54 protein-coding genes and 1 pseudogene (1 of these 55 running past the window's edge) are annotated in these 57,671 nt (G+C 41.6%); 33 read left to right on the forward strand and 22 right to left on the reverse strand.

The genetic code is table 11. The features are described 5' to 3' along the window. The first annotated feature begins 123 nt into the window (after nt 1–123). Nucleotides 124–1,689: an alkyl hydroperoxide reductase subunit F gene (gene ahpF, locus AC5YCI_RS01760; protein ID WP_496128312.1), complete on the forward strand. Its 1,566-nt coding sequence runs from the start codon at nt 124–126 to the stop codon at nt 1,687–1,689. Between the two features lie 822 nt (nt 1,690–2,511). Beyond that, nucleotides 2,512–3,045 carry a hypothetical protein gene (locus tag AC5YCI_RS01765; RefSeq protein ID WP_496128313.1) on the forward strand — a complete coding sequence of 178 codons (534 nt, stop codon included), beginning with the start codon at nt 2,512–2,514 and terminating at the stop codon, nt 3,043–3,045. A 43-nt stretch (nt 3,046–3,088) separates the two neighbouring features. Here the strand turns inward: AC5YCI_RS01765 and AC5YCI_RS01770 are convergent, their stop codons facing one another. Then, entirely contained in the window at nt 3,089–3,868 is a 780-nt protein-coding gene (locus AC5YCI_RS01770; RefSeq protein WP_122901339.1) for a ferredoxin--NADP reductase, read from the reverse strand. A gap of 102 nt (nt 3,869–3,970) precedes the next feature. Between AC5YCI_RS01770 and tsaA the strand changes: the two genes are divergently transcribed. Continuing rightward, on the forward strand, nt 3,971–4,681 hold the full coding sequence (gene tsaA, locus AC5YCI_RS01775) for a tRNA (N6-threonylcarbamoyladenosine(37)-N6)-methyltransferase TrmO (protein ID WP_496128314.1): 711 nt from the start codon (nt 3,971–3,973) through the stop codon (nt 4,679–4,681). A 24-nt stretch (nt 4,682–4,705) separates the two neighbouring features. Here tsaA and AC5YCI_RS01780 read toward each other — a convergent pair whose 3' ends face one another. Beyond that, nucleotides 4,706–5,719 carry a hypothetical protein gene (locus tag AC5YCI_RS01780; RefSeq protein WP_496128315.1) on the reverse strand — a complete coding sequence of 338 codons (1,014 nt, stop codon included), beginning with the start codon at nt 5,717–5,719 and terminating at the stop codon, nt 4,706–4,708. 174 nt (nt 5,720–5,893) lie between these two features. Here AC5YCI_RS01780 and tfpB point away from each other — a divergent pair, with 174 nt between their 5' ends. From tfpB to AC5YCI_RS01800, 4 genes are all read left to right on the forward strand, one after another. Continuing rightward, nucleotides 5,894–7,651, forward strand: coding sequence for a type IV pilus assembly ATPase TfpB (gene tfpB / locus AC5YCI_RS01785; protein WP_496175135.1), 1,758 nt, complete (start codon nt 5,894–5,896; stop codon nt 7,649–7,651). 91 nt (nt 7,652–7,742) lie between these two features. Beyond that, nucleotides 7,743–8,102 (forward strand): NirD/YgiW/YdeI family stress tolerance protein, encoded by a 360-nt coding sequence (locus tag AC5YCI_RS01790; RefSeq protein WP_496128317.1) that lies wholly within the window; start codon nt 7,743–7,745, stop codon nt 8,100–8,102. 79 nt (nt 8,103–8,181) lie between these two features. Beyond that, on the forward strand, nt 8,182–8,844 hold the full coding sequence (locus tag AC5YCI_RS01795; RefSeq protein WP_496128318.1) for a response regulator transcription factor: 663 nt from the start codon (nt 8,182–8,184) through the stop codon (nt 8,842–8,844). Further along, nucleotides 8,841–10,145 carry a sensor histidine kinase gene (locus AC5YCI_RS01800; protein WP_496128319.1) on the forward strand — a complete coding sequence of 435 codons (1,305 nt, stop codon included), beginning with the start codon at nt 8,841–8,843 and terminating at the stop codon, nt 10,143–10,145. Before AC5YCI_RS01795 ends, AC5YCI_RS01800 begins: the two co-directional genes overlap by 4 nt. Nucleotides 10,146–10,210: 65 nt before the next feature. On the opposite strand, the gene hemP is transcribed toward AC5YCI_RS01800, so the two are convergent. Continuing rightward, nucleotides 10,211–10,381: a hemin uptake protein HemP gene (hemP, locus tag AC5YCI_RS01805; protein WP_496128320.1), complete on the reverse strand. Its 171-nt coding sequence runs from the start codon at nt 10,379–10,381 to the stop codon at nt 10,211–10,213. A 134-nt stretch (nt 10,382–10,515) separates the two neighbouring features. On the opposite strand from hemP, the gene AC5YCI_RS01810 reads away from it, so the two are divergent. Beyond that, nucleotides 10,516–11,418, forward strand: a complete 903-nt coding sequence (locus AC5YCI_RS01810; protein WP_496128321.1) for a thiamine phosphate synthase — start codon at nt 10,516–10,518, stop codon at nt 11,416–11,418. Nucleotides 11,419–11,441: 23 nt separating this feature from the next. Here AC5YCI_RS01810 and AC5YCI_RS01815 read toward each other — a convergent pair whose 3' ends face one another. After that, a complete protein-coding gene (locus tag AC5YCI_RS01815) occupies nt 11,442–11,600 on the reverse strand; it encodes a hypothetical protein (RefSeq protein WP_496128322.1) in 159 nt (52 codons plus the stop codon). 19 nt (nt 11,601–11,619) lie between these two features. Continuing rightward, nucleotides 11,620–14,040 (reverse strand): penicillin-binding protein 1B, encoded by a 2,421-nt coding sequence (mrcB, locus tag AC5YCI_RS01820; RefSeq protein ID WP_496128323.1) that lies wholly within the window; start codon nt 14,038–14,040, stop codon nt 11,620–11,622. 190 nt (nt 14,041–14,230) lie between these two features. Here mrcB and AC5YCI_RS01825 point away from each other — a divergent pair, with 190 nt between their 5' ends. The 3 genes and pseudogenes from AC5YCI_RS01825 to AC5YCI_RS01835 all read left to right on the forward strand — a co-directional run bounded on the left by AC5YCI_RS01825 (nt 14,231) and on the right by AC5YCI_RS01835 (nt 16,620). Further along, entirely contained in the window at nt 14,231–15,139 is a 909-nt protein-coding gene (locus AC5YCI_RS01825; RefSeq protein ID WP_496128324.1) for an NAD(+) kinase, read from the forward strand. Beyond that, on the forward strand, nt 15,139–15,411 hold the full coding sequence (locus AC5YCI_RS01830; protein ID WP_496128325.1) for a YeaC family protein: 273 nt from the start codon (nt 15,139–15,141) through the stop codon (nt 15,409–15,411). The genes AC5YCI_RS01825 and AC5YCI_RS01830 overlap by 1 nt, the downstream gene beginning before the upstream one ends. Nucleotides 15,412–15,511: 100 nt before the next feature. Beyond that, nucleotides 15,512–16,620 (forward strand): annotated as a pseudogene (locus AC5YCI_RS01835) (alkane 1-monooxygenase). Here AC5YCI_RS01835 and AC5YCI_RS01840 read toward each other — a convergent pair. Then, a complete protein-coding gene (locus AC5YCI_RS01840) occupies nt 16,617–17,618 on the reverse strand; it encodes a glycosyl transferase family protein (protein WP_496128326.1) in 1,002 nt (333 codons plus the stop codon). The pseudogene AC5YCI_RS01835 and the gene AC5YCI_RS01840 sit on opposite strands and share 4 nt — an antisense overlap. Nucleotides 17,619–18,049: 431 nt before the next feature. Here AC5YCI_RS01840 and AC5YCI_RS01845 point away from each other — a divergent pair, with 431 nt between their 5' ends. Beyond that, nucleotides 18,050–19,393, forward strand: a complete 1,344-nt coding sequence (locus AC5YCI_RS01845) for a dicarboxylate/amino acid:cation symporter (protein WP_496128327.1) — start codon at nt 18,050–18,052, stop codon at nt 19,391–19,393. Between the two features lie 40 nt (nt 19,394–19,433). On the opposite strand, the gene AC5YCI_RS01850 is transcribed toward AC5YCI_RS01845, so the two are convergent. After that, nucleotides 19,434–19,931: a DJ-1/PfpI family protein gene (locus AC5YCI_RS01850; protein ID WP_496128328.1), complete on the reverse strand. Its 498-nt coding sequence runs from the start codon at nt 19,929–19,931 to the stop codon at nt 19,434–19,436. 109 nt (nt 19,932–20,040) lie between these two features. Further along, nucleotides 20,041–21,759 carry an AMP-binding protein gene (locus AC5YCI_RS01855; RefSeq protein WP_496175136.1) on the reverse strand — a complete coding sequence of 573 codons (1,719 nt, stop codon included), beginning with the start codon at nt 21,757–21,759 and terminating at the stop codon, nt 20,041–20,043. 317 nt (nt 21,760–22,076) lie between these two features. Between AC5YCI_RS01855 and pheA the strand changes: the two genes are divergently transcribed. The 4 genes from pheA (at nt 22,077) to AC5YCI_RS01875 (ending at nt 27,067) form a co-directional block, all read left to right on the forward strand. Beyond that, on the forward strand, nt 22,077–23,186 hold the full coding sequence (gene pheA / locus AC5YCI_RS01860) for a prephenate dehydratase (protein ID WP_496128330.1): 1,110 nt from the start codon (nt 22,077–22,079) through the stop codon (nt 23,184–23,186). A gap of 63 nt (nt 23,187–23,249) precedes the next feature. Further along, nucleotides 23,250–24,341 carry a histidinol-phosphate transaminase gene (gene hisC, locus AC5YCI_RS01865; RefSeq protein ID WP_496128331.1) on the forward strand — a complete coding sequence of 364 codons (1,092 nt, stop codon included), beginning with the start codon at nt 23,250–23,252 and terminating at the stop codon, nt 24,339–24,341. Nucleotides 24,342–24,344: 3 nt separating this feature from the next. Beyond that, on the forward strand, nt 24,345–26,591 hold the full coding sequence (locus AC5YCI_RS01870) for a bifunctional prephenate dehydrogenase/3-phosphoshikimate 1-carboxyvinyltransferase (protein WP_496128332.1): 2,247 nt from the start codon (nt 24,345–24,347) through the stop codon (nt 26,589–26,591). A 113-nt stretch (nt 26,592–26,704) separates the two neighbouring features. Next, nucleotides 26,705–27,067 (forward strand): hypothetical protein, encoded by a 363-nt coding sequence (locus AC5YCI_RS01875; RefSeq protein WP_496128333.1) that lies wholly within the window; start codon nt 26,705–26,707, stop codon nt 27,065–27,067. A 37-nt stretch (nt 27,068–27,104) separates the two neighbouring features. On the opposite strand, the gene AC5YCI_RS01880 is transcribed toward AC5YCI_RS01875, so the two are convergent. Then, on the reverse strand, nt 27,105–27,734 hold the full coding sequence (locus tag AC5YCI_RS01880) for an alpha/beta hydrolase (protein WP_496128334.1): 630 nt from the start codon (nt 27,732–27,734) through the stop codon (nt 27,105–27,107). Nucleotides 27,735–27,856: 122 nt separating this feature from the next. Between AC5YCI_RS01880 and yaaA the strand changes: the two genes are divergently transcribed. Further along, a complete protein-coding gene (gene yaaA / locus AC5YCI_RS01885; RefSeq protein ID WP_496128335.1) occupies nt 27,857–28,636 on the forward strand; it encodes a peroxide stress protein YaaA in 780 nt (259 codons plus the stop codon). Between the two features lie 30 nt (nt 28,637–28,666). Here the strand turns inward: yaaA and AC5YCI_RS01890 are convergent, their stop codons facing one another. From AC5YCI_RS01890 to AC5YCI_RS01910, 5 genes are all read right to left on the reverse strand, one after another. Further along, the gene (locus tag AC5YCI_RS01890) at nt 28,667–30,097 is read right to left on the reverse strand and encodes a cryptochrome/photolyase family protein (protein ID WP_496175137.1); all 1,431 of its coding nucleotides are present in this window, start codon (nt 30,095–30,097) and stop codon (nt 28,667–28,669) included. A gap of 197 nt (nt 30,098–30,294) precedes the next feature. After that, nucleotides 30,295–31,314: a hypothetical protein gene (locus AC5YCI_RS01895; protein ID WP_496128337.1), complete on the reverse strand. Its 1,020-nt coding sequence runs from the start codon at nt 31,312–31,314 to the stop codon at nt 30,295–30,297. A gap of 93 nt (nt 31,315–31,407) precedes the next feature. Beyond that, on the reverse strand, nt 31,408–31,890 hold the full coding sequence (locus AC5YCI_RS01900; RefSeq protein ID WP_122901294.1) for an FKBP-type peptidyl-prolyl cis-trans isomerase: 483 nt from the start codon (nt 31,888–31,890) through the stop codon (nt 31,408–31,410). 136 nt (nt 31,891–32,026) lie between these two features. Further along, entirely contained in the window at nt 32,027–33,328 is a 1,302-nt protein-coding gene (locus tag AC5YCI_RS01905; RefSeq protein WP_496128338.1) for an NAD(P)/FAD-dependent oxidoreductase, read from the reverse strand. Between the two features lie 97 nt (nt 33,329–33,425). Further along, entirely contained in the window at nt 33,426–34,721 is a 1,296-nt protein-coding gene (locus AC5YCI_RS01910; RefSeq protein WP_496128339.1) for a D-alanyl-D-alanine carboxypeptidase family protein, read from the reverse strand. Nucleotides 34,722–34,901: 180 nt separating this feature from the next. Here AC5YCI_RS01910 and AC5YCI_RS01915 point away from each other — a divergent pair, with 180 nt between their 5' ends. From AC5YCI_RS01915 to AC5YCI_RS01930, 4 genes are all read left to right on the forward strand, one after another. Next, entirely contained in the window at nt 34,902–36,605 is a 1,704-nt protein-coding gene (locus AC5YCI_RS01915; RefSeq protein WP_496128531.1) for a M61 family metallopeptidase, read from the forward strand. 60 nt (nt 36,606–36,665) lie between these two features. Further along, on the forward strand, nt 36,666–37,094 hold the full coding sequence (locus tag AC5YCI_RS01920; RefSeq protein ID WP_496175138.1) for a hypothetical protein: 429 nt from the start codon (nt 36,666–36,668) through the stop codon (nt 37,092–37,094). A 69-nt stretch (nt 37,095–37,163) separates the two neighbouring features. Further along, on the forward strand, nt 37,164–37,574 hold the full coding sequence (locus AC5YCI_RS01925) for a transposase family protein (RefSeq protein ID WP_496129999.1): 411 nt from the start codon (nt 37,164–37,166) through the stop codon (nt 37,572–37,574). Next, entirely contained in the window at nt 37,522–37,992 is a 471-nt protein-coding gene (locus tag AC5YCI_RS01930) for a transposase family protein (RefSeq protein WP_496130000.1), read from the forward strand. Before AC5YCI_RS01925 ends, AC5YCI_RS01930 begins: the two co-directional genes overlap by 53 nt. A gap of 233 nt (nt 37,993–38,225) precedes the next feature. Here the strand turns inward: AC5YCI_RS01930 and paaI are convergent, their stop codons facing one another. Beyond that, nucleotides 38,226–38,615 carry a hydroxyphenylacetyl-CoA thioesterase PaaI gene (gene paaI / locus AC5YCI_RS01935; protein ID WP_496128341.1) on the reverse strand — a complete coding sequence of 130 codons (390 nt, stop codon included), beginning with the start codon at nt 38,613–38,615 and terminating at the stop codon, nt 38,226–38,228. Nucleotides 38,616–38,776: 161 nt separating this feature from the next. Continuing rightward, nucleotides 38,777–39,565 carry an rRNA large subunit pseudouridine synthase E gene (locus AC5YCI_RS01940; protein ID WP_496128342.1) on the reverse strand — a complete coding sequence of 263 codons (789 nt, stop codon included), beginning with the start codon at nt 39,563–39,565 and terminating at the stop codon, nt 38,777–38,779. 552 nt (nt 39,566–40,117) lie between these two features. On the opposite strand from AC5YCI_RS01940, the gene AC5YCI_RS01945 reads away from it, so the two are divergent. Next, complete coding sequence (locus AC5YCI_RS01945) at nt 40,118–40,657, forward strand: M23 family metallopeptidase (RefSeq protein WP_496128401.1); 540 nt, start codon at nt 40,118–40,120, stop codon at nt 40,655–40,657. On the opposite strand, the gene AC5YCI_RS01950 is transcribed toward AC5YCI_RS01945, so the two are convergent. Next, nucleotides 40,633–41,835, reverse strand: a complete 1,203-nt coding sequence (locus tag AC5YCI_RS01950; RefSeq protein WP_496128402.1) for a YbfB/YjiJ family MFS transporter — start codon at nt 41,833–41,835, stop codon at nt 40,633–40,635. The two genes, AC5YCI_RS01945 and AC5YCI_RS01950, sit on opposite strands and share 25 nt — an antisense overlap. 78 nt (nt 41,836–41,913) lie before the next feature. Then, entirely contained in the window at nt 41,914–42,504 is a 591-nt protein-coding gene (locus tag AC5YCI_RS01955; RefSeq protein WP_496128403.1) for a flavin reductase family protein, read from the reverse strand. An 84-nt stretch (nt 42,505–42,588) separates the two neighbouring features. Here AC5YCI_RS01955 and AC5YCI_RS01960 point away from each other — a divergent pair, with 84 nt between their 5' ends. Continuing rightward, nucleotides 42,589–43,413 (forward strand): PhzF family phenazine biosynthesis protein, encoded by an 825-nt coding sequence (locus AC5YCI_RS01960; RefSeq protein ID WP_496128404.1) that lies wholly within the window; start codon nt 42,589–42,591, stop codon nt 43,411–43,413. Nucleotides 43,414–43,447: 34 nt separating this feature from the next. Here AC5YCI_RS01960 and AC5YCI_RS01965 read toward each other — a convergent pair whose 3' ends face one another. Then, nucleotides 43,448–43,843: a DUF3144 domain-containing protein gene (locus AC5YCI_RS01965; RefSeq protein WP_496128405.1), complete on the reverse strand. Its 396-nt coding sequence runs from the start codon at nt 43,841–43,843 to the stop codon at nt 43,448–43,450. Nucleotides 43,844–43,955: 112 nt separating this feature from the next. On the opposite strand from AC5YCI_RS01965, the gene AC5YCI_RS01970 reads away from it, so the two are divergent. Further along, nucleotides 43,956–44,597, forward strand: a complete 642-nt coding sequence (locus AC5YCI_RS01970) for a hypothetical protein (protein ID WP_496128406.1) — start codon at nt 43,956–43,958, stop codon at nt 44,595–44,597. A 107-nt stretch (nt 44,598–44,704) separates the two neighbouring features. After that, nucleotides 44,705–45,661 (forward strand): Lnb N-terminal periplasmic domain-containing protein, encoded by a 957-nt coding sequence (locus AC5YCI_RS01975; protein ID WP_496128407.1) that lies wholly within the window; start codon nt 44,705–44,707, stop codon nt 45,659–45,661. Here AC5YCI_RS01975 and AC5YCI_RS01980 read toward each other — a convergent pair. Beyond that, nucleotides 45,658–47,100: a CYTH and CHAD domain-containing protein gene (locus tag AC5YCI_RS01980; RefSeq protein ID WP_496128408.1), complete on the reverse strand. Its 1,443-nt coding sequence runs from the start codon at nt 47,098–47,100 to the stop codon at nt 45,658–45,660. The genes AC5YCI_RS01975 and AC5YCI_RS01980 overlap by 4 nt on opposite strands. 73 nt (nt 47,101–47,173) lie before the next feature. Then, entirely contained in the window at nt 47,174–48,631 is a 1,458-nt protein-coding gene (locus tag AC5YCI_RS01985; protein WP_496128409.1) for a CYTH domain-containing protein, read from the reverse strand. 134 nt (nt 48,632–48,765) lie between these two features. On the opposite strand from AC5YCI_RS01985, the gene AC5YCI_RS01990 reads away from it, so the two are divergent. From AC5YCI_RS01990 to rapA, 7 genes are all read left to right on the forward strand, one after another. Continuing rightward, nucleotides 48,766–49,122 carry an Mpo1-like protein gene (locus AC5YCI_RS01990; protein WP_496128410.1) on the forward strand — a complete coding sequence of 119 codons (357 nt, stop codon included), beginning with the start codon at nt 48,766–48,768 and terminating at the stop codon, nt 49,120–49,122. Nucleotides 49,123–49,205: 83 nt separating this feature from the next. Further along, the gene (gene thiE / locus AC5YCI_RS01995; protein ID WP_496128411.1) at nt 49,206–49,826 is read left to right on the forward strand and encodes a thiamine phosphate synthase; all 621 of its coding nucleotides are present in this window, start codon (nt 49,206–49,208) and stop codon (nt 49,824–49,826) included. Nucleotides 49,827–49,858: 32 nt separating this feature from the next. Beyond that, nucleotides 49,859–51,166: a glutamate-1-semialdehyde 2,1-aminomutase gene (gene hemL / locus AC5YCI_RS02000; RefSeq protein ID WP_496128412.1), complete on the forward strand. Its 1,308-nt coding sequence runs from the start codon at nt 49,859–49,861 to the stop codon at nt 51,164–51,166. A 69-nt stretch (nt 51,167–51,235) separates the two neighbouring features. Then, nucleotides 51,236–51,655: a GlcG/HbpS family heme-binding protein gene (locus AC5YCI_RS02005; protein ID WP_496128413.1), complete on the forward strand. Its 420-nt coding sequence runs from the start codon at nt 51,236–51,238 to the stop codon at nt 51,653–51,655. Between the two features lie 301 nt (nt 51,656–51,956). Then, nucleotides 51,957–52,658 carry a phosphopantetheine-binding protein gene (locus AC5YCI_RS02010; protein ID WP_496128414.1) on the forward strand — a complete coding sequence of 234 codons (702 nt, stop codon included), beginning with the start codon at nt 51,957–51,959 and terminating at the stop codon, nt 52,656–52,658. A 120-nt stretch (nt 52,659–52,778) separates the two neighbouring features. Continuing rightward, complete coding sequence (locus tag AC5YCI_RS02015; protein WP_496128415.1) at nt 52,779–53,423, forward strand: RluA family pseudouridine synthase; 645 nt, start codon at nt 52,779–52,781, stop codon at nt 53,421–53,423. Between the two features lie 126 nt (nt 53,424–53,549). Continuing rightward, nucleotides 53,550–56,387 carry an RNA polymerase-associated protein RapA gene (gene rapA, locus AC5YCI_RS02020; protein WP_496128416.1) on the forward strand — a complete coding sequence of 946 codons (2,838 nt, stop codon included), beginning with the start codon at nt 53,550–53,552 and terminating at the stop codon, nt 56,385–56,387. 58 nt (nt 56,388–56,445) lie between these two features. Here rapA and fabR read toward each other — a convergent pair whose 3' ends face one another. Next, the gene (fabR, locus tag AC5YCI_RS02025; protein ID WP_496128417.1) at nt 56,446–57,138 is read right to left on the reverse strand and encodes an HTH-type transcriptional repressor FabR; all 693 of its coding nucleotides are present in this window, start codon (nt 57,136–57,138) and stop codon (nt 56,446–56,448) included. Nucleotides 57,139–57,294: 156 nt separating this feature from the next. Between fabR and AC5YCI_RS02030 the strand changes: the two genes are divergently transcribed. After that, a protein-coding gene (locus AC5YCI_RS02030; RefSeq protein ID WP_496128418.1) for a ferredoxin reductase crosses the window boundary here: on the forward strand, nt 57,295–57,671 show its 5' end (the start). 688 nt of this gene lie beyond the right edge of the window; the window shows 377 of its 1,065 coding nt (coding positions 1–377); it begins with the start codon at nt 57,295–57,297; its stop codon lies off the right edge, out of view.

The following is a 57,671-nucleotide window of genomic DNA, read 5'->3' on the forward strand; positions in this document are numbered from 1 at the left end:
ATAAAATTTTGGGCTTTAATTTAAAAAAACGATTAAAATTATAAAAACTAACTGTTTTACCTTTTTTAAGTTTTTCTCTATGATGGCCTTAACAACACATTTACTCCTTTGGAGACGTTAGCAATGTTAGATCAAAATACTCAAGCGCAATTAAAAGCTTTATTAGAACGCCTTGAAGGCCCAATTGAATTAGTTGCAGCCCTAGACGATTCAGATAAATCAGCCAAAATCAAAGAATTGGTTGAAGAAGTTGCGGCATTATCCAACTTGGTGACTGCACGTTTTGATGGTCAAAACAAACGTGTCCCAAGCTTTGGTATTGCTAAAGCAGGTGAAGCGCCGCGGGTATTCTTTGCCGGTTTACCAATGGGCCATGAGTTCACATCATTGATTCTAGCGTTGCTACAAACCTCTGGTTATGCACCTAAAGTGTCGGATGAAGTTTTAGCTTCAATTAAGGGCTTAGGCGTACAATCTGACTTTGATGTATTTGTATCTTTAAGCTGCCATAACTGCCCAGACGTGGTTCAAGCATTAAACCTGATTGCTATTTATAACCCAGGGACAACAGCCACCATGATTGATGGTGCATTCTTCCAAGACGAAGTAGAAGAACGCAAAATCATGGCGGTACCGATGGTATTCCAAGACAACCAACACATTGGTCAAGGTCGTATGACTTTGGAAGAGATTGTTGCAAAATTAGATACCAACTCTGCGGCTAAAGATGCTGAAAAGTTAAATGCTAAAGATGCTTTTGATGTCTTGGTCATCGGTGGCGGTCCTGCGGGCAATACCTCTGCGATCTATGCTGCACGTAAAGGGATTAAAACTGGTATCGTGGCGGAGCGTATGGGTGGTCAGGTCATGGACACCATGGACATCGAAAACTACACTTCGATTCAAAAAACCCAAGGTCCAAAGTTTGCAGCTGAAATGGAAGCACACGTTCGTGAATATGGCGTGGACATCATGAACTTGCAACGTGTAGCTGACATCAAAGGTGCTGACGAGACTGCCAACGGCTTAGTTGAAGTAACACTTGAAAACGGTGCCAAACTTGAATCGAAAACTGTCATCTTATCTACAGGTGCACGTTGGAGAGAAATGAATGTACCGGGTGAGCAAGAATACAAAACCCGTGGTGTAGCCTACTGCCCACACTGTGACGGCCCACTGTTCAAAGGCAAACGTGTTGCGGTGATTGGTGGTGGTAACTCAGGTGTAGAGGCAGCAATCGACCTTGCAGGTATTGTTGAGCATGTGACTTTGGTTGAGTTTGATACCAAACTGCGTGCTGACCAAGTGCTTCAAGACAAGTTAAACAGCTTACCAAACACAACTGTGATCAAAAATGCCTTGTCTACCGAAGTGGTGGGTGATGGTTCACAAGTGACTGCACTGAAATACAAAGACCGTGCAACGGATGTTGAACATACTGTTGAGCTTGCAGGGATCTTTGTACAAATTGGTTTGTTACCAAACACAGATTTCTTAAAAGAAACGGCTGTAGAACTTTCAAACCGTGGTGAGATTGTGATTAACGAACGTAATGAAACCAATGTCAAAGGTGTATTTGCTGCGGGTGACTGTACCACAGTGCCTTACAAGCAAATCATCATTGCCACAGGTGAAGGCGCTAAAGCATCGCTGTCTGCATTTGATTATATTATCCGTTCTGGTCAATAAGAGAATAAGGTCAGTGTGTCCCCAAGCACACTGACCTCTTCACAAGTTTATAAGTTTTATATTCTTGTTTTATAGGAACTTTGGATGCTAACACCCGAGTTCCTTTTTTTATTATCAGCCCCCTTTAATTTTTCATCCTTATATTGGTGCTTAGTGTTGAGCAGCTTAGGTTATGGATGCTGAGTGCGAATAGCATAAATAAAGGCATATAAAAATTATGGGTTTATTGTAAGGCTTTTTTATTTAGATTCAACCTAGTAAAACACTCAAGATTATTTGCCAAAAAAGACTATATTTTTAATTAAAATGTGAAATATCTTTTAAAAAACCTATAAACAACATTATTTTAATTTATTTTTATTTGCATAAAAAAACCTGATAAATATTTATTTACAACAGTTAACAATTTACCAGAATGAGGCGAATTGATTAAAAATATTGGTATTTAGTATGCATAGAAATTCGGAAAAGTATGTTCAAAAGCACAATCAAACTATTACTGCTAGGCAGCAATGCCAAAGTACAACTCAACGCATATTAATGGGGGATATCATGAAAAAATGATGTTTTTGAACCCTTGTCAGTTTAATCATAAGCGCTGGTGCTTCTATAGTACCTCTTATGATGCAAACGCAATGATAGGCATCTTGAAATGTCGAATGTGGCTTTATCGTGGGTGGTGGGGCAAGTTGTGTCGGTTTTGCCAACCAACAAGGGCGACTACGCTAATCAAATACCTCAGCCAAATTTTTTAGCGAGCTCATATCAACACTCAAGTTTAAAAGATAGATTTCATTTTAACTTCATCACAGGTGGGTATAATTGAAAAGTCATTTGATTAAAATATTAAAACTGGACTCAATTATGTACATTCAGAACTATATAACAAAATTATTAACGGTTTTATGCTTAACGGCATGCAGCAGCGCTATAACTGCGCAAACCCTTACGCCTCTAGATGTGGCTATTGTGGGGGATTGGTCATGTACGGAAGCCATGGACTATATGGGTTATGATGCGAAAAGCCAAATGCAATGGTCTTTTCAGAAAAATCAACAACAGCGACAGAAAACTGTTTCTACCCTTGAAAATGAACGAGAAAAAGCACAATTTAACTATGAGATTCAGGCGCGTTGGCACTTAGAGGGTATGAAACTAATCTTGGATCAATATGATGTAAAAAAATTCAGCACAGATCATCCTGAGCTTGAAGCCAAAGTGAATTTAAAAGCAGCTTTAGCTGATCCAGAGCCAATGGAGCTGAAAATCAAAACATTAACAGCAAATGAGATGCTACTCAACTTAATGATTTTTGATATGGAAGTGGAAGAATTTTCTATCGTCTGTAAAAGATAAAAAAACCGCGCGAAATGCGCGGTTTTTTTATAGAAAAATAAAATTATTTTTCAACGAATGCACGTTCAATCACGTAGTCACCTAGAACACCCATACGTGGTGATTCTTTAAGACCGTGTTGGTCAAGAAGTGCAGCCACATCGTCAAGGAACGCAGGTGAACCACATAACATGGCACGGTCAGTTTCTGGGTTAAAACGTGGTAAACCGATTTTCTCAAACAAAGCGCCAGTTTCAATGGCAGTCGTTACACGACCTTGAGTATGGAAATCTTCACGGGTTACAGTTGGGTAGTAAACCAGTTTTTCTTTCGCGCCTAATTCGCCAAAGAATTCGTGATTTGGAATTTCATTTTCAATTAAGTCTTGATATGCCAATTCTGAAACAAAACGTGTACCGTGAACTACGATAATTTTTTCGAAACGCTCGTAAGTTTCTGGATCACGAATTGTTGATAAGAATGGTGCAAGACCTGTACCTGAAGAGAGAAGGTATAAGTTTTTACCTGGGTTTAAATCATCCAGTACCAAAGTACCTGTTGGTTTTTTAGAAACCAAGATTTCATCGCCCACCTTAACTTTTTGTAAAATAGAAGTTAATGGACCATCTGGCACTTTAATTGAGAAGAATTCTAACTCTTCTTCATAGTTTGCACTGGCAATTGAGTAGGCACGCATTAACGGCTTGCCATTGACTTCAAGGCCGATCATCACAAACTGACCGTTTTTAAAACGAAGAGCTTGGTCACGAGTCGTTTTAAAAGAAAATAAAGTGTCATTCCAGTGGTGGACATGAGTAATCTTTTCGACGTTAAAAGCAGCCATTAAAGGTCTCAATAAATTATCAAATTAGAACAGGTTGCTATTCTAATCTAAAATCATTCTCGATAAACTGAATATATTTAATTGAGCTTATCAGAAAAAGTGATGACGACGACTTTAACTTTGCCGATTATCGGCTATATGCGCTCTCCTTACCAAGAGAAATTTGGGATTCCGCGGCAGCCAAATTTGGTTGAGGTAGAATCTTATATTGAAATGAACGGCCCTTATAATGATTTAAATGCTTTTGTGGGTATTGAAGAATTTAGCCATCTTTGGTTGGTGTGGCAGTTTCATGATAATAAAAATCAACAAGATAGCGCTAAATTTCGTCCACAAGTTCGTCCACCCCGTTTAGGCGGTAATCAAAAAATTGGGGTGTTTGCTAGCCGTAGTATGTATCGTCCTGCTCCTATTGGTTTATCGGTGGTACGGCTTAAAAAGGTTGAAAAAGTGGGTAAACATGTACGTGTTTACGTGGTGGGAAGTGATCTATTAAATGGCACCCCTATTGTAGATATTAAACCTTATATTCAATATTCAGATGCAGTTATAGATGCAAAAAGTGCTTATGCACAGGATGAGCCCGTGCGTAAACAAGTTATTTGGTTGGAAAATGCACAAATTTCACGTGATGAATTAGTGAAAAAGGGAATAATTAATCTACAAAGCTGTCAAGAGCTTGAGCAGGTTTTAGCGCTTGACCCACGTCCTGCCTATCAAGATGATCCTGAACGCATCTATGGCATGAGCTTTGCTAACTTAAATGTACGTTTTAGTGTAAATGAAAATCAAGTCAGCATACACGCGCTTTAGTACGTATATGCTGATGTTGTCATTTTAGTAATTTACATGCGCAAAAATATAATCTGCTGCAGTTTTATTGTAGTAAGTACAGCCTTCAGCGATTTGGTCGATTAATTCTAAACGCGCGGCTTTTTCGGCAGCAGTTAAATCGAACTGTTGTACCTGCTGACGCTTTTGTTCTAAATCATCTGCCACTGAATATTCAATACCTTTTTCATTGTATTCACTCCAGTAATAACCGTTTTCGTATTCTGTGTAGCCCCAAGTATTGTTGCCTGTGTTGATGTAAGAGGTAGTGTTCATATAATTGAACTTTAAGATATTTGGATTAGTACCATACTGCTTGGCATAGTCAAGAAAACCTTGCTGATTTCGTTCATATTCTATATCAGCCACAATATAGGCTTGATTATTGGCAGAAGCCTGTTTTTGCAGGCACATTGAGCCTTGCGGGAATTTCAATTTTTGTAAGGCTTGCAGTGTATTTAAATCTTGTACAGAAATATTGCGTTTCAGCTCATCCAAACTCAGCGAGTTTAATTCCCAATTCAGTTCAGGTTGTAAACGTGGCAGAAGACTATTGCCGCTAATATCTATTTTTTTGACGTAGTTGATAAATTCTAACTTTTCTTTGCCAAGTGTGGAACGTAAACGAATGGTCATTGCCTCATCGGTGATGGTGCCTGAACCATATTCATAACCATATTTGCCTTTGGGTAAATCATGTGCCTTATAAACAGCATCTTCAGTCAAATACATGGCATCGCCATTTTCAAGCGTATAGAACTTACCATCGCTGAAAGACAACACATTGCGATACAGTTCAAATTCGCGTAATTGGCTCGATGATGCATGGTTTTCTTCAAGTTCAATAAGATGCCACTGCTGTAGTGTGGTATTTGGCTTTGGTTGTGTGGGCTGTTTTGGATTTTCAGGTACGGGGCTTGGAGGAGTCGTTGGGGATTCGGTACTCGAAGAACCACCACCGCCACCACAAGCGCTGAGTAACAAGGCGCTGATACACAGCGTGAGAATTTGAACTTTCATGATTTACCCCAAAACTTAAATAAAAAGTATTGGCTATTTTTACATCATTTTTTTTATGTGAATATGGCAATAAATGTGTGTTTTACTTGCGCATTTATATGGCCAATCTAAGGTAGAAATAGTCGGGGCTTAGGAATTTTTGTTATATTAACCCTATGATTGGGGGACAAAATAATGCAATTTAATTTTGAAATCGACAGTACCTGGTGTTTAGAACAACTTAAAAATGATGGCTATATTACTGATCGAGAAAAACTTTTAATACAAACCACCCATCGTCAGCGTGAACAGCTGAAATGGCATCCGCTGCAATGGATTGCCAGTTTTAATCTAAAAAATCAGCATGATCTTACCCAAATTTTAAGCTTAAACCTATTAACTGAATGGTTGGCAAAAAAAGCCAACTTTGAAGTTTATGTGATTGATCCATTAAAAGCGGATGTGGCCGCGCTGACTGCGGTGATGTCGCAAGAGTTTGCCTTACGCAATAAAATTTTAGCAGTAGAGGTGCAAGACAAAAAAATATTAATCGCCACCGATCAGCCTTTTGTTACCGATTGGCAGCAGAATTTAGCCCGTAGTCTTGCCCCTAAAACTATTCAGCCTGTGATGCTAAATCCTGAGCATTTACAGCGTTATTTAGTTGAATATTACCAAGTCAGCCGTGCGGTGAGTGGCTCACAAAAGTCAGGTGCCTATGAACGTGAGCATCAAGGGGTAGAAGCCTTATTACAGTTGGGTGATAGCCAAAATCCGGATGCCAATGATCAGCATATTGTCAAATTGGTCGACTGGATTTTACAGTTTGCCTTTGAACAAGGGGCTAGTGATGTGCATTTAGAGCCGCGTAAAGAACAAGGCAAAATTCGTTTTCGTATTGACGGGGTATTACATACCATTTATCACATGCCCGCCAATACCTTAATGGCGGTGATTTCGCGGATTAAAATTTTAGGACGTATGAATGTGGCAGAAAAACGTAAGCCACAAGATGGACGCTTAAAAACCCGGACTCCAAAAGGCCGTGAGACTGAGCTACGTTTATCGACACTTCCCACCGCGTTTGGGGAAAAGCTGGTGATGCGTATTTTTGACCCTGAAGTCTTAGTGCGCTCGTTTACTGAATTAGGCTTTGACGAAAAATTATTACAACAATGGCAAAAGATCAGCCAAAACAGTCATGGCATTATTTTAGTGACGGGGCCAACGGGTTCAGGTAAAACCACCACGCTCTATTCGAGTCTAAAGCAGCTTGCCACTGAGCAAGTTAATGTCTGTACCATTGAAGACCCGATTGAAATGCTTGAGCCAAGCTTTAATCAAATGCAGGTCAATCACGCGATTGATTTGGGCTTTGCCGATGGTATTCGCGCTTTAATGCGGCAAGACCCTGACATTATTATGGTGGGGGAAATTCGCGACCAAGATACTGCCAATATGGCGATTCAGGCTGCCTTAACGGGCCATTTGGTGTTATCAACTTTACATACCAACGATGCACCATCCAGTTTAACCCGTCTACATGATTTAGGCGTGCAGCCGTTTTTAACCTCAGCCACCATTTTAGGCGTATTGGCGCAGCGTTTGGTGCGTCGTTTATGTGCACAGTGTAAACAAGAAACGTTTATTAATGAGCAAGACTGGAAACATTTAACCTTTGGTTATCAATTCCAAATGCCAAATTTTGTTTATAAACCAGTAGGCTGTGAGACGTGTCGTGACACTGGATATAAAGGACGCATTGGCATTTATGAGTTTATGCCGATGAGTTTAGAACTCAAACAAATGCTTGGGCATGAAGCCAGTTTAGAACAACTCAAATTCCAAGTGCAAAAACAAGGTGTGGAACCATTAAGAATTGCAGGGGCACGTAAAGTCATTCAAGGCGAAACCACCTTAGAAGAAGTTTTACGTGTGGTGCCGTTAAGTTAATACATAAATTAACGTATCTTCAGCTTAGCTTCAGCTTGGTTTGTTTTAATGACTTCATCGAAAAGACATCAGCTACATACCGGAGCTTACTATGAATATGATCGCAAAAACTTTAATCGCTGCTAGCGTTGCATTCACTGCTGCTATGGCAACTGCCAATACTACTGTTAATCAACAGGCAATTAGCACACCTGTAATGACGGTGAAACAAGCCTTAGCGGCTAAGGATGATACCAAAGTACAAGTCAAAGGTTATGTGGTTAAAGCCATTGGTGACGAAAAATATCAATTCCGTGATGCAACAGGCAGCATGACCGTTGATATTGACGATGATTTATGGCAGGGCAAGCCGATTGCAGCCAACACCCCTGTGACATTAATTGGTGAAGTGGATGTAGATTATAAGCCAACTAAACGTGTTGAAATTGATGTAGATGCTGTGAAATTCTAAGTCAGTCATTCACTACAAAAAACCACATACCTTGCGATGTGGTTTTTTTGTATAGTAAACAAAAAAACAAGGATCAAGCATGCGCATATTATTGGCAGAAGATGATGCCGCACAGGCTGAAAGCATTAAAACTTGGCTGGAAATGGATGGCTATAACGTCGATTGGGTCGAGCGTGGCGATTATGCCATTTTGGCTTTAGAGCAGCATCAATATGATTGTGTGCTACTTGATCGTGGTTTGCCCAAAGCCACAGGGGATGAGATTTTAATCGCTTTGCGTCGTCATAATGCCCAAACTCCTGTGCTGATGATTACGGCACGTGATACCGTGCAAGATCGTGTTTCAGGCTTAGATTTAGGTGCCAATGATTATTTGGTCAAACCCTTTAGTTTAGAAGAGCTATCAGCACGGATCCGTAGTCAACTGCGCCAACATCAAAGCCAAAAAAGCCATGATTTGTGCTTTGCTGACTTAGTGCTTGACCCCCAAGCCAAGACCCTAACTCAAGCGGGGAAAGTTGTTAATTTAACCGCCAAAGAATTTCAAATTTTACATAAACTGATGCAAAAACCTGAGCATGTAATGACCCGTGAGCAACTTGAAGAATCGATCTATGCGTGGGGCGCTGAAGTGGAAAGTAATGCTGTAGAAGTTTTTATTTCCCAGTTACGCAAAAAAATTGGCAGTCAATACATTAAAACCTTACGGGGTTTAGGCTATCGCATGCAGCAACCCGAATGAAAAACGCTATTTCGCTGCAAAGTCAGCTAATCAAAACCTCAATTTTAAGCTCAATTGTGGCAGGCTTATTGGCGCTTTTGGTGTTTTTAGGCTTATCGATTTATCACACCATGCACATTCATGATGAAATCATGGATGAAGTGGCGGATATGCTGGTTATGCGGGATATTAGCAGCCAAGCAGGCTCTCAGGTGGATGAATTGAGTGAAGAGTTTGCCATTCAATATAGCTTAAAAACCCAAGATTTTACTTTAGTCACATCAGCTGACTTTGCTTTTGAGCAACAACACATAGCACCTGATTATGGTGTTTTTTGGTCAACAGGTAAATTCTGGCGTAGTTATTTGCTCGAAGAAAATGGCATGCAAGCTTATGTTTATCAGCCCATGTCGATTCGGCTTAAAGACTTAGGTGAGCCCTTTGTCTGGTTTTTGGGGATCTTAAGCTTACTGTGGTTACTGCAATGGTTACTGGTGCGTTTCGCGATTCAACGTCAATTTAAAAGCTTGGTATTGTTGTCTAAAAGTATTGGGCAAAAGCACGCCCAAGATTTAAGTCCGATTCAAACACCTCAACCTGAATTTCGTGAGTTACAGCCCATTTTAAAGCAGCTCAATCAATTGCTTGGGCGTTTGGATCAATCTTTACATGCTGAACAACGTTTTACTGCAGATGCCTCGCATGAGCTACGTTCGCCTTTATCGGCGATTCACATGCGGTTGCAGGTATTAAAACGTAAATACCAAGACCATGCCCATTTAGCCCAAGATTTACAACCCATTCAAAATGATGTGGCTCGTAGCACACAAATTTTAGAAAACTTATTGCTCTTGGCCCGTCTTGATCCGAGCCAAGCACAGAGTTTACCTAAACAACCCTGTGATTTAAGAGACATTAGCTTAGAAGTACTAGACGCTTTATTGCCTTTTATTCAAGACAAACAGATTGGGTTAGATCTACAGTTGCATGAACTTTGGATTGAAGGCAATCGCGAGTTATTGTTTACCTGTATTCGTAATTTGCTTGATAACGCCATACGTTATAGTCCTCCTGCAGCTCAGGTACAGCTGGTGATAGATCCACAGCAACGCTGTATTCGAATTATTAATCAAGGTGAACCTATTGCAGCAGAAACATTGGCACGTTTAGGTGAACGTTTTTATCGTGCTTTAGGCAGTAAAAGCCAAGGTTCAGGGTTGGGGATTTCGATTTGTCAAAAAATTGTGAGTTTACATGGTGGCCAGTTAAGTTTTGTACCCGTGCAGACAGGGGGCTTAGTGGCAAGTATTGAATTTAAATAAAAAAAGGCAGAATGCGCTGTATTCTGCCTTGAGTGTCCACGTTTATTGTTATATTGCTCTATTTATTATTTGGTTAAAATCAGACGATTATTACGGGTTAAACGCAAACGGTATTCCTCACCCGCATGCATAATGCGAATTTCTCGACCTAAAGCAAATAAGTTGTTTGAATGCAGCATCGGCAGTGAATGTTGAGATTCAGTATGGCGAGTAAAGAGGCTAAATGGTGCGTTCATGTTGGAATTCTCCGTTTTTTTCGTGGTGTGCTTCAATATTTAAATGATAATCATTATCGAATACTCCTGTCAACGCTTAATTTATAAAAACTACAAAATTGCGTACACTGCAGCAAACGTATAGGAAAAGCTCGATGTCTAAAGCACAACTTAATGTCGCCATTGCAATTTTATTGCAGCAGGGCAATGTCTTGGTGGGTTTTCGTGAAGCACATCAACATCAAGGTAATCAATATGAATTCCCTGGTGGTAAAGTCGAGGCGGGTGAAACAGCGCTTGAGGCATGTCGCCGTGAAGTGTTGGAGGAAGTCGGCCTTGCTATTCAAGCTTGGCATAATTTTGATTTTATTCAGCATGAATATGAGGATTTAATTGTCAATCTGCATATCTTTCACGCCACAGTGCCTGAGGCACTCAATCCTGAAATACAGCAACCTTGGCGTTGGTATACACGTTTGCAATTGCCAGAGTTACAATTTCCAAAAGCCAATCAGCGTTTGATTCAACGTTTAATTTGGCCTGAGAGGATTAAAATCAGTGCGAATTTAGCGGATTTGGCTCAATCTGGTCATCAACAGTTGTTTTATTGGCGCAATGAATTGCCGCTAGAGCAACAACTGCAACTGCTGGCTGAGGTGTCCGTTGAACGTTTAACGCAGATGATTCTGAATGTTGAGTTGTATCAGCATTTGAATTCGATTCAGCAAGCCAATGTAGGTGCGATTCATCTTAAACAGCAGCAATTGCTGGCTGTTCAAGCAGATGATTTGCTTATAGGTCAGCGTTATATCGCCAGTTGCCATGATGAACTCAGTTTACAAGTGGCCCAAAAGATTGGTGTCGATGCGGTTTTGTTAAGTCCAGTGCATGCCACAGCCACCCATCCCGAAGCCGAGGCTTTAGGTTGGGCAGGTTTTGAAGCACTGGCGCAAAACATGCATATTCCGGTGTTTGCGTTAGGTGGGTTAAAAGCTGAAGATTTAGCACAGGCCAAGCGTCATGCTGCTTATGGGGTTGCAGGACAACGCTTTATGTAAAAAAAGCACCTGAGGGTGCTTTTTTATAAGCTTTGGCGAATAATAGGTTCTACATCATACGGAGTGATGATCACCCCGGTAGGGGTGGTATATATTTGGGGCTTGCTGGTTGCTGCAGGAGCTACAGTTGTTGCTACTGGCTGTGAGCTACATGCACACAGCCATGCTACACAACTGCTCATCAAGCTGAGCTTTACCAGTTTATTGATTATAGCTGCCACTGGAGATCACCTCGCGATTGTCGTTATAGCGTCCTTGCTGAATCTCAGATTCACTTTCACGAATCCAATTTTCAATACTGTCTTCAGTTTGTGGAGGCGCACTAGGTTGTGGTGCTTCGGGTTGTTGATATTCATTGCTGCTTGGTTCTGCAGGTACCACTTCATAATGTGCACTGCCACAAGGCGTGGCACGGCGTGGCACTGAATTACGCAGCATAGGAATATGCACTGCATTTTCACAGCCTTGGGCAGAAAGTTTATCGCCTGATGCTGTGTCCATCCAATGCCAAGAGACATTATTGGGTTGGCGTAAATTTACAGGCTGCTGACGAAGCTGTGACATGACATTGCTCCATACGGGTAAGGCGCCGGAAGAACCGGTTAGACCTGTAACTTTGTTATCGTCTAAGCCAAGCCATACTACAGACACATAGTTACCCGAATACCCAGCAAACCATGAATCACGTGTATCATTGGTGGTGCCAGATTTACCAGCTAAATTTAAATTGCTCGGCAGTGTGTTATAGGCAGCACGACCTGTACCAGTACGCATCACTTGTTGTAAGCCATAATTAAGTACATAAGCACTGTCAGGTTTAATGGTTTGCTGTAGATCTAGACCGAAGCGAGTAAGGTTGCGTCCTTGACTATCCACGACATTACGAATCGCTCGAGCAGGGTATTTCACACCACCTGATGCAAAGTTGGAATAGATGCTTAATACTTCCATGGGTGACATATCCACCGCACCTAAGAAAATGGATGGATAAGGCGGAATTGGACTAGTGACACCAAAACGTTTTAAATGATTGCTAAAACTGGCTAAGCCAAATTCTTGGCCTAAACGGACCGCAGACAAGTTATAAGATTGTGAGAGCGCACGTGCCATAGGAACAATGCCATATTCATTGCCGCCATAGTTTTTGGGCGTCCAGGCTTTGCCTTCAGAGCTAATGCTGATGTAGCTGTCCTCAACAGGGCTGGCCCAGTGATAACGCCCAGATTCTAGCGCGGTTAAATAGATCACCGGTTTTAATAACGAGCCAACTTGACGTTTGGCATCTAAAGCGCGGTTAAAACCAGTAAAATCTTGACTTGAACCGACCACAGCCACCAACTCGCCATTGTCAGGGCGTGCTACTAACACTGCACCTTGTAAATTATCTAAACGCGAATTGGCATTTTCTAAACGCTGTACGGATGCTTTAAAGCTTTTTTGGACATTGGTTTGGGCAATTGGGTCAAGGGCGGTAAAAATCCTTACGCCTGTATTGGTTAAATCAGTTTCTTGATATTCGCTACGTAATTGACGACGCACCACATCTAGATAATCTGGGAAACGTGCAGGGCCTAAAGTGGGTTTACTAATCACATTTAATGGACGTGCGACTTCACGTTCATAATCTGCTTGATTTAAATAGCCCATCACCAACATATTGTTGAGTACAATATCGCGGCGTTTTTTCGCTGCTTCTGGATTACGCCAAGGGTTATATAAGGATGGGCCTTGAACCAAACCGACCAAAAATGCTTGTTGGGCAATATTGAGTTCACGTAGCGGTAAACCAAAGTAAAACTGTGCCGCTAAGCCATAACCATTGATTGAATAGTTGCCATTTTGACCTAAATTAACTTCATTTAAATAAGCTTCTAAAATTTCCTCTTTGCTGTAATGCAGCTCAATTAACATCGCCATGAACGCTTCGTTGACTTTACGTTTAAGGGTTTTTTCAGGGCTTAAATAAAAGTTTTTGACCAATTGTTGGGTGAGTGTTGAGCCACCTTGACGCTTACCACCGGTTAGGTTTGACACCACAGCACGCGCCGTGCCACGCACAGATACCCCATAATGATGATAAAAATTACGATCCTCAGTAGCAATTAAGGCATTGATAAGCGGTTTTGGCACATTGGCTAATTTAATCAGCACACGGTCTTCATTATGCTGCGGATAAATACCGCCAATCAGCATGGGTTCTAATTGGGCAATGCCATTGGCCGTCGGTTTGGTGGCGCTGACCTGAGCAATTTGGTTGCCTTCAAAATTGACCTTTAAAATTTGTTCAGGTTCAACATGATCGCCAAAGTCGAAACCACGGGTATGCACATATAAAGTATTGCCAGTACTGACATAGTGTCCCGTCTTATTATAACCATCAGAGTTTTTATAGCCCAGCAATTCAAGTTCTTGAATAAACTCAGCTTGGCTCACTGGGGCATTGTTATAGATTTGTAGCGGACGGGCAAAGACCTTGGCTGGAATATCCCAACGCTGTCCCTCAAACTTGGTTCTGACCACGTTATCCAGACGAATTAAATAGACACTAAAGGCTAAAAATGCGCCAATCACTAAAATACAAAAGAGTAAAGCAATAATGCCTATACCGCGCTCAGACTTCATAACCACATATAACAACCAAGACAATTACGCCAATGATGCGAAGCTTTGCAATAATTTGCAAGAAACAAACTGTGAACGAGCAGCAAGATTGCCCAAAAAAATTGGCTTGATTCAGTGCTTTAAAGTTTTTTTAAAATTAAACGGGTTAATGCTATGATAGCAATCGAATCGTAGCGGAGCGATATCGTCGGTGCACATTTCACATAAGACATTTCGAAACATTGGCTTAATTGGTCGCCCTGATAAATCATCAGTGGTCGAAACTTTATGTCTCATTCATGACCATTTAATGGCACAAGGGCTACACCCCGTATTTGATATCGAAACAGCGCAGTTAGTACCTTACCAAAATACTCAAACCGTCAGTCGTAGTTTATTAGGTGAAGTGGTGGATCTGGTGATTGTGGTCGGTGGTGATGGTTCATTGCTACATGCCGCACGCGCTTTGGTACGGCATAATACGCCTGTGATTGGGGTCAACCGGGGACGTCTGGGGTTTTTAACCGATATTAAACCTACAGAAGTGTTGCATAAGCTCGATCAGGTATTACAAGGTGAATATCAGCGTGACCGGCGCTTTTTACTGGAAATGGAAGTGCGCTCTAAAGGTGAATCCATTTATCAAGCGATTGCTTTAAACGATGTGGTGCTGCACTCAGGTAAATCGGTACACATGATTGATTTTGAACTCAATATTGATGGGCAATATGTGTATCGTCAGCACAGTGATGGTTTGATTGTTTCAACCCCAACGGGATCGACCGCCTATGCGCTCTCTGGGGGTGGCCCGATCTTACATCCAAGTATGGATGCCATTGCTTTGGTGCCGATGCATCCGCATACGTTGTCGTCACGTCCGATTGTGGTGGGGGGCAATAGCGAAATTAAAATCATCATTCGTGAAAACCGTGTCTTACCAATGGTCAGCGCAGATGGTCAACATAGTGTATCCTTAGGTGTAGGCGACAGTTTACATATCCGTAAACATCCCTTTAAACTGAATTTACTGCATCCACCTGGGTATGATTTTTATATGGCATGCCGTACCAAACTTGGGTGGAACCAAGGTTTTGATTCATTGCAACAGCAGGATGAATAATGAATATTGAACAAATGTTGGCGATGCTCAACCCCGAAATTGTCGAGCGTTTACGTACAGCCGTTGAAATTGGTAAATGGCCCAATGGTGTTGCTTTAACGCAAGAGCAACGTGAAACCTGTATGCAAGCGGTCTATGCTTGGGAAATGAAACATCTGCCCGAAACTGAACGTAGCGGTTATATCGACCGTGGCACAAAAGAAGAAGGCGAAGAATGTGATGATGATCATCACAAAAATGAGCCGGAATTTAAACCGATTCGTTTTGTATAAAAAAAGGCACCTTCGGGTGTCTTTTTAATTGCAGGAATACACAATTGTGACGCTATTGAGCATGGCATAATCTGAGGAGAACTTGCTCAGGAGTAGCACAATGTATGCTGATCCAAAACGTAAATTGTGGTTGTTGGGGCTAAGTATTCCTGTGATTGCAACGGGCGCATTAATTGGCTTTGCCAAAGGCCCTAAAGTGCTGCAGAGTGTATTTGCCAGTACTGGCTTAATCACCTTACATGGCCTGATTCCTTTTTTTGACCGTTATTTTGCTGAGGATGATCATCGGATTAATCTTGAGCAACTCAAACAATTACAACATGATCCTTATTATACTCGTGTGGTCGCCGCCTATATTCCGCTGCAATACGCCACCAATTTCGATACTTAGCCACACGAAAAGATACGCGAGTCTTAGACACGCTACTACTGGCGAGTTTGTTGTCTGTGGTCAATGTAGTGGGAATGAGTGTTGCGTATGAGCTTGGGCATAAATCTAAAACCTATAAACATTTGTTAGCGCATATTGTGCTATTACCAAGCGCCTATTCACATTTTAGAATTGAACATAATTATGGCCATCATCGTTTTGTGGCTACGCCCAAAGACCCGGCATCTGCTTATTATGGGGAGTCATTTTGGCGCTTTTTGCCACGTACGGTATGGGGCGGTTTTAAATCTGCGATCAACATCGAAAAAAATCGTTTAGCGCGTAAACATTTAAGCTTTTGGCATCCTCATAATGAACTTTTACAAGCTTGGACAGCAGGGCTGATTTTTCATGCGGGTATGTTGAAAATCTTTGGAAAAAAATGGCTGCTATTACAAAGCGCGCAAGTGGCGTATAGCATTACCTTATTAGAAGCGGTCAATTATATGGAGCATTATGGCTTAAAAAGGCAACGCTTAAATACAGGGCGGTATGAAGCCGTCACAGCGCAACACAGTTGGAACCATAATAGCTTATGCAGCAATGTCTTGTTTTATCATTTACAACGGCATAGTGATCATCATGCGCATCCGACTAAACCATTCCATTTACTTGAGAGTGACCCAACAGCACCGCTACTCCCCAAAGGTTACGGTGCCTTGTTTGGCGATGTATTTATACCAAAGCGTTGGTTTAGATTAATGCATCCACGAATTTTACAGCATTATCAGGGTGATCTAAGTCGTATGCATCAGTATGCAGATCAGCTTCAGTCTTAAACCTCAAGGCGTGTTTGCCACAGCTCACGCGATTTTTGCATGGCTGCAGGGTATGAGTCACACACGCCCATGGTATAGAGGGCAATACCCATGGTTTCAGGCACGGCAATGTCGCCATAAGCATGTGACTGTTTGCCTTCCCATACTGCTTTAAAAATACTTAAATCGAGTTCTTCTTCACTTGGACTACGATTTTCAGTCAGTTTAGGTAATTCATGTTCATACATCACGCCATCTTGAATACCACAAATTAAGGTTTTGGCATCTGGATTACGTTCAAACTCGCCGCCTTCGCCTTTAATCACGGCACTGTTTTGATAGCCTAACTTAAAAGCCGCTTGTTGATGTGAAGTGCGATAAGCCGGATGGAAAATCGCTTGCATAGTGGCTTTGGCATTAAATGGATTAATCAGACGCGCTAAGGTATGAATCGGTGAGCGTAAACCCATGACATTTCGTAAACCAATCAAATCACTTAAAATTGGCGAGATTGCATGTAACGGTAAATAGGCAAAGTGATGCTGTTGAAGCTGCTGTTCAACGTCATGATCTGATTGGCAAATTGGATAGCCTAAGTATTGTAAGACTTGCTCAGTATAAAGGCGGTTAATCGTATGCCCTGAAGCGCCGTGCATCACCACTTTATAGCCATGCTTAGCTAAAGTCAGCGCGGCAAGTAAAAACCACGGATAATGCTTACGTTTACCGGCATAAGATGACCAGTCTAAATCGACGTCTAAGGCTTTAAATTGCAGTTGATCGCGGGTGGCTTGTACAAAGCCTGCTAATTCATCGACAGATTCTTCTTTGACCCGCAGCAACATTAAAAATGCACCGAGCTGCACATCCAACACTTCATCTTTTAAAATCATCGAAAATGCTTGATAGGCTTCGTCATAGCTTAACGAGCGCGCCCCATTTTTGCCTTTGCCCACAATACGAACAAATTGGGCAAATGGATGTTCAAAATCTTGATAAATATTACGTTTATTGTTCATAAAGTGCATCAAAGTGAATAAAGGCTCATGGCCCTATTGTGCATGAGAGTATGTAGCGAGAAAAGAGCTAAGGCTGAAACTATAGTTACAGCAACTAGACTAAGGTCTAAGGATGGTTGGGTGAAATGTAAGCTATGGCAGCCAAAATATGCTCAAAACTCAGCTAAAATGGGGCGTTTTTTATATTATTTGATTAATTTTTAGTTATCTCCTGTTCTGAATAGATGCATTTTAAATAAATTCATCTTTTTTGATACTTTTAAAGTATTGCTTAGATCTTCTAAATCATCAGGTTTTTTTATTGGGGTATTGCAACAGCAATACCCATTTTCCGTTGGGTATTCCCAGAGGGCTAAGGGCTGTGTATTCGAGAGAATAGACAAATATTGGGTATTTCTTGAAGTTTAAGAAATATAGAAAGAAGTAACACTATGGCTAAAAAACCAATCTATAAATCTCTATATTTTCAGGTGATTATTGCTATTATTGCGGGTATTTTGGTCGGGCATTTCTCACCAAGCGGCACGCAAATCATCAATGGTGTAGAGCAGTATGTACCGGGTTTTGGTGAACAACTGAAACCTTTAGGTGATGGTTTTATTCGTTTGATTAAAATGATCATCGCTCCGGTAATTTTCTGTACAGTGGTCAGTGGCATCGCTGGTATGGAAAATATGAAGTCAGTGGGTAAAACCGGTGGCGTCGCACTTTTGTATTTTGAAATTGTTTCAACAATCGCGCTTGTGATTGGTCTGGTAGTGATTAACATCTGGAAACCAGGTGTTGGCATGAACGTAGACCCTGCATCTTTAGATACAGCAGGCATCTCAAAATATGTCGCAAGTGGTGAATCGCAATCTACGATTGACTTCTTTATGAACATTATTCCAAACACGGTGGTGGGGGCATTTGCAGAGGGTGAAATCCTGCAAGTGTTACTGTTTGCCATTATGTTTGGTTTTGCGCTGCATCAGTTGGGCGCTAAAGGTAAACCGGTTTTACAGTTTATTGATCAAATTTCACATGTGTTCTTTAACATTGTAAATATGGTGATGAAGCTTGCACCAATTGGTGCATTTGGTGCGATGGCATTTACCATTGGTAAATATGGCATTGGTACACTGGCGCAATTGGCACAGTTAATCATCTGTTTTTACATTACTTGTGTCATGTTTATCTTTATTATTTTGGGTGCAATTGCGCGTATTGGTGGCTTTAGCATCATGCGAATGATTCGCTTAATTCGTGAAGAGTTGTTAATTGTATTAGGTACCTCGTCGTCTGAATCGGTATTACCACGAATGTTGAAAAAATTGGAACTGGCAGGCTGTGAAAAATCAGTTGTCGGTTTGGTCATTCCAACAGGTTATTCCTTTAACTTAGATGGTACTTCGATTTACTTAACCATGGCAGCCATCTTCATTGCACAAGCCACCAATACACCACTGGACCTTTCCCACCAAATTACCTTACTGCTTGTACTGTTAATTTCGTCTAAAGGCGCAGCAGGTGTGACGGGTTCAGGTTTTATTGTGATGGCGGCAACACTTTCTGCGGTAGGACATATTCCTGTGGCTGGTTTGGCCTTAATTTTAGGGATCGACCGCTTCATGTCTGAGGCACGTGCTTTAACTAACTTAATTGGTAATTCATTGGCAACCATTATGGTTGCAAAATGGGTAGGTCAATTAGATAAAGAGCGTTTGGACTATGCTTTAGCACATCCAGATGTGATTGATGCGCAAATGGCAGAAGAGAGTAAAGCCAACGCTTAACGCTAGAGTTATTTAAAAGGGTGGCTGAGGCTGCCCTTTTTTATGCGCGTAATACATGTAAGGTTTCTTGTAAAAAGGCAGCTAAGTCTTCGTGGCTGCGACTTGAAATATACAGATTATGGTCATTGACCACTGCTTGGTCTAAATACACGGCGCCTGCAGCCTTTAAAGAGGCTTGCCCACTTCTGGCTGCGGTTAAACGGCGTCCATAAGCCACTTTAGCAGCAATGAGAAGTTCGGTTGCCTGACTAAAACTAAAAATGGGCTTATGTGCATTGGCCACCCGCTGTACAAAATCACTGACCCAAGGATGCTGTTCTAAGGCAAACAACATTAAACCATCAATGCCCAGCAGACAAACATCTGGTAAATGCTGCTGTAATTGAACTGGTGTTTGTTTTTCCCCATAAATCACATCTTCTAAGCAAGGACTAATATGAATCAGATGATGGCCGGCAAATTGTAAGGTATCAGCTGCCGCCAAATATTCAGCGTCACTAAAATTAGGACCGAGCAAGAGCGCAATATTTTTAGACATGAGACCATCCCTTGTGTGTCAGAGTCGTTTGTGTTTTAGCCTAACTAAAAACCCCTGCATGATGCAGGGGAGTTTTGTGGTCAAATCATAATCTAAGGTAAATGCGATGCTAGGCAGAATGTGACTGCTGTTCAAGTATGCGTAGCTCAGCACGTAAGATTTTACCTACTGTGGATTTAGGTAGATCTGCCAAAAACTCAATGTGTTTAGGCACTTTATAGGCGGTTAGATGTTGACGACAGTGGGTAAGGATCTCGTGACTTGATACAGGCTTATGTGTGGCAATAAACGCTTTGACCGCTTCACCGGTATTTTCATCGCTAACGGCCATCACTGCTGCTTCACGAATATCAGGATGCTGCATGAGTACCGCTTCAACTTCATTAGGATACACATTAAAACCTGAGACCAATACCATATCTTTTTTACGATCTAAGATATAACAAAAGCCCTCAGCATCAATTTTGGCAATATCACCAGTATGCAGCCAACCATCTATAAAAGTCTCTTGGGTCTCTGTATCGCGATTTAAATAAGCCTGCACGATATGTGGCCCTTGTACACAAAGCTCACCGGCTTGATCAATCCCTAACTCTTGACCTTGATCATCAATAATTTTGATATTTGAACCTTGAAATGGAAAACCAATTGAACCACGGCGGATTGAATCAAGCGGCGGATGCAATAGCGCCGCACAACTGGTTTCGGTCATGCCATAACCTTCCAAAATTGGACCCACAATGTTTGTCCAGCGTTCGGCAGTACTTGGGCGTAAGGCTGTACCACCGGCAATGGCGCAGTTTAACTGCGGTGGATTTTGCACAAACCAATCTTCTGCCAATAAACCTGCATATAAAGTATCTACACCGGTCAGCCACGTAATGTCAAATTGTTCAAAGGCAGGTTTTAAGTTGTGCATGGGGCGCGGTGATGGAATAAGAACATTATGTCCGCCACCTTTAACAAAACTTAAGAAGTTTACGGTAAAGGCAAAAATATGATACAGCGGAATCGCGGTTAAAATACATTGCTGTGGGTTGATTGGTGTCTGATAAGCCTCTAGATATTGCGCCATCATTGCAATGAGATGAATCAGATTACTGTGGCAAATAATTGCGCCTTTACTACGACCTGTAGTACCCCCAGTATATTGATAAACTGCAGTCTGATGCTGCTGGGCTTGATAGGGTAAGTGTGTAGCACCTTGCGCAAGCGCCTGTGCAAAAGTCGTAAAAGGGATGCTGGCACTGGTGCTGCGCTGTTGTTGTTGCGCTTCTTGGTGAAAGTGTTGCGCCAATTGTTGTTGAATCGGTGCAGGGAAAAATTCACTTAAACTTGCGGTTAACAGTTTTAACTCAGCCAATTTCGGTTGTTGCTGCAGCACCTTCTCAAAGGTGTTTAAGAAGAGATCTGAAACAATTAAGGCTTTGGCTTGAGTATCAGTTAACTGGTATTCCAACTCGCGTGCAGTATACAGTGGATTAATATTGCTAATAATCACACCAATTTTCCAACAGGCAAACACCGCAATGGGGTAATGCAGACTATTAGGCAGTTGTATACCGACTACATCGCCGGGTTGCAGCTGCCAAGTATGTTGTAGGAAATTGGCCAGTTGATTGGCAAAATCCTCAATTTGCTGATAAGTCAGAGTTTGGCTCAAGCCATTTGGCAAGCTTAAACTAAAAGCAGGCTGGTTTGAGTATTGCGCAACTGCTTGATCTAAAAGCGCAGTTAAATGCTGAGCTAAGGGTTGCTCACCGAAAGGATGCTCAAGCAATTGCTTTGGGAAGTGCTGTTGCCACGGTTGCAGTGTTGAAATGCTCATTTAAATCATCCTTGATTGTTATTATTGGCTGTAGCGCTTTAATGTGCATAAAAAGTGTAGGCTTGCCTAGTTGAAAAAATGCCAAAAACCAAGGCAAATTTGCCAAGTTTAAGGCGAGCAAAAGCCAAGCTCAAACTAATGGTTATGAGTGCTTAAAAAATAAGAAATAGGTTGGCAGAAGACCTTTGAACAATTGAGCTTATTTTAACCAACTGTCTGTTTTTAAGACTGAATCCATTAAAGTTGTATTGCGCAAGATTTCAAAGCTCTCTATTGTTATACTGTTTGCATCACATTTCCTGAAGGGCGACATAACAATGGTCAACGACGATCAAAACACAACGACTTCTCTTGATTTAGCTAAAATTCGTGAAGATATCGACTCTGTAGATCAACAGATCCAACAACTGATTAGCCGCCGTGCACGTTTAGCTGAAGCTGTTGCCAAAGCCAAATTCGCGCAAGAAGAGAATCCATTGTTTTACCGCCCGGAACGTGAAGCACAAGTTTTACGCAATGTCATGGATCGTAATGATGGCCCGTTGTCTGATGCCACCATGGCGCGTTTGTTCCGTGAAATTATGTCGGCATGTTTAGCGCTCGAAGCGCCACAAAGTATTGCCTTTTTAGGGCCTGTGGGTACGTATACCCATTCGGCAGTACTCAAGCATTTTGGTCAAGATGCGGTAGTACGTCCATTACCTACCATTGATGAAGTGTTCCGTGAAGTCGAAGCGGGTAGCGCACATTATGGTTTAGTGCCAGTTGAAAACTCATCAGAAGGTGTGGTGAATCATACTTTAGATTGTTTTAAAGCCTCACATTTAAATGTGATTGGTGAGGTCGAACTGCGTATTCATCATCAATTTTTGATTTCTGAAAACACCCGTAAAGACAGCATTAAACAAATTTATGCGCATCAACAAACCCTTGCGCAGTGCCGTGGTTGGTTAGATGCGCATTATCCGGGTGTAGAGCGTGTTGCTTTAAGTTCAAATGCAGAAGCAGCACGTCGTATTCGTAATGAATGGCATTCAGCAGCGATTGCATCTGAAATTGCAGCCAATATTTATGACTTAGAAATTTTACATAGCAATATTGAAGATAACCCTGAAAACACCACACGTTTCTTGGTGATTGGTCGTGAAAAAGTGCCACAAAGCGGCAATGACAAGACTTCATTACTGATTTCAGCACATGACCGCGCCGGTGCTTTACTTGAAATTTTAGCGCCATTTGCCAAACACAATATTAGTTTGACCAGTATTGAAACGCGTCCAGCTTTACCAGAGAAGTGGGCTTATGTGTTCTTTATTGATTTAGAAGGTCACATTGAGCAAGAACAGGTTAAAGCGGCGATTGAAGAAATTCGTCCTTTAGTCAAAGAAGTACGTGTGCTTGGTTCATACCCAATCGCTGTGCTATAAGTTTTAAGCCGAGCAGCGCAACTGCTGTTGCTCGGTATAATTGTCTCCATCGGGAAGTAGAATATGACCTTTGTGCCAGCCAATGACGGCATTGCAAAATTAAAGCCTTATCAACCAGGTAAACCTATGAGCGAGTTAGAGCGTGAATTAGGTTTAACGGATATTGTAAAATTGGCATCTAATGAAAACCCTCTCGGTTGTTCAGAGAAAGTCAAACAAGCCGTCGCAGCAGAGTTGGCAGAAATTGGTCGTTATCCTGATGGTGGTGGTTTTATTTTAAAAGACCAAGTGGCAGCACAGTTTAATGTGCAACATGAACAAATTACTTTAGGTAATGGTTCAAACGATCTATTAGAAATGTTTGCCCGTGCCTTTGTGTCAGAAAAAGATTCTGTGGTGTATAGCCAACACGCATTTGCTGTGTACGCTTTAGTGACCCAAGCCATTAATGCTGAGGCCATTGAAGTGCCTGCCAAAGGTTTTGCCCATGACTTAGATGCCATGGCCAAAGCAGTACAAGACAACACCAAGTTAATCTTTATTGCTAATCCAAATAACCCAACTGGGACTTGGTTTGAAGAAGCTGAATTTGAAAGCTTTATGCAGCAAGTGCCAAGCCATGTGATTGTGGTGTTAGACGAAGCGTATGTGGAATATTTCCCAGAAAACTTCAACAGCTTAAAATTCTTAAGCCAATATCCAAATTTAATTATTAGCCGTACTTTATCTAAATGCTATGGTTTAGCGGCATTACGGGTGGGTTTTGCTTTAGCTTCTGCTGAAGTGACAGATTTCTTAAACCGTATTCGTCAGCCATTTAACGTGAACCATTTAGCCATGGTAGCAGCCGTTGCCGCATTAAGAGACGAAGACTTTATTGAAAAATCGCGTATTTCCAATAAAGCTGGTATGGCGCAGTTAGAAGCTGGTTTTCAAGCTTTGGGCTTAAACTATGTGCCATCACGTGCCAACTTCTTATTGGTGGATGTACAAGCAGACCCTGCGGCCACGTTTAATGCTTTACTTAAAGAAGGTGTGATTGTGCGTCCTGTAGGGATTGCCAACCATTTACGTGTATCGATTGGAACCGAAGCTGAAAATGCTAAATTCTTAAGCGCATTGGCGAAAGTTCTGTCTTTAGAGGCAACAGCATAACTAATGTCACAGCTACAGTTTGAAAAAGTTGCTTTTATTGGTTTAGGTCTGATTGGTTCAAGTTTAGCCCGCGTGATGGTGGCAGAAAACTTAGCCAAACAGATTGTGGCCTCCACCCGTTCTGAGAAAACCTTAAGCGATGCCAAAGCTTTAGGTTTAATTTGTGCGGGTTATGATAACCCGATTGATGCGGTGCAAGGTGCGGATTTAGTGGTACTGGCTTTACCCGTGCGCGCGACCCAAAAAGTCCTTGAGCTGATCAAACCACATTTAATGGCCAACACCATTATTACCGATGTCGGCAGTACCAAAGGCAATGTCGTTGAGGCAGCTAAAGCGGTGTATGGTGAAGACTTACCAGCAGGTTTTGTACCGGGGCATCCGATTGCTGGTGCCGAGCATACGGGTGTGCATGCAGGTAAAGTGGATTTATTTGCCAATCACAAAGTAATTTTGACCCCACTGCCGACAAGTAGCACATGGGCAGTCGAGCGACTGATTCAACTGTGGCAAGCTGCTCATGCAGAAGTGATTTGTATGGATGTGGCCAAACATGATGAAGTGTTGGCACATACCAGTCATTTGCCGCATTTAATGGCCTTTAACTTGGTTGAACAACTGGCCAACCGAGAAGATAACTTAGATATTTTCCGTTATGCCGCAGGCGGTTTTCGTGATTTCTCACGTATTGCTGCCAGTGATCCACAAATGTGGCATGACATCTTTTTCGCCAATAAAACCGCGATCTTAAAAGCTGTAGATGGTTTTGAACAACAATTGGCGGTGATTCGCAAACTGATTGAAGATGAAAATTCACAACAATTGATGGGCTTATTGGGCCATGCTCAAGCGGCGCGTCAGCACTTTAATCATATGCTTGCTCAAAAACCTTTGCTGGAGAACACACAAGTGACACAACAATTTACAATCCAACCGGGTGCTAAGAATTTCCAAGGTAAATTTACCGTACCAGGTGACAAATCAGTGTCACATCGTTCAATCATGTTTGGTGCGATTGCAGAAGGCACCACGCATGTCACAGGTTTTTTAGAAGGTGAAGATGCGCTGGCTACCTTGCAAGCTTTCCGTGATATGGGTGTCTCGATTGAAGGCCCTAAAAATGGTGAAGTGACCATTCATGGTGTGGGCATGCATGGCCTAAAAGCACCAAAATCTGCGCTGTATATGGGCAACTCAGGCACCTCTATGCGTTTGCTTTCAGGCATGTTGTCTGCGCAACAATTTGATTCAGTCATGACCGGTGATGCATCACTGTCTAAACGACCAATGGAGCGCATTGCTCAGCCATTACGTTTAATGGGTGCACAAATTCAAAGCACAGGTGAGCGTGGTACACCGCCGATTTCAATTACCGGTGGTCAAGCTTTACAAGGCGTACATTACGACTTACCCATGGCCTCTGCGCAAGTGAAATCAGGGATTTTATTGGCAGGTCTTTGGGCGGCAGGTGAAACCTCTGTCACTGAACCTGAGCCGACCCGTGATCATACTGAGCGTATGTTACGTGCCTTTGGTTATGAGGTAAAAACCGAAGGTAATCGTATTTCCTTGCAAGGCGGTGGCAAATTGGTGGGTACTCATATTCAAGTGCCTTCTGATATTTCTTCAGCAGCCTTCTTTATGGTGGGCGCTGCGATTACACAAGGTTCAGATATTACTTTAGAAGCTGTGGGTATTAACCCAACGCGTACTGGGATTATCGAAATTTTAAAACAGATGGGTGCTGATCTTACCGTACACAATGAGCGTATTGCAGGCGGTGAGCCGATTGCAGACATTCGTATTCAAGGCACACGTACGCTTAAAGGCATTCATATTCCGGAAGATCAAGTGCCATTGGCCATTGATGAGTTCCCAGCGTTATTTATTGCCGCGGCATGTGCAGAAGGTCAAACTGTATTAACCGGTGCTGCTGAATTACGTGTTAAAGAATCAGACCGTATTCAAGTAATGGCAGATGGTCTAACAACCATGGGTATTGACTGCACACCAACTGAAGATGGCATCATCATTGAAGGTAAGGGTAAACAAGGTGAGTGGGGCGCAATCTTCACCGGTGGTGAAATTGAATCACATCATGATCATCGTATTGCCATGAGTTTCTCGATGGCAGGTCTACGTACTTCAGGTGCAATTCAAATTGTAGGTACAGAAACAGTGGCAACCAGTTTCCCAACCTTTACTGAACTGGCTAACACAGCAGGTCTAGCAATTCAAGTGACTGAGTAATTAGTCTAAATTTTGCTCAAAAAATACACAACAGCCAAGTGATTCACTTGGCTGTTTGAGTTTATGAGCATATGCTCAAGTCTATACAACAAAAATGTCTTTTGGATGCATAGATGAGAGTTTTACAATTTATTGCACACTGTGAAGCAAATAATAATGTCAACGCATGCCTTTTGGCACAAAAACACGTCACGCAGCTTTTGGCAGATAAATTGGCAGATTTTGGTTTTGAAACCTTATCGCAAAGTGGTGATCATATTGCAGTCAGTGTTGAAGAGCATGAATTACCGTTGGCGGTAAGCTGTCAAAGTCAAGATGATAACGGACAAATGGTTTGTGAAATCAGCTCTTATCCTGCAGAAGAACAAGACTGGTTGGAGCGGATCACCGAGCAAAGTTTACTGAATCAGTTGGCACAAGCCGTTGAAACGACCTTAAAAAGTGATAAAAATTTTCATGATTTTAAGTGGAAATAAGGCCTAAAAAAACCTCGCAAAAGCGAGGTTTTAAATTTTACAAGGTTAAATAACGTGTCATTGCAAGACGTAATTGTTTTAAATAACCGGTAAAGAAATGATTGGCACCTGGCAAGATCGTGACTAAGTGACGCTGTGGACGTGACCACTCAATCATATCGGACAATAAAGTCACTTCGTCAGCTTCGCCATGAATAAACAGAATATCGCCTTTAATCGGTGGAGTCACATAATGACGTACACCTGCCACAGTTGCAGTAGGTAAACCACAGATCATGGCTTGTTTGGGCTGTAGTTCTACAGGGAGCGTGGCATAAGCCTTGACCATCACGTGCGCGCCAAAACTAAAACCACCGGCATAAAATGGTACGGTGAGATGCTTTTTGCGGGCAAATTGGATCACCTCTAATACATCTTCGGTTTCGCCAAAACCTTCATCATGTACGCCTTCACTCGCGCCTGAACCACGGAAACTTGGACGATAGACGACGCAGCCACGTTCTAAAAACATCTGCGCGAGCAGTGCCGGAACTTTATGGTGCGGTGTACCACCTTGTAGAGGATGGGGGTGGCAGACAACAGCGAATCCTTTCACTTCACCCTGAGGGTAATCGACAAAAACTTCAATTTTGCCTGCTGGGCCTTGGATGAAAATTTGCTCAGACATAATCAACAGTCAGGTAAAGAAACAACGCGACATTCTACCGATAATGTTCAGTAAAAACACAGATTGGCATTAAAATAGCGCTGCTGTTATATTTGTTTAATTATTTTTTGATCAAATTTTCTATGTTTGTTGTTATTTCCCCAGCCAAAACCCTCGATTATGAAACCAGTCTACCTACAGATGTGCATACTTTACCAAGGTTGCTAGAGCACTCACAACAGCTTATCGACCTAAGTCGTAAGCTCAGTGCTACAGAAATTGCCAGTTTAATGTCGGTGAGTGAAAAAATTGCGCAGCTAAATGTGGCACGTTTTCGTGACTGGCAGCCAGATTTTAACTTGGCCAATAGTCGCCAAGCCATCTTTGCATTTAAGGGAGATGTGTATACGGGTTTAGATGCTTATCGTTTGTCGGATCAGCAATTAGAATATGCCCAACAAAAGTTACGTATGTTATCGGGTTTATATGGGTTGCTAAAACCTTTAGATTTAATGATGCCTTATCGTTTAGAAATGGGCACACGTTTAAAAAATCCGCGTGGCAGCAATTTATATGCGTTTTGGGGCAATATCATCACTGATTTCATCAATCAAGATTTAAAAGAAAATCAAACAGATATTTTGGTGAATCTGGCCTCTGATGAATATTATAAAGTACTACAAGAGTCAAAACTTAATGCACAAGTGATCAAGCCTGTGTTTTTAGATCAGAAAAATGGCAAATATAAAGTGATTAGTTTTTACGCCAAAAAAGCCCGAGGTTTAATGGCGCGCTATATTATCGAAAACCAAGTGCAACAGCCAGACGCCTTAAAAGCATTTAATGTGGATGGTTACTACTTTGACCCAGTCAGCTCACACGGCAATGAGCTGGTGTTTAAACGTGATGAGCAGCTTGCTTAAGAAAAATCCCGATCATTGATCGGGATTTTTTTATAAAGCTTGAAATGCCGCTAAAGCACGTAGGCGACTTTGCTTTAAATCAACGATTGCTTTGGGATAATTTAAAGCTCGATGGGGTTGTTTAGCATAAGGATCATGAATTTCTTTGGCATCTAAATGCGCTAATTCGGGCACCCAACGTCGAATATAGTCACCTTGAGGGTCAAATTTTTGTGATTGACTGACTGGATTAAAAATTCGGAAATAAGGCACAGCATCGGTACCGGTAGAGGCACACCATTGCCAGCCACCATTATTGGCAGCTAAATCACCATCAATTAAGTGCTGCATAAACCATGCTTCACCGATACGCCAATCCATGAGTAAATTTTTAGTGAAAAACATCGCCACAATCATTCGCACACGATTGTGCATCCAACCTGTGGCACGCATTTGACGCATACCCGCATCTACAATCGGAATCCCAGTTTGTCCTTGTTGCCATGCTGCTAAATCTTGCGCATCATTACGCCATGCTAATGCCTGTGTTTGCGCTTTAAAGGGCAGATGTTTTGAGAGGTGTGGAAAATCAAAGAGGAGGTGTTGATAGAATTCGCGCCACAACAATTCATCGAGCCATGTTTGTTGCCCTTCATTGTCAAAATAAAAATCACCATATTGTGAGCGGAATAGGGCCTGTATACAGCTGCGTATAGACAACAGCCCGCTATTTAAATAGGGTGACAATTGACTCGTGGCATTTAAATTGGGGTAGTCGCGCTCATGCTGATAATGTTTGACTTGATCGGCAATAAAAACGTCTAAACGATCCAGTGCGGTTTCTTCGCCCACCGGCCACAGCGTTTGTTGTGTGGGGTCAATCTCCCTAAAGCCAAGTTCAGTTAACTCTGGGATGGTGCAAAACGATGCTAAATTTAAATCGATTTTGGCTTGGGCTTCAGGCACAGGGTAACAGGAGGGTAAAGCGACACGGAGTCGTTCATAGCACTGTTTTTTAAAGGCACCAAAGACTTGATAAGGCCGCGCTGATTTATTGCGAATCGAACCCAATGGAAATATGGTTCGATCATGAAAAAACTCCACCGCAACACCGATATGTTGAAGTGTTTCTTGAACCAAATTGTCACGCTGTTGTTCGTTTATGCCAGCTTCACAGTTGGCGTAAAGCTTGACAATAGACAGTTGTTGACAGAGCTGACAAAAGTGCTCTGCAATGTCGCGCCAATGCTCAATACGCAAAATCACGAGTGGTACATTCAGGCGCTTAAGCTGCTGTTGTAACTGCTGTAATTGGCGTAAATAAAAATCGATTTTTAGGCTCGCATCCCCATGCAGCTGCCATTGCTGTGGTGATAGCACCACCACAGCAATAGTTGGCCCAGCGGCCATTGCATGGTACAAGGCACTATGATCAAAGGTACGTAAATCTTGGCGCAGCCAAACAAGTTGATAAGCAGACATAGGGCTCATAAAATGCGTAAATGAATTAAGTGTAGCTTGAAAACACGTGAAATTCTTGTGAGGCTAATCGATAGCTTTGTTGGTATTTTATATATTGACTTAAAAATAAATCATAGAACAGGTACAGCGAATGAGTTTACTTGTTTATTACAGTTCAGCTTGATTGAGCTAAAGCGTTGAATTTGGTCTCATCTGGGTCAACGCGTCACTGTGCTAAGCTGAAGTCGTTGCAATTGCTTGGCTTCTGGGCTTTGATAACCTTGTTGTTTGAGAGCTGCTTGAATATTTTGCCAGATCACCGCATCCCACGCTTTTAAGCGCTGATCACTTTCTTTCCATTTATAGGCTTGCCACTGCCTCTCTTGACTGATGTTGAAAGAGGCTTGTTCTAGATTTTGCATGACCTTGAGCACTAAAGCTGTATTACGCCATTCGTGGTCTTTAAATACCAAGCTGCCATTGCTATAACGCATTTTTTGTAAATGTGCTGGAATAATGAGACGATCTTGACTTTCAATGACACTTAAACGCCGCCATAAACGATGATAACCTTCGTTAAAGATTTCCTGCTGTAAGCTTTGTGGGTTTTTAGGCAGAGGGGGGAGTTTTTTTGTGGCTGGACTGAGGTCGACACGTAAACTACGCTCTGACCAATTGGCTAAACTCTCTAAATACCAGCGGTTTTTAAATTGTGTATAACCGTATTGGTATAAGTGAAAAAGTTCATGGGTCACGGTGGTCCAATAATTGCCTGGAAAGCCTTTGAGATCTGTAGAAATGTGCATGACCAAACTACACGGCATTTGGTTGGGCAGATTAGGATGAGCAGCAGGCACTTCATAAGCTACCCCATTGCCTTTTAAGTCTTGAATAAAAATACTAATGTTGGGTATATTTTGATAGCGTGGACTCTGTAGTGGATGGCGAAAACCTGCTGCTTTAAAAATTTCACGACTGGCCACTGCTTGAGTCGCCACATCTTCAACATAATCCGGCACACCATTTTTATTTTGATCTTTGTTCTCTTTTAGACGATGTTTGGAATTTGCTAAGGTTGAATAGAAGATACGAAATTCATCTTTTTGATACAGTTTATTAAAATCTTGTGCGTGAGGCAGGGCATTAGTACGGCATTTGGCTGGCTCAGCGAGTGTCTTACTACAGGCAGTTTGTGTGATAGCGCAAGCTAAAATGGCAATCAGATAAGTTGTTTTCATAATATATAAAGCCAATGATCTTGATTTGATTAAAAGCGATGCCATAAAAAAAGGCAAAGTAAAATACTTTGCCTTTTTGTAGATCAGATGATCTTAGTGGTGGTGACCACCTACACCGTGTACGTGACCGTGATCTAATTCTTCTTGAGAAGCATCACGGATGTCTACGATTTCAACATCAAAAGTTAAGTCTTGACCAGCAAGTGGGAAGTTTGCATCAACGATTACGTTTTCGCCTTCAACCGCTTTCACAGTTACGATTTGTACGCCGTCATCAGTTTGTGCTTGGAACTGCATGCCCGCTTGGATGTTATCCACACCTTGGAACATTTTAGCAGGAACTTCTTGTACAAGTTCAGGGTTGTATTCGCCGTAACCTTCAGCTGCAGGTACAGTTACAGTGAACTTATCGCCTACTGCTTTACCAAGTAATGCGTTTTCTAAACCAGGGATGATGTTGCCTGCACCTTGCAAGTATACAAGTGGCTCGCCTTGAGATTTATCAAGAACTTCACCCTCAGCGTTAGTCAATGTGTAGTGGAAAGATACCACGTGGTTATTTGCAATTGCAGTCATGTTATTGATCCATTCAATAAATTTCTAAAGATACATCATAAAGGGAAAAATAAATTTATCGAAGAGATTTCGCTAAAATTCGCATTTTTACCGTTCTAATGCTGTTTTTTTATTAATAGGGGCACATCAATAAATTTCAATGCAGTTTTATCTTTGGACCAATGTTTTTTGTCATTAAATCTTTGGCGGTGAGTAAACCGGCATGGGTATAACCATGAATATTGGCTTGATGCACCCGATACAAGGAGACATACATTGACTTGGCAATCACGCCGTGAATATTGACTTTGCCTAAGAGTTCACCCACAGCACTGTGTTGGCTTAATGATACCAAGGAACCTTTTTCTGAAAATTTAAACATCGGCAAAGGGCGCTGGGCCACACGGGCTTTCATGGCACGCACTAAAAAGCTGGCTTGCTGACTGGCCACTTGCGCACGTGGTGCCAGCACTGGTTCATTGGCAATGGGTTGGCAATGTGCACAATCACCAAAGGCAAAAATATCAGGATCAATGGTGGTTTGTAAGGTGGCAAATACATGTAAGCGATTGATTTGATCTTTTTCAAATTCAGTGAAATGGTTAAATACATCAGGTGCTTTAATACCTGCGGCCCAGACTTTAATTTCTGCTGCCAACTGAGAGCCATCGGCGAAATATACTGTGTCGGCATCCACTTTGGCCACACGATGGTGCGTTAGGACTTGAATACCTAAATCTTCAAGTTGCTCATGGGTATGTAAAGAGGTTTTAGTCGAAAGTGCGGGTAAAATTCGATCCGCTGCTTCAATGACCGTAATATTGACTTTGCTTGGATCAATCTTGGTCAGGCCATATTGATAAAAGTGTTCTTTGGCATGAATCAGTTCGGCTGCCAATTCCACACCTGTGGCACCTGCGCCAATAATAGCAATGTTTAAGGCACGTGCGTCGGGCAAATGCTGTGCATCTAAATATAAATGCAGTAAATCTTGTTGGAACTTTTGCGCTTGTTCTAAATTATCCAAGAAATGGCAGTGCTGCTTCACGCCTTCGGTATTAAAGTCGTTAGAAGTTGAACCTAAGGCTAAAATGAGGGTGTCATAGTCTAATGAAATCGTAGCGCTGCTGGCACTATCACCATTGGCGGCTTTTTTTGCCCATTGTTCACTTTGTATGCTCACGCGTTTGTTGTGACGGTCCACGGCGACAAAACGCCCTAAAACAAACTGATAGTAGTGCTTGGCTGCATGCGCAAAATAATTGGTTTCTTCTTCATGAATGTTTAAGCGGCCTGCGGCAATTTCATGTAACAGGGGTTTCCATATATGGGTAAGTTTTTGATCGACTAACGTGATTTCAGCTTTGCTGGACTTACCTAAACTATTGCCTAATTGTGTTGCTAGTTCCAGTCCACCTGCGCCGCCACCAATAATCACAATTTTATGTGTAGTTATCATTGTGTCCCTATTGTTGTTATAGAAAAAAGAGATGGCATGACTATGCCATCTCCTAAAAGTTCAACCTAGCAAAAATTGTTATACAAGTTACATAAAATTACAGCGTAACTTTAGCTTTGCGTTCTACTTGATGCCAAAGGTCACTAAACCAAGCAAAAAACTGGGCAAAAATATTTAAGCGATCCACTTCAACTTGGTTTTCGATTGAAAAGCTGCGTAGCAAACTGTCATTTTGATAGACCTTAACCTCAGCCAAATCCATTTTTTGGTGTAAAGGTGCAGCTAAACTTTGCTGTGGTAGGCGAATATCTACTTTGGTTTTAGTATCCGACAAAGGCTCAATGACTTGCTGCTCACCACTCACCGCCATATAGCGAATTCGTTGGCTGGCCTGATCAAAGTCTTTAAGATTGATTGGGAAACTTTGCTGATAGAGGGAGGTGGTTGCGACCTGAGGGCTTAAAGCTTTTACTTGAAACCAAGTGTAATTAGACTTGGTGACAGGAATTTCAGCCACTGTTTGTCCTGCTTTAATAATGGCTTCATTACGGGTATAGGTATAGGCCACATTCATCAGCTTATGTGCCACTTCGGCACGTTTTTGCGCATTTGGCGTACCCAAGACCACCACCAGCAAACGACGTTCAGGCGCATAAGGGTTGCCCGTTGCTCGCTTTGCTGTGAGGGCTAAGTTATAACCTGCTGCCTTGGTAAAACCGGTTTTTAAGCCATCGACGCTGGCATCCACAGGCAACAGTAAATTGGTCGCATGGTGAAAGATATTGTGATAGCTAAAACTTGGCATTTTTGAATAATGCAGATAGTAAGGGGTTTGATTGACTAAGGCTTGACCCAGTAAAGCTAAATCTGCAGCACTTGAGTAATGCTTTGGCATGGTAATGCCAGGTGGATTCTCAAAATGGGTGTTCTGCATGCCTAAGGCTTTGGCCTCAGCATTCATGCGTGCCACAAAGTTAGGGACATTACCTGAAATGCGTTCTGCGAGCATTAATGCGCCATCGTTGGCAGACATCACAATTAAGCCTGCCAGCAGCGTATCGACATTGACGCTTTCACCTACTTTTAAGCGCATTTGTGATTCATCCCACATCACCTGATTCACCACAGGGCTGACGGTAAGGACTTCATCTAATGTCAGCTTGCCGTTTTGAATGTCTTTTAAGGCAATATAAGCCACCATCATTTTGGTGAGTGAGGCAGGCGCACGCTGTACATGGCTATTATGTTCAGCAATCACTTGACCTGATTGTGGATCCACAATGGTCCACGCTTCAGCTTCAACAGATTCAGGGGCAATGTTAAGTAGGTTGGCATAGCTTGCGCTGGAGCAGAGTAGCCCTAAGCTTGCCAACAGGTAAAACACAGGTTTCAAGGCGGTTCCTTATTTGCCAATCCATTGACAAAGCAATCTAAAAAAAGTCTGCGCATGCTATGCCTTTTTTTTTCTTCTGGCTAGTCAAAAAGCCGACAAATGCAACGTCTATGCATTGCTTGGCAAAAAAATGTTAAGCTTCTTGCCAAGTTACCTATTTTATTTTTTGTCTTGCCCATTATGTTGCATTATCAAATCGAATTTGACGATTATCGTCAGCATCTTGCTCATGTCACTTTACGTTTTGTGGCTGAGCCAACACAGGTTTTAGCACTGCCAACGTGGATTCCGGGCAGCTATTTAATCCGTGAATTTGCCAAGCATTTAGAAAGCGTACGCGCTTATGATGAAGAAGGGCGTTTACTCGAAATTGAAAAATTTGAGAAAAATAAATGGCGTTTGTTTAATACCGATTACGAGTTAATTACGGTTGAATATGATGTTTATGCGTATGATTTGTCGGTACGTGGCGCCTATGTGGATGCAACACGTCTATACATTAACCCAGCGTGTGCTTGTTTAAGCTTAGAAGGTCAAGAGCATAAAGCGGTTGAGGTGGAAGTCTTCTTACCTGACGAATTAAAGCATTTCCAAATTGCCACAGGCTTAAAAACCCGTAGTTTAGTCAAAGGTCGTTTTACTTTAGAAGCGGATAACTATGCGCAGCTAATTGATTCACCATTTGAATTGGCAGAGCAAACCCGTTTTAGCTTTGAAGCTGAAGGGATTGCCCACGAATTTGTGGTGTCAGGTAAACATGCCATGAATGCTGAGCGTATGCAGCAAGACATTCAAAAAATCTGTGCCACAGAAATTCAACTGTTTGGTTCGGCGCCATTTAAAGACTATACATTTATGACCATGGCAACGGGCAATAGTTATGGTGGTCTAGAGCATCCAAACAGCACCAGTTTAATTACGCCGCGTGCCGATTTACCCAAAGCCAATGAGCCTGAACAGCCATCGAAAGACTATCAGCGTTTCTTAGGCTTATGCAGCCATGAATATTTCCATTCTTGGTTGGTGAAATTTATCCGTCCTGAAAACTTTGTCAATTATGATTTGAATAAAGAAGGCTATACCTCTTTATTGTGGATTTTTGAAGGCTTTACTTCTTACTACGATGATTTGATTTTATTACGTAGTGGGGTGATCAATCAGGATGCCTATTTAGAGTTGCTTAAAGCGCAGATTGATCGTTATTTACAAAATCCGGGTCGTTTTGTACAAACTGTGGCTGAATCGAGTTTTGATGCGTGGATTAAGTTCTATCGTCAAGATGAAAACTCAAATAATGCAGGTACTAGCTATTACAACAAAGGTTGTTTAGTGGCGTTGTGTTTAGACTTAGGTTTACGTTTACGTGGTTCAAGTTTAGATGCCTTAATGCGTAAACTGTATGAAAATGCGCAAAACGGTATTCAAGTCAATCAACGTACCATTTACGAGTTATGTAAAGAATTAACGGGTGATAACTGGCTTGAACAAATCAACCATTTAGTCAATACAACAGATGAATTGCCACTTGATCAGTTATTCCCTGAATTTGGTATTTCGTATCAAGTCAAAGATGACAAAGCTTTAGCCTTTGGTTTAAAGCTCAGCGACAAACCTGAAGGTGTTGTGGTTCAGCAAGCGCGTCGTGATGGTGCAGGCGCTAAAGCAGGTCTGTCTGCCAATGATGTGATTATTGCGATTGATGGTTTAAAAGCCTCAGAAAAATTACTTGCAAGTTATGCCAAGCAGCAAGGTAGGTTTACGGTACTTGCTTTCCGCCGTGATGAGTTAATGCAATTTGAAGTGACAGCAGCAGAAACTGGCTTAGCTTCGGTTGAGTTAAAAGTGGCAGATCAAGCCAAAGCTGAAAAATGGCTTAAAGCATAATTGCATTTGAAGCAGTTTTAACTTAAAACCCATGTTTCGACATGGGTTTTTTATTTTAATATGGAAGAGAAAAGTCTTATTTCTACTAAATTCGTAGCTATTACTTCTATAGTATGGATCATCGTCTTTGTAGCTTTTTACGTTCTTGAGTTATTCGATAGACCGACAACTTTTTATGAACTATCGGGCGTATTAGCAGGAGTATTTACACCGCTTACATTGTTATGGCTTATTTATGGGTATTGTGATCAGACTAAGAGTAACGCATTAAATATTCAAGCTATAGCAGACCAAATGAAAGCTATGCATAACGCAGCTAAACCAATATTGAAAATATATAATATTCAATATTCAAAAGCAGATAAAAAAGAGATTACATTCCAAGTATTGAATGTTGGACAATCCGCAAGATGTGTTGAGATTTACAGGTTGGATACTAATGAAGAGTATCAAATGGGATTAGATATTTTAAAATCTAATGAAGAATAGATCTCTTTCATAAATCAAAAAATGATCTACTTTTTGCTTCTTATTTGTACCGAAGAATTTCGAATATTCATGCATAATTTACGAATGAAATACATCGACTCAAAGAAGCTTTCTGAAACACAGTTTAAGCGATATACAGGCATCTCATGGTCAACCTTTTATGTAATGGTTGAGCAATTGCAGAAACATGTTCCAGAGAAAGGTAGACCTCCGAAATTGCGTATAGAGGATCAAATTCTTCTGTGCTTAAGTTATTGGCGTGAATATCGAACTTTGTTCCATGTCGCAACAAGTTATGGCGTGTCAGAGCCTACTGCTTCAAGAATCGTCCGCCAGGTAGAGGACTGCCTCATCAAGTCCAATCTATTTAATTTACCTAAGAGTTTGCCTGAAGGCAAAGGGATCGACTGGAATGTGGTGGTCGTAGATGCCACAGAAATCCCAATACAAAGACCTAAAAAAACAGAAGAAAAGCTATAGTGGCAAGAAGAAAGCACATACTTTCAAAGTTCAGGCCATTATCCATTATAGAACTCAGCAAGTTCTGAGTTTATGTACGAATCGTGGTGCTGTACATGATTTCGAACTCTTCAAACGCAACTTGAATCAGATTCCTGCAGGTGCCTTTATCCTTGCAGATAAAGGTTATCAAGGGATCTATACAGTATATCCAAATAGCTTATTGCCATTAAAAGCAAAAAAGCGCTGCAAACTAGATCTGGAGCTAAAATTTTACAATCAAGAAATTAATAAAAGAAGAATTGGGATTGAGCATGTATTTGGCCGTTTGAAAACCTTCAAAATCCTTGCCGAGCGTTATCGAAACCGAGGAAAAAGACTCGGATTAAGATTTAATTTGATCGCGGGCATCTACAATTTGGAGCTGAGTAAAAAATAACTTATGAAAGAAGTCTAATATAAGTTTACTTTGGCATTAAATCAAAATGATAAAATGAGTTTAACTCTACATAAGCACACTACTTTCAGAATAGAAATACGATATAGCAATCAGCTTGGTGGTATATATAGTGATTATTATGACTTTACGCTCGTTATATCTAATGGTATTGAGAAAATAGCTTGTGTAAGATTTGAAAATGATTATAGAAGCCCACTTTCGTGAGCTTATTTTTATTTAATAATTCGTGAAGTGCCGCGAAACTCAGCAATAATCTGTTGCTTTTGATTGGTGACGCTAATGTCATAAATCCCTGTACGGCCACTGGTGGTTTTATGCTCTGCCGTTGCAGTTAACACATCACCCAAAGCACCTGCTTTTAAATAATTAATACTACAATGCTGCCCCACAGCAGGATGCTCACCTGTATTACAGGCAATCGCAAAAGCCGCATCACATAGCGCAAAAATCACCGCACCATTACAAGTCTGATGCCCCTGTAAATGCTGTTCGGTAATTTTAAGTTCAACCGTTGCAGTATGTTCGGCAAAACTAACTAAATGTGCGCCTAATTGTTGCATCAGCATGTCATTATTAAACATGGGATTCACCATTTGATCCATCAATATTTTCCTTGTTTTAGCTATAAATTTTTATTGTGTGCGTATAGATAACATAAAGATCAAAGTGAATTCAAGCGTTTAAAAATAGCCTAAGTTTTATATCTTAAATAACAAGCATAAAAAAGCCCACCACAAGGGCAGGCTTTTAAATAAGCGATGACTTAACCGCGACCACGGCCACGACCGCGTGGTGCTTTGGTGTTTGGACGTGTAGTACCATTGGTCTTACGACGTGGCTTTTCACTGTCATCCATTTGCCAAATACGTTTGGTGCCTGATTTTTTCACAGAACCATCTTTATTTTTACGCACCATTGGCTTACCGCCTGTACCACCCGGTTTTTTCACATAAGAACGTGAACGGTAGGGTTCTTCCTTGGGTACATTTTGGAAATCTGAATATAACAAAGGTTCAATTTCTTTGGTTTCGCCCGGTTGTAAACCCAATTGCACTAAATCAATTTGACCAATACGGGTACGAATTAAACGCAGTGTTGGAAAACCAACGGCAGCAGTCATACGACGTACTTGGCGGTTACGACCCTCACAAATTTGAATTTCAACCCAAGAGGTTGGTACATTAGCGCGGTAACGGACTGGAGGATCACGATCCCATAACCATTCAGGCTGCTGCACTTTAATGGCTTTAGCAGGCAGCGTCATACCATCTTTGAGCTCAACGCCTTTACGCAGTTGCTCAAGCGCGTCCTCAGTGATATCACCATCGACTTGTACCAAATAAGTTTTAAACTTTTTATTGGCAGGGTTGGTAATGTATTGGTTTAAACCGCCATGGTCAGTTAAAAACACCAAGCCCTCTGAGTCCATATCTAAACGACCCGCAAGACGTAAGTCTGGATCATCGACAAAGTCAGACATGGTCATATGGGCTTCGTCTTTACGAAACTGGGAGAGGACGTCATAAGGCTTGTTAAGAATGACGATTTTCATAAAAAAGCTTCTTCAATAATGTTAAACATATAAAAACTGCGCTATTTTGCTGTGGCCTCAAACCGCAGTCCAAAATAAAGCAAAAAATTCGATGTTGATATTATGCGTCAAGATGCCAAGAAAGTATTGCTTGTTGCCAATTATTTTTATTTTAAAGAAATAAATAGGGCTGTTACATTGAGTGAATAAATGAATCAATTAGGTATTTATTGTAAGAGATAAAAACCTAAAATGATGATTTTAATCACCATTAAGAATGTTTAATTTACATTGCAATAAATTGCAATATTGTTGGACTTGGTGCTTTGCAAAAATCCGTTACAGTGAACTCGTCCGTATAAATCTCTCAAGATCAATCTAGGAGTGAGTGAACATGGCACATAAGAAAAAGCAACATCAGCAGAAGCTGCAGCAAAAAGATCAAGAGCAAAATAAAAATGATCAACAGCAGCAGCAACAACAACCGCAAAAAGCGCGTAAAAAAGCGAAATAACCTCTAAACCCAATACCAATAAAACCCTCAGTTTGAGGGTTTTATTGTTTGGAGTAGATATGCCAAAACTGCTTGTAGTGAGTGTGTTAAGTGTCTTAATTTCAGCGTGTCAACCACCGCCTGCCACAGAATCTGTAGGTTGGCAAAGCCCTTATTGGTATTGGCAATTGCAACGCCAGCAATTAAAAGCGTCACTTATCGTGCCGGTAGAAGGGGTGCAAGTACGCCAAATTAGCGATACATGGGGCGCAGCACGAAGTGCTGGACGGCAGCATCAAGGAGTAGATATTTTTGCTAAACGCGGTACGCCAGTACTCAGCACAACTCAAGGCATTGTACGTGAAGTAGGCACTAATAATTTGGGAGGTAAGGTGGTATGGGTGACAGGACCTGCGTTGAGTTCGCATTATTATGCGCATTTAGATGATTATGCGGAAGATATTCAGGCAGGGGATTGGGTTGAAATTGGCACATTACTTGGCTATGTGGGCAACAGTGGCAATGCAAAAAATACACCGCCACATTTACATTATGGAATTTACTTAAAAGGACAAGGTGTAGTCAATCCTTATCCTTACTTAAATGATGAAGCACCTTGAGTAAGCGCTTGTTGCTGCTGACGATGCGCACGTTTTAAAGAGACTAAAAAGTAGATTAAGCCCGCCAATAAGACTAAGGCTGCTAAAATAAATTGTTGATTATAAGAAACCTGTAGACTTTGCAAGGCACTAAAGCTTAAACCACCAATCAGTTGTATTGTCGCAAAAGTAATTGTGGCCAGACCCCAGAGTTTTTTATAGGCCAAACCATACACTTGTAAAATTGTATAAGACGTTAAAAACACCACAGCAGGATTGAGTAAACCAGTTAAAAACGAAGATAAAAAGGTTAAGAAGGGAATTTGACTAAAAATAGCAAATAAAATCGCCGCAATATAACAACTGTATAAAATTTTTAAGGCTTTAAAATTACCAAATTGTAAAGCCAACATATATGCAGTGACAGCCCCTAAGGCACTGCCTAAACCGTATAAAATCCAATTAAAATTTATCCAAAACAAAGACAAGCCTAGACTTTGAGTTAAATAATCAATCCAAAACAAGGAATGTGGAATATAGGCAAAGGCACTACAGCCATACACCAAAATTAAACTTTTATATAAGCCATCAGCAGGCGTGTTGGGCGCAACAGTTTGGGTGTTGTGATCTAACTGCGCTTTAAAGGGATAAATAATCGCGGCAATAAGCACGCTAAAACTTAATGCAAAGCCAAATAAAATTAGCCATGCGGTGGTAATACTCAAACGATCTAAGTAGGGTAAAAATAAGGTGGCAGCCAGCACCCCAATACCGACACCACTAAAGCCAATAAAATTAATTTGTAGGCGTTTTGCCGCATCACAGCACTGTGCCACTATAGTAGGTGCTAAAATCATCATTAAGCCACCGCAAATGCCAGAAACAATCCGCCAAGCGATATACCAAAACTCATCGAAGCCTGAAAAAGCACAGCAGAGCAGGCTGATGCTGCCCATCAAACCCGCAGTACTTAAATAGTGCAACATTTTGACATTTTGCGCCAAACGCATCGCCCAAAAAGCCCCCATTAAATAACCAAGTAAATTGGCACTACCCAATAGGCTGGCAAATTGGCTTGTCCATTCAAAGGCCAATCGGGTGCTTGGTAAAAGCGCAGTATACGAAAAACGTAAAATCCCGACGGCAAGCGCGGTGCTTAACATTAAAAACACACTTAAACGTTGAGTTGTAGAGAACATCCTGTTCCTTAATTTTTTATTATTTGGTTAAATTTAAGCGCATTTACTAGAATTTGCCTAGTCTTGTCAGACAGTAGGTCAAGCTTGATCTGCTTGATGTACCGATACTGCATCGCCAATAGTGTAAAAATGGCCACCTGCCACATGATGTAAACTCTTAAAGCTTGGGTCTGCATCTTGATAATGCCAGTGGCCATCCCAAAAAACTCGATCATCGGCATAGGCAGCCACCACCCGACCAATAAATAAATCATGCTCAGCTTGGTGATGTGGTTCAGGAATTAACTCACACAACAACCATGCGCTACAGCCTTGAACTACAGGTAGATGCTCATGGCCCTTAAAATGAAATAACTCCACCCCACATTGACGTAATTTTTCTGGTGCGTCACGTTGACTCATCATACCCAGTGCATAAACCAAATCTAGTTGCTTCACGGTGGGGACTTGTAAGGCAAAAAATCCTGAATTTTCGATAATTTCACGGGTTTTGGTGCTTTTATCCAGTACAACGCTGACCTTAGCTGGGCTAAACTCTAAAGCACAGGCCCAAGCCGCACTCATCACGCCTGTGGTGTATTGGTCTTGACTAGAAACCAACACAGTTGGGCCATGATTAAGCAAACGATAAGCCTTTTCTAAAGGAACAGCTTGTAAATGATGAAGCATGATATTGACTCATTTAAAAGTAATTTTTCTGAGCCTAACAAGAAAAACCGCTAAAATATAGCATCATCAATTAGGAAGCATAATATGCAGATGTATCAAGTAGATGCGTTCACAACAAAATTGTTTAAAGGTAACCCTGCTGCGGTGATTGTGCGCGATGAGTGGCTGGATGATGCATTAATGCAACAGATTGCGCTAGAAAACAATTTATCAGAAACAGCGTTTGTGAAACAGATTGATGCAACAAATTTTGAGATTCGTTGGTTTACGCCAACCACTGAAGTCGATTTTTGCGGCCATGCCACTTTAGCCAGCAGCTTTGTCTTATTTAAAGATTTTACTGAACAAAAAACCATTTATTTTCATGTTAAAAATTTGGGCATCTTTATTGTTCATCAACATCTAGATGGCAAAATGAGCATGAATTTTCCAGTACGCCGTGCTGAGTTGGTGACAGATGTGCCTGAAGTGCTACGCCAAGCTTTAACCAAACCCTTTAAAGCGGTGTATTTAAACCAGCAGGCGTACATTGTCATCTACGAATCGGTACAAGATGTATGTGATGAACGCCCAAATATGGAACTGCTCAAAACGCTTGGCAAAATCCGTACTGCGATTACCGCAGATGCGAGCCAACTGGATGTTGCCATTAGCAGTTTTGATCAGCAATATGACTGTGTATCACGTTATTTTGCACCCGCCAATGGTATTCCTGAAGACCCAGTCACAGGTTCGATTCATACAGGTATTATTCCAATCTGGGCAGAAAAATTAGCCAAAACCGAACTGATCGCTTATCAGGCTTCAAGCCGTGGCGGGACGTTGTATTGCAAAATGTTAGAACATGATCGCATTGAAATTTCAGGTTATGCGCGTCTTTTTATGCAAGCCAAGCTTGAAGTTGAATAGCCCATTAAAAAAGCCCCATACGGGGCTTTTTTAGTTAATCATGTGGTTTATGTTCATGTTTATGCGCATGATGTTCTTCGGTGCGACGGAAACGTAAGTAATTTTCAAATTGGTCGCAATATTCGTCATAGTTATCTTCTAGCATCAATTGGAATTGTTGCAATAAATATGACATCACTTGTTCTTTAGCGGCGCGCATTTCTTCGCCATCTTTAAAGTTGTTGGCAGCCACCCAAGTATTAAAGCGTGATGCAGCAAACAGCATTGCAGAGCTGACTTGACCACGGAGGTCATGCGGTTTAACAGTTGAGCCTTTTTCAATATGGCAAAATTCGTTGGCTTGTTTAATAAACGCATCAGCCCGTTCAAAAAAAGCCGCATTTAACGCTTCTTCTTCGGTTACATCGGTTGCTTCAATCTTTTGAACCATGAACTGTTCCTAAACATCAATATCTAAAGCGCCATTATAGGCAAAGCCTTGCAGAAACTAAACCTTTGCCTTAATCTAAAAATAGCCTAAGTATTTTAAAAAGAGGGATACGATGAAGGACAATGCAATTGCTATACAAAGTTTAAAAAACGACATTGCGCTATTACGTCAACACATTTGGCCACCGCAAGACTTGGCACATGTCGAAGGCTTGCCAATTTATTATGGGACAGCGCAAGAGGTAGAGCGCTATGCTGCACAGTGGCAAGACCTCATTAGTCGGGCACAAGATTTATTCCAACCCTTTATGGCAGAAGAAGGCGAGGTCATGGATGCTATTCATCTGCCGAGTCACTTAAATCTACCGTTATTTTATTTTCATGTGGATCGGATTCGGATTAACAAAACCCGGGCCAAAGAGTCTAAAACTTTTCGTGGGGTAGCCAGCCTCATTGAAAAATGTGGTCAGTTTGAGCAAGATCAAATTTTTGCCATGCAAGATTGGCTGGCAACCGATAGCACCGCAGCATTGGTGGCACACCGTGAATTTATTGATTTACGTACCTATGTGTTTCAGCATGGGCAAAGTGACTATACCCGCACGCGCTTTTACGTCAATGGCATTGTATTAAGTGTAGAGCCGCATTTTAAATTGGTGGATGCACGAGACAAACCACGTAAACAACGCAATGACAGTTATAGTGACCCCATTGCCGATAACGGCACATGGAAGATTTTTGCCAAAAATCGCTAAAATCATAACACTTGAGCCGAGCTCCGCATGCTAGGCTAAAGGCAATAAAACAACAACAAAGACTACATATGCCACCATGGATCGCGTTTTGCTATGCTGTTTTTTTAATGGCCACCAGCCTGTGGGTGATGCTGTTGATTTGGGTGCAACAACCCATTTCAGCAGCACTCAGTTATTTACTCATAGCGATATGGCTGATTTTTGCCAGCTTATGTTTTTACTTACGTGCGCCTCGCCAAGCGCATTTAAAATATGTACAAGCCCTATATTTCATTAGTTTTACTGTAGTGGTGGGCTATTTTTTCTTACTTAAACCGCAAAATGACCGCCAATGGCAAGCCAATGTTGAACGTATAGCCAATTATCGTTTTGTCGATGGCCAAGTCGAGATTCAAAACGTACGTAATTTTATTTGGCACAGTGATGAGCAATACACCACCCAATGGGAAACTCGGCGCTATGCTTTAGAAAATATTGAGCGTGTGGATTTAATTGTTTCACATTTTATTCAAGGTCTAGTGGCACACGCGTTTATCAGCTTTGGGTTTCAAGATGGTCAACATTTGGCATTTTCTTTAGAAGTACGCCAAGAACAACATGAAGGCTTTTCAGTCTTGGGTGGCTTTTTTCGGCAATACGAATTGGCTTTAGTGGTAGGCGATGAGAACGATGTCATTTATGCGCGCAGTAATATTCGTGATGAGGAGGTCTATATTTATCCTATACGTATGCAGCCCACTGAAATGCAGATGTTATTTTTAGAATATCTCAATCAAGCCAATCGCCTCAATCATCAGCCACGTTGGTACAATACCTTAGTCAGTAATTGCACTACGATTTTATTTGACTTGATTGAATATGCTATGGGCAACGTGCCGCGTGATTACCGTGTTTTATTACCGGGGTTATTACCTGATTATCTGTATGTTCATGGTCAATTGGATCAAAGCATCAGTCTTGACGAATGGAAAAAGCGTGCCCATGTCAATCCCAAGACTGCACACTTAACACAAGGCCCAGATCAGGCACAGCCTCTATTTTCGCAGCTGATTCGTCTGCCTTAAAGTTTTGCCTGTTGGGCAAAGCGTTTTAAGGCAAGGTCTGCCTGTGTTAAGACATGCATTTGCTGTGCCCTAATCCAACCCAACATAAACCAATAACGCGGCTCTTGTTGAAGTGCAGGCACAATTAAGGTTTCAGCCACGCTTAGATCATTAAACTCTCCTAGCACTTCTTGCAGCGGTTTTAACGCCTTTAAATACGCTTTAACCACTTTAGGTTTTAACACGCCACGTGTTAACTCTAAGCTATACCGTAATTGTTTAACCTGTTTGCGTAATTGATGCTTTTCTTCAATCGATAAATCCATAAAGACATGCTGTTGCGCCACAACTTTGTGATGTAACTTGCCAATACGTTGATTAACCTGTGTTTGCAGTGAAGTTGGTGGCTGGGCAACTTGGCTTTGACTAAAAGCAATTAAATCTAACCAAAGCAAGGTCGTGGTTGATTCACGAAACAAGTGGCTTAAGTTCACGCTTTTTGTAGGTGTCTGAGGCAATTGATCCAGCGGTGAGCCTGCTTGTTGGAGGAGTGGGATTAAGCTTTCATTTAACGCATCTTGATCGCGTGTCGTACCTAACTGTTGAAAGATTTGCCTTAATTGTTGTTGCCATGGCGCTAAGTCAGTTATGGTCCAGTGTTGGAAGGTTTTAAAGGCACTTCTTAAGCGTCGAATAGCAACCCTTACTTGATGTACATGTTCTGCATGGTAATCATTGCGGGCAATGGCACTGGCATTGGGCAATAGATGTTGTAGACAGTGATTGACCATACGACGTAGAGCTTGTTCAGTAGATTGCTTTTTCTGTAAGAGAAAATTGCTTTGATAAGTCGCTGGCTGTTGATCTGCGTCTAGCAGCGCATAACCGCGTTCTGCTTTACTTTGCGTATCTAAATATAAGCTATATTTCTGCACCCAAGGACGTATTACCTTAATGAGCTCAGTGATTGGACCGCTTTTAAGCTCAAACTCAATTTCTGAAATCTTGACCTTTTTATCTTTTGTGATCAACCAACCTTGATCTAGAGCAATTTCAATTGTGCTATTTGGCTGTTGTTGCTCGAGTATTTGCCGCTGCACCTCGGTACTGAGTTGTCGTACCAGAGATTTTTGTCTATGCAGAATTGGTTTTAATAATGCTTGTGCTTGAGGATGTTGTTGATAAAGCTTTAGATCAAGATTTTCAGGTGCTTGTTTTAAGGCAATATCAATTTCAATACGGGTGGCGGCTTGTGAACTTGGAGCTTTTAAGGTTTGCTTCCAGACTTGATTTTCCAGACGTTGCCTCAATGAGATATTGGCTTGGGCTAATTCAAGCTCGGGGGTGTCATAATAATGTGCGACTAAGCTTAAAAGAGTAGGCTTTAGCTGTAAAATGGCCTTGGTTAATGCTTTTGTTTGTGCGGTAGGAATTTGAAATTTTAGTTCTATCTCAGACATTTTAGCGGCTCTTTTTTAGTATATGTATCACTATATACAAAAATTGAGCCACTGCATGTAAGCAAAAGTGGTCTTATTTTAAAAATTTACGACTGAGTAAAAATTGCCCTGTCACCTCTAGCACGCGTTCAGCATACACTTCTTGTTTAGCCGTGAGCCAACCTAAAGCAAACCAGTCACTGGCGGCCAGTTCAGTGTCTTGTAAATATTGACTGGCTAAATGAAGTAAATGATATTCCTCAGCAGCAATGTCGGCATCATTCAACGCTTTGGCATATTTTTGCAAATTCTTCACATCATAAATTTGCGTGAGTAAGGGAAAGCTAAACTTAAGTTGCTGCAAGGCTGTAATAAGCACATCAATGGAGTTTAAGTTTTCAGGGCTTGCCTGATGTAAGGCATCAGCCAATTGTTTGTAGTGTTGCTGTAAGGTGTGCTGCGCGGTGGTTTTTAAATCAAATAAAGAGTTTGGCTCGGCATGTCCTAAACTAAAGGTCAGCAACTCTAAGAAGTGATGCACATTTTGCGTTGAGCGAACTAAGTTATTGAGCTTTTCCGTTGCATAGAGCAAGTCTTGTGCGAGACTGGCACTCGTCGTGGGACTTTGCAGCAATTGTTCTAAGGTGCTTTGCATATGTTGTAAATGCTTCAGCTGTTCAAATTGACCTTTAAATGCAGCTAATTGATGCGCCCATTTGTCAGAGATATCGGCACTCCAATCTTTAAACAATAACACGCTTAAATGTAATTGATGCAACGCTTGATGGGCTTGCTGAATATGTTCAGCATTGGCAACACCTGCTGACATAGCAGCAATATTGGGCAATAAGTGCTGCATTTGTTGGGAAATTAATTGACGTACATTACGATCGGCAGTTTCTTTTTTAGAAAATTGCAGGGCTTTACCCAGCTGAGCCGGGCTCACTTGTAGGTCGTCTGCTAACAAATTGCCAAATTCAGCTTTACTGCGTACATCGAGCCAAAGTTGATATTTTTTTACCCATTCAAAACTAAAAGTCAATAAATCTTGTACTGAGCCCGCTTTTAATTCAAATTCGACCTCATGAATGGGCATGATGCGCCCTTGAGCACGAATTTCACCAATATCTAGACTGACTTCAATGTGACTCTCGCCATAGGGCATGACGCGTAAAGTACGCTCAATATCGGTTTCAAAGATCAGTTGCAATTGATCAAGATTATCCGCTAAGGCGTCTTTCAGTAATTGTTCGGCTTCGGGCACAGCACGGTAAATACTTAAATCCAATGCTGGCGAGTGCTCTAATATGCCTAAATCATGATTATGTTCAAAACGGGCCAAATGACTGCGGCTGGCTTTAAAGGTTTGTACCCATCTGTCGCCTTCTAAACGCTGCCGAATCGCAGCGCGTGCTTGAGCTAATTTTTTATCTTGAGTGTCGTAATACTTGGCTTGAAGTTGAAGCTGTTCAGATTTTTTCGGATCTAAGGCTTTCATTAACGCAGTACGACGCCCCTCAGGAATCTGAAATTTAAGTTCGACTTCAAGCATATCAATCACTTTTATAAAAATGGATGCCTCATTGTAACCAAAAAGCAGATCAAGAACAGGTCGGCTGTGTTGCTTTTGAGCACAGCTTATCGCATGTTAGATAGCACGATATACAATAACAAAAGGATTTAAACATGAACGCTTTGCTACAAGCGCAGTTGCCCATTCAAAATTATCAGCAGTTTTATCGTTTTTATTTAAGCGAGCATCGCAATATCAGCAGCCGTCGTTTACATGTTTTAGGCAGTAGTTTAGCTTTGGTGAGTGTAACGGCAGCCATCATCCAAGCAAAGCCACGTTATATATTGTATGGTATTGCCGCAGGCTATGCCTGTGCATGGCTTGGACATTTTAAATATGAACGTAATCGTCCTGCCAGTTTTAAACAGCCTGTATACAGTTTTATCTCGGATTGGCGCATGTTGGCCGATGTGCTACGCGGCAAGATTAGTCTAAAAAATCAGAGTTTAGATAAAATTAACTGCGAATAAAGCCACCACTTCAGCCACGATCTTTTGCTTATAACAGAACAGTGCCATAATGCGGCATTGTTTAAATTTAGAGTATTTGGCACATGCGCGGTTTATATTTAATTACCAATGATGATCCAATTGAGCTATTGCTTGCTAAGTTAGAAGGCGCAATGGCAACTTATGAAGTGGCTGTATTGCAATATCGTCGCAAAAAAGTGCCAAAAGACCAGCAAGCTTATGAAATTGAGTACATGAAACATTTATGTGCCCAATACAAAGTACCCTTTGTGATTAATGATGATTTAGAAGCAGCGGTGCATTACGGTGTAGGCGTACATTTGGGTCAAGATGATGGTTCGATTGTAGAAGCAGTGGCACGTTTACCTAAAAACGTCCTTATTGGGCGTAGTTGCAATAACTCGCTAGAACTTGCCAAACAAGCTGTCGCAGATGGCGCGAATTACGTGGCATTTGGTGCGATTTTTGCCACAGACACTAAACCAGAAGCGGGCAATATTGGTCTAGACACCTTAAAACAAGCCAAAGCTGAGTTGAATGTGCCGATTTGTGCGATTGGTGGTTTAACTGTTGAAAATTCAAAAGAAGTCATTGCTGCGGGTGCTGATCTGTGTGCTGTGGTGAGTGATGTATTGGGTCGCTCGATGTCTGTGGTTGGCCAACGTGTCTATGATTGGTCAGAACTATTTGCCGACCAAGCTTAAATTTTTATTTAATTTTTATTTGAGAATACAACATGCGTTTATCTGCAAAGCAAGAACAATTATTTAAACAAGCCAGCAAACATATTCCAGGTGGGGTGAACTCACCTGTACGCGCTTTTAATGGCGTTGGTGGGACACCTGTATTTATTGAAAAAGCCCAAGGTGCTTATTTATTTGATGTCGACGGTAAACGTTATGTCGACTATGTGGGTTCTTGGGGGCCAATGATTTTAGGTCATGCCCATCCTGATATTATTCGAGCTGTACAAACGGCTGCGGTTGATGGTTTAAGCTTTGGTGCTCCAACCGTACATGAAACCACATTGGCCGATATTATCTGTGAAATCATGCCATCGATTGAATTGGTACGTATGACCAACTCAGGTACAGAAGCGACCATGACCGCGATTCGCTTAGCGCGTGGTTATACAGGGCGTGACAAAATCGTTAAATTCGAAGGCTGCTACCACGGTCATTCAGATTCATTACTGGTTAAAGCAGGTTCAGGCCTTTTAACTAAAGGTGAAGGCGAGGCGACATCAGCAGGCGTACCAGCCGATTTTGCCAAACATACTTTAACTCTGCCGTATAACGACATTGAAACTTTAAAAGAATGTTTTGCTAAATTTGGTTCTGAAATTGCCGGTGTGATTGTGGAACCTGTCGCAGGTAACATGAATTTGGTCGCACCAATTCAAGGTTTCTTACAAGCGATTCGTGAAGTGTGTGACGAGCATGGCTCGGTCTTTATTATTGATGAGGTGATGACTGGCTTCCGCGTTGGCTTAGGCGGTGCACAGGCGCATTATGGCGTAAAACCTGATCTTACCACTTTAGGTAAAATCATTGGTGCTGGCTTACCTGTGGGTGCTTTTGGTGGTAAACGCGAAGTGATGGAATGTATCGCACCACTCGGTTCTGTCTATCAAGCAGGCACATTGTCAGGTAATCCATTGGCAATGCGTGCGGGTATTGAAATGTTTAAACATTTACGTGCCGAGGGTTTTTATGAAAACTTAACGGCCAAACTGGCTAAGTTACTGGTAGGTTTACAAGCTGCTGCTGATGAAGCCGGTATTGCCTTTAAAACGCAACAAGTAGGCGGTATGTTTGGTCTGTACTTTACTGATCAAGATGACATCACCAGCTTTGATTCAATGCTGAAATGTGATGTGGCGGCATTCCGTCAATTCTTCCATGGCATGTTAGAACGCGGTGTAAACTTAGCTCCTTCAGCTTTTGAAGCAGGCTTTTTCTCAAGCGCGCATTCGGATGAAGATATTGAATTTACCATTCAAGCCGCACGTGAAACCTTTGCTGCCATGAAAGCGTCAGCTTAACTTTTTACTATTGTCAAAGGCCCGTTGTATCAACGGGCTTTTTTATACATTTTTATGCTGAGAAAGCTTATGCAAACTAAACATTATTTAACTCTCACAGATGCCGAATTTTTATTAGAACAAGCCTATCAATATGCTCAACAGCATAATTTTAATGTCAGTATTGCGGTGGTGGATGAAACGGGCAGTGTACTTGCCATGAAGCGTATGGATGGCGCATCACCTATGACGGCCAACTTATGTCTAGAAAAAGCCAAATGCTCCGCGATGAGTCGTCGTCCATCAAAATTATTTGAAGATATCATTAAAGCGGGGCAAATGGGCTTTTTAACCATGCAGAGCTTTTCAGGCATGTTAGAAGGTGGTGAGCCGATTATCTATCAAGGTCAATTGGTGGGTGCGATGGGTGTTTCTGGAGTTAAATCTTATGAAGATGCACAAATTGCCCAGCATGCAATTCAGCAGTTTTTAGGCCAACAAGGTGCTTAAGTATTGTAAGCCTGAGCGTACAAAATAAAGCGATAATTGCCTATATATCTGAGCTTAGATTTTTATTATCTTAAACCCATAGGGAACAGGAAGTTTCCAGAACCAAAAACAACAATGATAAGTTCTACAACACATGGAAAGTTAGGTACGACAGGAGTTATACCTCAAGTAACCCCATACCCACAAAAGGCCCGACAGGACGTCGGGCCTTTTTATTGGTTTAAACTAACTTGTCCAGTCATTTAAAAATCTTTTTAGCTCAAGCTTGCTATAATGGCGTTTTTGTTTGCTGAGAAAATTGATGTTGTACCCCATGCCCAAAAAAATCCAATTGCGTCCTTCTCACGCCAAATGGGCTATTGATTCGACAAAAGCGGTTTTATTGTTGGTGGGTTTACATGATTTACGTCAGCAAGACAATCAACAGCATGAGTTATTGCTAAACCTCAGGGCTTTAGTCAAAAAGGCCAAAGCTTTAGATATTCCTATAGTCGATATTTATGGTGATGATTTAACTCAAGGCATGCAACGTTTAGGTGAGTTATTGTCACACTATCCGCAGTTAATGATTGCGGGACAAATTACCCCAATGCTGAAACAAATTCTGCCGCATTTATATAGCGTGACCGAGCAAATTTGCCTGATTGAAGATGCGATTTTATTGGGCAACCAAGAACAACATATTCAAGGGTTAGATAGTTTAACTGCACAAGGTTTTCAGCATATCAATAGCTATAGCTTAAAACGCTTATGGTCATTAAGTGCGCCAAGTGAACAGATTTTGTCACCCAAAGGAATTTTATTGGCCATTGCGGAACAGCTTGACTTAGAAGCTTTAGAAATTGATCCCACACAAGATCTACGTGCTTATGGTTTAGATTCTGTGGCCATTGTGAGCTTGATTGGTTTATGGCGTGCCAATGGTGCTGAGATTGTTTATGAGGATTTTTACGAGCATAACAGCGTACAAGCATTAATGCAGTTTTTGTTAAATTCGCGTTAATGCTGCTTTTTCGCTGAAAAGCGAAAAAAAGCCCAGCAATTATGTAATTCTGCATTGTAATTATGCCTTAAGCTTTTTATCATTGCCGCCTTATTTTTGTGATCAGCTTGGATTGGAATCTTGAGTAATTTTCTAACTGAACACCTGATTCATCGTGATCGGGATTTTATGGTCATTCATAAACCCGCAGGCCTACTCACGGTTCCCGGTAAAACCGAGGATTTACAAGATTGCTTAATCAATCGCTTATTAGTCATTGAACCAAATACCTTACTGATTCACCGTTTAGATCGGGATACTTCAGGCATTTTAGTCTTTGCCTTAAATAAAATGGGGCAAAAATCCATTGCACGTCAGTTCCAAGAACGCCAAACCGAAAAAGTCTATCAAGCCTTGGTGGCAGGTACGCTACAAGGCGAAGGCATTGTGTATGTGCCAGTGATTTATGATCCAAGTCGTCCGCCACTGCATATTGCTGCGCCTGAACATGACAAACCAGCCTTAACCCATTGGCAGGCGCTAGAGCATTTTGAGATTCAAGGCCAGCCAGTCACACGCGTTAAACTTAAACCGATTACGGGTCGTTCGCATCAACTTCGTGTGCATATGCAATATTTAGGACACCCGATAGTCGGTGATACTTTATATGCCAGCCCAGAACAACAATGCTTAATGCCGCGTTTATGTTTACATGCGGCACATTTAAGTTTTATGCATCCATTTCGTGATAAACCTGTGGCATTTGATTGCCCAGTCCCGTTTTAAACACCCAAACAAATAACCTCAACAAAGCTCACTTTTTGGTGGGCTTTATGTCACAATATATTGCGATAAGATGGCGTTTTCTGCTCCAATAAAGTGTTGAGCGCCGTCATAATTTTACAGATAAAGGTGGAAAAATTGCAGCAGTTTGCTATTGGTCAACGTTGGTTGTCAGACACAGAAACAGAACTCGGTCTAGGTGTTCTTATTGATGTAGATGAGCGATCGGTCAGCATTTTATTCCCAAAGAGCGATGAAACCCGTGTCTACGCACGTAGTAATGCGCCTTTATCTCGTATTGTGTTTAATGCGGGTGATGAACTGCATGACCAAGAAGGCATCACATGGCGAGTTGAGTCGTTTGAAGATCGTGGTGGCGTATTGCGTTACAACGTGATTCGTACATTAGAAGATGGTACAGATGAACGTAAATCGTTAAACGAAACCCGTATTGGCGCGACTATTCAGCTGTCTAAACCCTTAGAGCGTCTTTTGGCCAGCCAAATTGACTATAAAGAATGGTATGACTTACGTATTGAAGCGATGCTGATGCAAGCCAATATGCAAAGCAGCCGTTTACGTGGTTTAGTCGGCTCACGTGTCGGTTTAATTCCACATCAATTGTATATTGCACACGAAGTTGGTCAGCGTTTTGCACCGCGTGTGTTACTGGCCGATGAAGTGGGTTTAGGTAAGACCATTGAAGCTGGTTTAATTATCCATCAACAACTCAAAACCGGTCGCTCTGAACGTATTTTGATTTTGGTGCCTGATTCACTGCAATATCAGTGGATGATTGAAATGCGTCGTCGTTTTAATCTTGAGTTCTCGCTGTTTGACTTAACCCGCACGGCATCGATCAAAGAACACGACCCAGAACAAAACCCGTTTTTAACTGAACAACGCATTATTGCCTCTGTCGATCTGATGATTGACCATGATGATTTGCGTGAACAAGCCTTAGAAGCAGGTTTTGACTTATTGGTGGTGGATGAAGCGCATCACTTAATGTGGAGTGAAGACGAAGGTGGTAACGACCGTTACGATCTTGTTGAAGAACTAGCACAGCAAACCGCTGGCGTTTTACTATTAACAGCAACCCCTGAACAATTGGGTGTCGAAAGTCACTTTGCCCGTTTACGCTTACTTGATCCACAGCGCTTTAGCTCGCTTGATCGCTTCTTAGATGAAGAAGAACAATATCAACATACCGCTAAAATTGCTGAAGTGTTGATGTCGGATTTGCCGCTTGAAGAGCAGCATTTAAGCGCACTTGAAGCTTTACTCGGTCATCGTATTGAAGATCAGCCTGAGCAACGTTTCCGTGCGATTCATGAATTACTCGACCGTCATGGTACAGGGCGTATTTTATTCCGTAATACGCGTGAAGCGATTCAAGGTTTCCCAGGTCGTGATTGTCAGCCTGCGCCACTGATTGCACCGGAAAACTGGTCAAAAGATGGTAAATTACGTGAACAAATGTGGCCAGAAGAAGCACAGCTTGACGGTGCTTGGATGGAACATGATCCACGCGTCATGTGGCTGATGGAAAAACTTCGTGTCGATTTAAAACACAAAAAAGTGCTTTTAATTGCCCGTAGTGGCCCTGTGGTTGAAGCTTTAGAAAACGTATTACGTTTACATGCTGGTATTCGTACAGCCATGTTCCATGAGGGCATGAGTTTATTAGAACGTGACCAAGCTGCGGCTTATTTCGCGGAAGACTCATATGGTGCACAAATTTTACTCTGTTCAGAAATTGGTTCAGAAGGGCGTAACTTCCAGTTTGCCTCTGACTTAATTTTATTTGACTTGCCTGCTAACCCAGATGTGTTAGAACAGCGTATTGGTCGTTTAGACCGTATTGGTCAAGAAAATCGTATTCAAATTCATGTGCCATACCTGATGGGGACTGCACAAGAGCGCATGTTCCGTTGGTATAACGAAGGTTTAAATATCTTTAGTAATATTTCACCAACGGCGCAAACCCTACAAGAAAACTTTATTGTGGACTTAAAAGATTGCTTATTGAGTGATCAAGGTCAGCGTTTTGAAGATTTGCTTGAGGAAGTGTCTGTACAGCGTGAAGCCTTAGAGCGTGAATTACAAGCCGGTCGTGACCGTTTGCTTGAGTACAACTCATGCCGTCCAATGGTGGCGCAAGAGATTGTGAACGCACTTGAAGACTATGATGATAACACCACCTTGCCAATGTTTATGAAGCGCTTTATGGCCTCAACCAACATTGATTTTGATGAGCAAAGTAATGGTACGGTGATCATCAAGCCAACTGATCAAATGCAAGTGCAAGGTTTAACCCTTGATGAAGAAGGCATGACCGCGACCTTCTACCGTGATCAAGCCCAAATTCGCGAAGATGCACAGTATTTAACTTTAGAGCATCCATTTACCGAAAGCGTGATGGAGATGATCAATACACAAGGCTTTGGGAGTACCAATGTTGCGATTTTAAAATCAGCGGCACTGCCACAAGGTTCTGTATTGGTCGAAGTATGGTTTAAAGTCGATGTGGTGGCACCAAAAGCCTTGAACTTGCCAGCCAGCTTACCGCAACAATTGGTACGTGTATTATTAAGTGAAAAAGGTCAGGATTTATCACAAAAGGTTGCACCTGAAGTGTTAAAGCCATACTTACATCATTTAGATAGCAACAGTTGCCGCCAAGTGGTGAAAGCCCGTCGTGATGTGATTGAAGCACGTTATGCTCAAGCTTTAGAACTAGCCAAAGCAGCTTTACCTCAATTTAAGCAACAAGCGAAAGAAGTGTATGGTGGTAAATGGCAATACGAAATTGATCGTTTAACTTACCTGAAACAATTTAACCCAAGTATTCGTGAAGATGAAATTACACGTCTACAAAAATTGCAAAAAGAAGGTTTAAGTTTACTCGATGGCCTAGGCGTAACACCTGAAGCGATTCAAGTCATGGTGGTAGTTAAACCATAACGAGCATCAAAAAAAGCAGCTTTCGAGCTGCTTTTTTTATTACCTAATAAAGCACATATTAACGAATTTTGGCTTCATCTAAATGGCGTGCGCCTTCTAAAATCATGCGTAACATAATCATGGTTTGCTCAGCCACCACTTTACGTTCTTCACTTGGCATATCAATCACTTTAGCGCCCATATTAAACACCAACTGGGTAATGGCTTTGGCCACTAAATCAGGATGCGCAATTTTACTGCGGTTAATTTTTTCTAACACAATCAGGTCTTCTTGCAGTTCTTGTTGGAAAAAATTTAACTGACGTTCTACCGCTTCTTTATAAGATTTAGAACCTGTATAACCTTCACGTAATAATAAGCTTAAGTTGCCTTCATCGGCATCGAGCTGTTCAATAAACACTTCAACTGAAGTACGGATAATACTGCTTTGTCTAGAGGCTTTTAAACGCGCTTGATGCAAAATTTGCCGTAATACAATCCCAGAACGTTCAATCAATTCAATTGCGAGTTCATCAATATCTTTAAAATGACGGTAAAAGCTATTGGGCGCAATACCTGCCTCACGTGCTACTTCACGTAAACTTAAAGCAGCAATGCTTTTGGTTGGGCCAATTAAATTGAGTGCTGCTTGGAATAATTCTTCTTTGGTAATGGTGGCTTTACGTCCTGCTGAACGCGTAATCACCGGCTGTGTAGACAGCGGTTCAGCAGTGTGCACATCGGTACTGGCATGAATCAAAGACGGGTTCATAAGAATGAGGAATATAAAGACATCTTTTGCATTATAGCGAGTTTTACTGCTGGATTGTGATTTGTTTATCGATTGGATAAAATCTGATCTAATATATATACAAATATATATACATGTGTATAATAATTAAAGTTTCGTCGGTTTTGGTGCATCAATATGCATACAACAGTAAAAAAATCTCCTCTTAATCTGTTATTGAATGCGGTGTTAGAGCCACGTGATGCCGATTTTTGGCTACAAAAAATTAACCCACTTTGGTCGGTAGAGCAGGCCTTGGGTAAAATTGTTCATAAAGATCAAACAGCACAAGATACTTTAAGTTTCACATTACAAGTCAATAAACACTTTAATATGGGTCAAGCAGGTCAACATCATCCTGTGTTTGTGGTGGTCAATGGGGTGCGTTATGAACGCAGCTATAGCCTAACGAAAATTGATGATCGACATGTCCTGCTCACGGTAAAAAAAGTCGCTGGTGGTAAGGTCAGCACATGGTTAACCCAACACGCAAAAGTGGGCGATATTTTAGAGTT

This window comes from Acinetobacter sp. CY17 (genome assembly GCF_059515825.1).

What these genes read in the sequence shown, in the direction of transcription:
- AC5YCI_RS01960 (WP_496128404.1), top strand. Translation starts at nt 42,589, where the DNA reads ATGCAGATGTATCAAGTAGATGCGTTCACAACAAAATTGTTTAAAGGT.
- fabR (WP_496128417.1), bottom strand. Translation starts at nt 57,138, where the DNA reads ATGAACCCGTCTTTGATTCATGCCAGTACCGATGTGCACACTGCTGAA.
- AC5YCI_RS01770 (WP_122901339.1), bottom strand. Translation starts at nt 3,868, where the DNA reads ATGGCTGCTTTTAACGTCGAAAAGATTACTCATGTCCACCACTGGAAT.
- AC5YCI_RS01900 (WP_122901294.1), bottom strand. Translation starts at nt 31,890, where the DNA reads ATGACTGCAATTGCAAATAACCACGTGGTATCTTTCCACTACACATTG.
- AC5YCI_RS01890 (WP_496175137.1), bottom strand. Translation starts at nt 30,097, where the DNA reads ATGTCTGCTTATCAACTTGTTTGGCTGCGCCAAGATTTACGTACCTTT.
- AC5YCI_RS01945 (WP_496128401.1), top strand. Translation starts at nt 40,118, where the DNA reads ATGCCAAAACTGCTTGTAGTGAGTGTGTTAAGTGTCTTAATTTCAGCG.
- AC5YCI_RS01850 (WP_496128328.1), bottom strand. Translation starts at nt 19,931, where the DNA reads ATGTCTAAAAATATTGCGCTCTTGCTCGGTCCTAATTTTAGTGACGCT.
- AC5YCI_RS01795 (WP_496128318.1), top strand. Translation starts at nt 8,182, where the DNA reads ATGCGCATATTATTGGCAGAAGATGATGCCGCACAGGCTGAAAGCATT.
- AC5YCI_RS01940 (WP_496128342.1), bottom strand. Translation starts at nt 39,565, where the DNA reads ATGAAAATCGTCATTCTTAACAAGCCTTATGACGTCCTCTCCCAGTTT.
- AC5YCI_RS01965 (WP_496128405.1), bottom strand. Translation starts at nt 43,843, where the DNA reads ATGGTTCAAAAGATTGAAGCAACCGATGTAACCGAAGAAGAAGCGTTA.
- AC5YCI_RS02005 (WP_496128413.1), top strand. Translation starts at nt 51,236, where the DNA reads ATGCAAACTAAACATTATTTAACTCTCACAGATGCCGAATTTTTATTA.
- tsaA (WP_496128314.1), top strand. Translation starts at nt 3,971, where the DNA reads ATGACGACGACTTTAACTTTGCCGATTATCGGCTATATGCGCTCTCCT.
- AC5YCI_RS01920 (WP_496175138.1), top strand. Translation starts at nt 36,666, where the DNA reads ATGGAAGAGAAAAGTCTTATTTCTACTAAATTCGTAGCTATTACTTCT.
- AC5YCI_RS01930 (WP_496130000.1), top strand. Translation starts at nt 37,522, where the DNA reads ATGCCACAGAAATCCCAATACAAAGACCTAAAAAAACAGAAGAAAAGC.
- AC5YCI_RS01855 (WP_496175136.1), bottom strand. Translation starts at nt 21,759, where the DNA reads ATGAGCATTTCAACACTGCAACCGTGGCAACAGCACTTCCCAAAGCAA.
- AC5YCI_RS01915 (WP_496128531.1), top strand. Translation starts at nt 34,902, where the DNA reads ATGTTGCATTATCAAATCGAATTTGACGATTATCGTCAGCATCTTGCT.
- mrcB (WP_496128323.1), bottom strand. Translation starts at nt 14,040, where the DNA reads ATGAAGTCTGAGCGCGGTATAGGCATTATTGCTTTACTCTTTTGTATT.
- AC5YCI_RS01800 (WP_496128319.1), top strand. Translation starts at nt 8,841, where the DNA reads ATGAAAAACGCTATTTCGCTGCAAAGTCAGCTAATCAAAACCTCAATT.
- paaI (WP_496128341.1), bottom strand. Translation starts at nt 38,615, where the DNA reads ATGGATCAAATGGTGAATCCCATGTTTAATAATGACATGCTGATGCAA.
- AC5YCI_RS01830 (WP_496128325.1), top strand. Translation starts at nt 15,139, where the DNA reads ATGAATATTGAACAAATGTTGGCGATGCTCAACCCCGAAATTGTCGAG.
- AC5YCI_RS01895 (WP_496128337.1), bottom strand. Translation starts at nt 31,314, where the DNA reads ATGAAAACAACTTATCTGATTGCCATTTTAGCTTGCGCTATCACACAA.
- AC5YCI_RS01880 (WP_496128334.1), bottom strand. Translation starts at nt 27,734, where the DNA reads ATGTCTGAGCAAATTTTCATCCAAGGCCCAGCAGGCAAAATTGAAGTT.
- AC5YCI_RS01970 (WP_496128406.1), top strand. Translation starts at nt 43,956, where the DNA reads ATGAAGGACAATGCAATTGCTATACAAAGTTTAAAAAACGACATTGCG.
- hisC (WP_496128331.1), top strand. Translation starts at nt 23,250, where the DNA reads ATGACCTTTGTGCCAGCCAATGACGGCATTGCAAAATTAAAGCCTTAT.
- hemL (WP_496128412.1), top strand. Translation starts at nt 49,859, where the DNA reads ATGCGTTTATCTGCAAAGCAAGAACAATTATTTAAACAAGCCAGCAAA.
- AC5YCI_RS01875 (WP_496128333.1), top strand. Translation starts at nt 26,705, where the DNA reads ATGAGAGTTTTACAATTTATTGCACACTGTGAAGCAAATAATAATGTC.
- AC5YCI_RS01990 (WP_496128410.1), top strand. Translation starts at nt 48,766, where the DNA reads ATGAACGCTTTGCTACAAGCGCAGTTGCCCATTCAAAATTATCAGCAG.
- AC5YCI_RS01955 (WP_496128403.1), bottom strand. Translation starts at nt 42,504, where the DNA reads ATGCTTCATCATTTACAAGCTGTTCCTTTAGAAAAGGCTTATCGTTTG.
- AC5YCI_RS01925 (WP_496129999.1), top strand. Translation starts at nt 37,164, where the DNA reads ATGCATAATTTACGAATGAAATACATCGACTCAAAGAAGCTTTCTGAA.
- AC5YCI_RS01790 (WP_496128317.1), top strand. Translation starts at nt 7,743, where the DNA reads ATGAATATGATCGCAAAAACTTTAATCGCTGCTAGCGTTGCATTCACT.
- AC5YCI_RS01980 (WP_496128408.1), bottom strand. Translation starts at nt 47,100, where the DNA reads ATGTCTGAGATAGAACTAAAATTTCAAATTCCTACCGCACAAACAAAA.
- AC5YCI_RS01810 (WP_496128321.1), top strand. Translation starts at nt 10,516, where the DNA reads ATGTCTAAAGCACAACTTAATGTCGCCATTGCAATTTTATTGCAGCAG.
- AC5YCI_RS01975 (WP_496128407.1), top strand. Translation starts at nt 44,705, where the DNA reads ATGGCCACCAGCCTGTGGGTGATGCTGTTGATTTGGGTGCAACAACCC.
- AC5YCI_RS02010 (WP_496128414.1), top strand. Translation starts at nt 51,957, where the DNA reads ATGTTGTACCCCATGCCCAAAAAAATCCAATTGCGTCCTTCTCACGCC.
- tfpB (WP_496175135.1), top strand. Translation starts at nt 5,894, where the DNA reads ATGCAATTTAATTTTGAAATCGACAGTACCTGGTGTTTAGAACAACTT.
- ahpF (WP_496128312.1), top strand. Translation starts at nt 124, where the DNA reads ATGTTAGATCAAAATACTCAAGCGCAATTAAAAGCTTTATTAGAACGC.
- AC5YCI_RS01985 (WP_496128409.1), bottom strand. Translation starts at nt 48,631, where the DNA reads ATGCTTGAAGTCGAACTTAAATTTCAGATTCCTGAGGGGCGTCGTACT.
- AC5YCI_RS01950 (WP_496128402.1), bottom strand. Translation starts at nt 41,835, where the DNA reads ATGTTCTCTACAACTCAACGTTTAAGTGTGTTTTTAATGTTAAGCACC.
- AC5YCI_RS01905 (WP_496128338.1), bottom strand. Translation starts at nt 33,328, where the DNA reads ATGATAACTACACATAAAATTGTGATTATTGGTGGCGGCGCAGGTGGA.
- AC5YCI_RS01870 (WP_496128332.1), top strand. Translation starts at nt 24,345, where the DNA reads ATGTCACAGCTACAGTTTGAAAAAGTTGCTTTTATTGGTTTAGGTCTG.
- AC5YCI_RS01780 (WP_496128315.1), bottom strand. Translation starts at nt 5,719, where the DNA reads ATGAAAGTTCAAATTCTCACGCTGTGTATCAGCGCCTTGTTACTCAGC.
- hemP (WP_496128320.1), bottom strand. Translation starts at nt 10,381, where the DNA reads ATGAACGCACCATTTAGCCTCTTTACTCGCCATACTGAATCTCAACAT.
- AC5YCI_RS01840 (WP_496128326.1), bottom strand. Translation starts at nt 17,618, where the DNA reads ATGAACAATAAACGTAATATTTATCAAGATTTTGAACATCCATTTGCC.
- AC5YCI_RS01815 (WP_496128322.1), bottom strand. Translation starts at nt 11,600, where the DNA reads ATGAGCAGTTGTGTAGCATGGCTGTGTGCATGTAGCTCACAGCCAGTA.
- pheA (WP_496128330.1), top strand. Translation starts at nt 22,077, where the DNA reads ATGGTCAACGACGATCAAAACACAACGACTTCTCTTGATTTAGCTAAA.
- yaaA (WP_496128335.1), top strand. Translation starts at nt 27,857, where the DNA reads ATGTTTGTTGTTATTTCCCCAGCCAAAACCCTCGATTATGAAACCAGT.
- thiE (WP_496128411.1), top strand. Translation starts at nt 49,206, where the DNA reads ATGCGCGGTTTATATTTAATTACCAATGATGATCCAATTGAGCTATTG.
- AC5YCI_RS01845 (WP_496128327.1), top strand. Translation starts at nt 18,050, where the DNA reads ATGGCTAAAAAACCAATCTATAAATCTCTATATTTTCAGGTGATTATT.